Here is a 54621-nt window from a genome sequence, read left to right on the forward strand (position 1 = left end):
AAAAGTGCAGGTGGCCTATGTCGACCAGGGCTACACGGGCGAAAACGCCGCGTATGCTGCCGCCGTGCACGATATTGACTTACAGGTTATTGCCAAGCCCGAAGGCCAAACCGGCTTTGTGCTGCTGCCCCGCCGCTGGGTCGTCGAACGCAGCTTCGGCTGGGCCGCCCGCTTCCGACGCTTGGCTCGTGACTACGAACGCCTGGCCCTGACCATGCAGCAATTTCACTTCCTGGCCTTTGTCACGCTCCTGCTGGCAAAAGGCGTTTTCCGGGCCACCAGTCCATAACAGGCTCTACGGTGCCGGGTTCAAGCACCATAGTGCGGGCCGGTAGCGTTTCGGGCCGCGCCAGCCGCTTAAGTTCGGCTTCCAGGCCCGGCGAAAGCGGATGAATGGCGCGGCAGACGGTCAGAAATGCTTCCATGTGAGCCAAGTTAAACCACAAAAAAACGGCCGCTGCCACCAGCAACGACCGTTTTCAGTCCAAAAAACATCCACACTAATCCAATCCCGTACTCTACTAATCACTAATCACTAATCACTAATCACTAATACGCCCGGGCCTGCCACTCGGTGAGGGAAAGGCGCATATTGGGCAGGCGCGATTTAAAGGCATCATCGTCTTTATCGCCGAGCTTGATGGCTTTGCGGGCATACACAATGGCCGTGCCGTAATCCTGCTGCTGGGCCAGCAGCCGGGCTTTTATCCAGTTGTTGCTTACTTCGCTCTGCAGCCGGATAGACTCGTTTATCCAGGCTAAGGCGCGCTCGGGCTGCAGGTTGTTCTGCACGAGGTAGTCGGCGGCCTGGGCCAGCAGTTGCCAGTCGTTGGGCTGCTGGCTCAGGGCCCGCTCGACGCCAGCCAGCACCTGCTTGTGCACTTCCACCTCAAACAACAGCACCACGGTGCGCTTCTCCCACGTCAGGTTGAGGTGGGCGCCGTTGGGCCGCACGTTGGAAAACCAATAGAGCAGGCTTTCCTGAAACTGGGCCGGCTCGGTCTGGACCGGCACCCGGATGATGTCCTGCTGCGGGTCGTAGCCGTCGGTGCCCCAGTGGGTGGTTACGCGGTTGAAGGCCACTTCCCACTCGCGGTCCTGGTGCGGAATGACGTAGTAAGAATACTGGCCGGCGGGCACGCTCTGCCCGTTTAGCAGCACCGGCGTCGAGAAGCGGATGAGCGTGTTTTCGTTGGCCCCGGCGCGCCACACCTGCTCGTAGGGCACCAGCCCGCCCCACACGGTGCGGCTGCGCACCGAAGGCGAATGGTACTCCACCGTCACGTCGGTGAGGCCCACAGCCTGGGCCACCAGGGCGCGGGGGCTGGCCTGGGGTAGCAGCAACTCAATGCCCGTTGGTACGCCCGTAGTAGGCGGGGGCAGCGGGGCCGGGGCTGCCTCGCCGGCCAGGGGCGGGGGAATAGCGGCTGGCGTCTGCTGGGCGCGGGCCCCGAGTGAGCCACCGGTAGTCAGGGCAAACAGAAGGGCACAACGAAGGGCAAGGAAGCGGGCAGTCAGCATAAAATCGAAAAACAAAGCAAGTCAGGAAACTGTAACATAGCCGGCACGGCAACCGCACCACCAGCCAAACAGTAACAATGGTGCCAAAACTAGGTTGACCTGTTACGGGAAACGTGAAGTTCTCGGTTTTTTGATAATTTTTTCGGGGAAAAGTTTTCATCCTGTTGTACTGCTCGTACATTTGCCCCGCTACTTAGCCCCTTATGATTTTCTCCGCGCCTCGTTTTACTGCCCTTAGCCACCCGGCCGCCCCCGTAGCGGGCCGCCCGGCCGGGGCCGGCGCGTCTGAGTCTGCCGCTTGGCATCATCACGGGTACCATTCCTCTTTCTAGAGGAATAAACGCATCATATTGACCCGTTGGGCGAGCCGCATCAGGCTCCCCGGCCCCCGGAAAAAAGGGGGCCGGCCGGCTTCTGGCCTCTGCCCAGCCTTCGCGGTCTGCCAGCAAATCCTTTCCTTAAGTCGGTTCTGTAGTCTCCCCTCAGTCGGCTCTCAAACCTTTCCGAATTACCAGTTAAGAATTCCGAAAAACGGCCAATTCTTGATTTCTAATTTCTAATTCTTAATTAAAAATACATGCTCCGTCTGGCAATCCAGAAATCCGGCCGCTTAAGCGAAGACTCCCTGAACCTGATCCGCGAATGCGGCATCAGCTTCCTCGCCGCTTCCAACAAGCTCAAAACCGAAGCCACCAACTTCCCGCTCGAAATCCTGTATCTGCGCGACGACGACATTCCTGGCTACGTGCAGGATGGCGTGGCCGACCTGGGCATTGTGGGCCAGAATGTGCTGGTGGAAGCCGGTTTCCCGGCGCTGGAAGTGGAAGGCCTCGGCTTTAGCAAGTGCCGCCTGAGCTTGGCCGTGCCCCGCGCCGCTGCCTACGATTCCATCCAGGATTTGCAGGGTGTGAGCATCGCTACTTCGTACCCCCAGATTCTGGGCGACTACCTGCGCGAGAAGGGCGTGCAGGCCCACCTGCACACCATCAGCGGGTCGGTGGAAATTGCCCCCAGCATCGGGCTGGCCGAGGCCATCTGCGACATCGTGAGCAGCGGCTCGACGCTGCTGGGCAACGGTCTGCGCGAGGTGGAAACTGTGTTTCGTTCCGAAGCCGTGCTCATTGCCAACCAGAACCTGAACGCTGAGAAAAAGGAGTTGCTGGAGCAGTTGCAGTTCCGGATGCAGGCCGTGCGCCGCGCCCGCCGCAACAAGTACATCCTGCTCAATGCCCCCGCCGCCGCCCTCGACCAGGTGAAAGCCCTGCTGCCCGGCATCAAGTCGCCCACCGTAACGCCCCTGGCCGAAGAAGGCTGGGTTTCGGTGCAGTCGGTGGTAAACGAGGACGACTTCTGGCACATCACCAGCCAGCTCAAAGCCGTCGGTGCCGAAGGCATCCTGGTCCTCCCGATTGAGAAAATGATCAGCTAACTCAGCTGTTAGCTAGTAGCTGAGAGCTGTTAGCTTCCAATCGGAGGCTCGCAGCACGAAAGCTAGCAGCTAACGGCTATCAGCTAACAGCTATGATGATAGTTCAATATCCTTCCCGGCCCGAGTGGGCGGCGCTGCAACAGCGGGCGGCCCAGCAGCAGGCCCAGGACGTAGAGCAGCGGGTGCAGCAGATTTTCGAGGACGTGCGCCAGCGTGGCGACGCGGCCCTGCTTGATTATGCCCAGCAATTCGACCGCGCCGACCTCTCGGCCGCCGGCGGTTTGCGCGTGGGGCCCGAGGAGCTGGCGGCCGCTGCGGCTCAGGTTCCTTCGGAGCTGCAAACGGCTATCCGGCAGGCCCACGCCAATATTCTCCGCTTTCACCAGGCCCAGGTGCCGGCCGAAGAGCGGGTGGAAACGATGCCCGGCGTGAGCTGCTGGCGGCGGGCGGTGCCCGTGCAGCGGGTGGGCCTTTATATTCCCGGCGGCACCGCGCCGTTGTTCAGCACCCTGCTTATGCTGGGCGTGCCGGCCAAGCTGGCTGGCTGCCCCCAAATCGTGCTCTGCACCCCACCCCAGCAGAATGGCTCGGTGAACCCGGTTATCCTGTTCACCGCCCAACTGCTCGGCATCACGACCATCGTGAAAGCCGGCGGGGCCCAGGCCGTGGCCGCCCTGAGCGGCGGCACGGCTTCGGTGCCGGCCGTGGACAAGATTTTCGGTCCTGGCAACCGCTACGTGACGGCCGCCAAACAGCTGGCCACCCGCTACGGCGTGGCCATCGATATGCCGGCCGGCCCGTCGGAGGTACTGGTTATAGCCGATGAATCGGCCAAACCGGCCTTCGTGGCCGCCGACCTGCTCAGCCAGGCCGAACACGGCCCCGATTCCCAGGTGATCCTGCTCTCCGACTCCTTGTCTATGTTGGAGCAGACCAAGGCTGAAGTCGAACGTCAGCTGCGGGACCTGCCCCGGGCCGAAGTGGCCGCCCAGGCCCTCACCGAAAGCCGCGCCATTCTGCTGGAAACCCCGCAGGAGATGCTCGACTTCTCGAATGAGTACGCCCCCGAGCACCTGATTCTGGCCGTGCGCAACCCCGAGAAGCTGGCCGAGGACGTTACCAATGCCGGCTCCGTATTCCTGGGCCATCTGACCCCGGAAGCCGTGGGCGACTACGCCTCGGGCACCAACCACACGCTGCCCACCAACGGCTATGCCCGCAACTACAGCGGCGTGTCGCTGGATTCGTTCCTGAAGAAAATTACCTTCCAGCGCCTGACTGCTGAAGGTTTGCTCAACGTGGGTCCGGTAGTCGAAACCATGGCCGAAGCCGAAGGCCTCCGCGCCCACGCCCGCGCCGTCACGCTCCGCCTGGAGTCGTTGGCTGGCGGGACCCAGGAATAACTACAGAACGTCATGCTGAGCGCAGCGGAGTCGAAGCATCTCTACCGCTTCGCTGTGTTGCCAAATCAGCCGACAGGATTAGCATTGCGGCAGAGATGCTTCGACTCCGCTGCGCTCAGCATGACAGTTCTTGTACCCTGTCAGAAAAAAATCAGCGTCATCATCCCAATTAGCGCAAATCAGCGATTCATGTTCAACTTAGATAGCCTCGTGCGGCCCAACATCCGGGGCATGAAGCCCTACTCGTCGGCCCGCGACGAATTTCAGGGCGAGGCCCAGGTCATGCTCGATGCCAACGAGAACAGCCTCGGCAGCGCCGGCCCCGAGCGGTTCAACCGCTACCCCGACCCCCAGCAGCGGGCCGTGAAGGCCGAGCTGGCCCAGCTAAAAGGCGTGGCCGCTAAGCAGATTTTCCTCGGCAACGGTTCCGATGAAGCCATCGACCTGCTCGTGCGCCTGACCTGCGTGCCCGGCCAGGACAGCCTGCTCATCCTGCCGCCAACTTATGGCATGTACGAGGTAGCCGCCAACCTCAATGATGTGCGCGTGGAGCGCCTCCAGTTAACACCCGACTTCCAGCTCTCGCCCGAAATCGTGGCCGGGGTGTTGGCTTCGGAGGCGAAGCTGGTGTGGCTCTGCTCGCCCAACAACCCCAGCGGCAACCTGCTGCACGCGGAAGCCATTGAGGAAATTCTGCGCGGTTTCCGCGGCTTGGTGGTGGTGGATGAGGCCTACGCCGACTTTGCGCCGGCCGCCAGCTGGACCACCCGCCTCGCCGAATTCCCGAATCTGGTGGTGCTGCAAACCTTCTCCAAAGCCTGGGGCCTGGCCGGCCTACGTTTGGGCATGGCCTTCGCCTCGCCGGAAGTCATCGGCTACCTCAATAAAATCAAGCCGCCCTACAACATCTCGGAAGCCACCCAGCAGCACGCCCTGGCCGCCCTCCACGACGCGCCCCGCTTCGAGGAGCTGCGTCGGCAGCTGCTGACCGGCCGCGACTGGCTAGCCGAGCGTCTGCCCGCGCTGCCCATCGTGGCGGAAGTATTTCCCTCGGATGCCAACTTTTTGCTGGTCCGCTTCAAGCCCGACGCCACGGCCCTCTACGATTTCCTGGTGGGCCGCGGCATCATCGTGCGCAACCGTACCACCCAGCCCGGCTGCGCCGGCACGCTTCGCCTCACCGTGGGCACGCCCCAGGAAAACGAGCTGCTGCTTGAGGCCCTGCGGGAGTTTGCGGGGTAGTATATAGTAAGGAGTAAAGGAACGTCATGCTGAGCGAAGGCGCAGCCGCAGTCGAAGCATCTCTACCGCTTCGTTGTAATAAGTAATTAGCATTGCAGTAGAGATGCTTAGACTGCGGCTGCGCCTTCGCTCAGCATGACAATGGCTTTTAAAACCAACTCATGAAAAAAGTACTCTTCATTGACCGCGACGGGACCATCCTCATCGAGCCGCCGACGGATTTTCAGGTGGACGCGCTGACGCGGGAAAAATTTCAGTTCGTGCCCGGCGCCATCACCGGCCTGGCGCGCATTGCCCGCGAGCTGGATTACGAGCTGGTGTTGGTGAGCAACCAGGACGGCCTCGGAACTGCGAGCTACCCGGAGGATACCTTCTGGCCGGCTCACAACATGATGCTCGACGTGCTGCGCTCGGAAGGCGTGGAGTTCGCGCGGGAGCATATCGACCGGAGCTTCCCCCACGAGAACCTGCCCACCCGCAAGCCCGGTACCGGCATGCTCACGCAGTACCTGGGCGAAGGCGCGTACGACCTCAAAAATTCCTTCGTCCTCGGCGACCGGCTGACCGACGTGGAGCTGGCCCAGAACCTGGGGTGCCAGTCCATCCTGCTGAAGCCGGAAGGGGAGGAGGACGAGCGCGCTGCCCTCACGACTATGAGCTGGGAAAAAATATACCAGTTCCTGCGCCTGCCCGCCCGCACCGCCGTGGTCCAGCGCGACACGAACGAAACCAAAATCAGCATCGAACTCAACCTCGACGGCAACGGCCGCCCCGAGATGCACACCGGCCTGGGCTTCTTTGACCACATGCTCGACCAGCTCAGCAAGCACTCGGGCGTGGATATGAAAATCAATGTGCAGGGCGACCTGCACATCGACGAGCATCACACCATCGAGGACACGGCCATTGCCTTGGGCGAAGCCTTCACCCAGGCCCTCGGCGACAAGCGCGGCCTGGCTCGCTACGGCTTCCTGCTGCCCATGGACGACGTGCTGGCCCAGGCCGCCATCGACTTCTCAGGCCGACCCTGGATTGTGTGGGACGCCGAGTTCAAGCGCGAAAGAGTAGGGGATATGCCCTGCGAGATGTTTTACCATTTCTTCAAAAGCTTCTCCGACGCCGCCCGCTGCAACCTCAACATTAAAGCCGAGGGCCAGAACGAGCACCATAAGATTGAAGCCATCTTCAAAGCGGTAGCCAAGTCCATCAAGATGGCCCTGGTGCGCGACGCCGGCCGCATGGAAATCCCCAGCACGAAAGGCATTTTATAGTTTATCCATTTGTATAAACAAATGGATAAAATACTGAGCTGAAACACGTTGCTTGTAAGGTTGTCATCCTGAGCAGAGCGAAGGACCTTATCACGTCCACACGTTTTGCCCACTCATGATAAGGTTCTGCGCTCTGCTCAGAAAGACTGATTTAGAAGCACGGCTAGGCTGGAATGTCTTTACATATTTGTTTAAACAAAAGAATAAGCAGCCTTTTTTCTAGATATGTTCAAATGAAAATAGCCATAGTTGATTACAAAGGCGGCAACGTGCAGTCAGTGCTATTTGCGCTGGAACGGCTGGGCGTGCAGGCCACGCTCACAGCCGACCATGACGTGCTGCGCCGGGCCGATAAGGTGCTGTTCCCGGGCGAGGGTGAAGCAGCTTCTGCCATGAAGGAGCTGCGGGCCCAGGGCCTGGACGAGCTACTGCCGACGCTCACGCAACCCTTCCTTGGCATCTGCCTCGGGATGCAGCTGCTGGGCCGCCACACCCAGGAAGGCGGCGGTACCGACATGCTCGGGATTCTGCCCTTCGACGTGGTACGCTTTCAGTCTGCCGCGCCGGAGCACAAGGTGCCGCACATGGGCTGGAACAACCTGCAGACCCTGCGCAGTCCGCTGTTCGAGGGCCTCAGCGCCGAGGACTACGTGTACTTTGTGCACAGCTACTACGCCCCGGTAGGCGACTACACCATTGCCGAGGCCGCGTACCCCGCGCCCTTTAGCGCCGCCGTCCAGCACGAGAACTTCTACGCCGTGCAGTTCCACACCGAAAAGAGCGGCCCCGTCGGCACCCGCATTCTGGAAAATTTTCTCAAGCTGTAATCTCTCCCTGTCATCCTGAGCGGAGCGAAGGACCTTATCACGTCGGAACAAGTCACTACTACGAGTGTCGTTCTGTTTTAATAAGGTCCTTCGCTCCGCTCAGGATGACAGATGATCTGTTCTACATCACTTCATGAACATCATTCCCGCCATCGACCTCATTAACGGCCAGTGCGTGCGCCTGACGGAGGGCGACTTTGCCCAGCAGACCACCTACGATTCCGACCCGCTGGCCGTGGCCCAACGCTTCGAAGCCGCCGGCGTGAAGCGCCTGCACCTCGTGGACCTCGACGGGGCCCGGGCCAAGCAGCCCGTGAACCTGCCGGTGCTCGAACGCATTGCCCGCTACACCAACCTGCACATCGACTTCGGGGGCGGGCTGCAGAGTGAGGCGGCCGTGCGCCAGGCCTTCGACGCTGGGGCCCGGCAGATTACGGCCGGCAGCATTGCCGTCCGCGAGCCCGAAACCGTGACCGGCTGGCTCCGCACCTTCGGGGCCGAGCGCATCATCATCGGGGCCGATTACCGCGACAACCACATTTCCATCAACGCCTGGGCCGAGCAGAGCGAGCGGACCCTGCGCGAGTTCGTGGAGAACTACCTCGCCACCGGGGCCACCACCTTTATCTGCACCGACGTGAGCAAGGACGGCAAGCTCCAAGGCCCGTCGCTGGCTACCTACACCGAGCTGCGGGAGCAGCTGCCCGCCGCCGAGCTCATTGCCAGCGGCGGCGTGACCACCATTGCCGACGTGGAAGCGCTGGCGGCCGTGGGCATGCACGGGGCCATCATTGGCAAGGCCATCTACGAAGGCACGATTACGCTGGAGCAGCTGCAGCCCTGGCTGTAGGCGTTGTGTTTAACTGTTGGTTCTTCTGTCATCCTGAGCGGAGCGAAGGACCTTATTACGTTTGAGGAATACCTATCAACGGAGTCGTGTCTACGTGATAAGGTCCTTCGCTCTGCTCAGGATGACAGTTTACTCTGACCACTCATATGCTAACCAAACGAATCATTCCCTGCCTCGATGTGAAGGACGGGCGCACCGTGAAGGGCGTCCGCTTTGAGGGGCTGCGCGACGCCGGCGACCCGGTGGCGCTGGCCTCGCGCTACGCCCGCGAGGGAGCCGACGAGCTGGTGTTCCTCGACATCACGGCCACCAACCAGAAGCGGGCGACGCTCGTGGCCCTGGTGCGCGACGTGGCCCGGGAGCTGGACATACCCTTCACCGTGGGCGGGGGCATCGGCACTATTTCCGATGTGGAGGCGCTGCTGATGAACGGGGCCGACAAGGTGAGCATTAATTCGGCCGCCCTGGCCCGGCCCGAGCTGATTGACGAGCTGGCCGCCCGCTTCGGTTCCCAGTGCATCGTGGTGGCCGCCGACGCCCGCTTCAACGACGCCGACGGCTGGCAGGTGTACACCCGGGCCGGCACCAACAACACCGGCCGCGACGCCGTGCAGTGGTGCCGCGAGGCCGCCGACCGGGGCGCGGGCGAAATCCTGCTCACCTCCATGAGCAACGACGGCACCAAGGACGGCTTCGCCCTCGACATTACCGGGGCCGTGAGCCGGGCCGTGACCATCCCGGTCATTGCCTCGGGCGGGGCCGGCTCCAAGCAGGACTTCACCAACGTTTTCCAACAAGCCCAGGCCGACGCCGGCCTCGCCGCCAGCATCTTCCACTTCGGCGAAATCGGCATCCGCGAGCTGAAAGAACACCTGCGCCGCGACGGTATCCCGATGCGGCTGTAGCGGTTGGTTTTTGGTGGGTGGTTTTTGGTTTTTGGCTCGGGGATGAGAAATCATTCCAGCAGCCAGAAGTTGAAAAAGAACATCAACCAAAAACCAAAAACCACCCACCAAAAACTAACACCAAATGGATTTTGCCAAAATGCCCGATGGGCTGATTCCCGTGATTGTGCAGGACGCCGCCACGGGCCAGGTGCTCATGCTGGGCTACCAGAACGAGGAGGCCCAGCGCGTGACCCGCGAAACGGGCCGCGTGACGTTCTTTTCCCGCTCCAAGCAGCGCCTCTGGACCAAGGGCGAAACGTCGGGCAACTACCTGACCGTGGTGAGCGAGCACGAGGACTGCGACCAGGACGCGCTGCTGATCCGCGCCATTCCCGACGGCCCGACCTGCCACCGGGGTACCACCAGCTGCTTCGAGCAGCCCGCCCAGACGGCTTACCCGGCCCCGGCCGTGAGCTTCATTGCGGAGCTGGAGCGCCTGGTGCAACGCCGCCATCAGTTTCCCGACGAGGACCCCAAGTCGTATACCGCCTCGCTCTTCCGCAAGGGCATGCCCAAAATTGCCCAGAAAGTAGGGGAGGAGGCCGTGGAAACCGTTATCGACGCCGTAGGCGGCAACGTGGAGGGCCTCAAGGGCGAAGCCGCCGACCTGTTATACCATTTGTTGGTCCTGCTGACGGCCTCGGGGTTGTCGTTGGAAGACGTGGTGGAGGTGCTGCGGGCCCGGCACAGCACCATTTCGGGGGGCGTGCGCCGGCCGGAGTAAGTACGGGCTTTGTCCTGTCAAAACGCTGCTCGTGCGCTTTAACAGCATCCGGGCAGCGTTTTTCTGTTTCTATTCCTTTATTCTGATATTCTGATAGTTTCTCATGCCGGTTCCCTCTATCCACTTAGCCCCGCTCCACGCCGACCAGGCCGCGGTTTTCCACCGCTGGATCAGCGACCCGGTGGCGGTCAGGTATTCGCTCACGGCTTTTCAACGCCCGCATACGCTTCCGCAGGTGGAGCAGTGGCTGGCGGCCACGTTGCAGGATACCAACAGTCATTCCCTGGGCATCTACCTGACCGGCACTGACGAGTTAATCGGCTACGCCGGCATTTCCGGGATTTCCCGCCACAACTGCTCCGGCGAGTACTTTATCCTGCTGGGCGAAAAACGATATTGGGGGCAGGGAATCGGGACGGAGGTAACCCGGCGGGTGGTTGCGCTGGGCTTCGAACAGCTGCAGCTGCACCGCATTATGCTCACGGTTTCTGAGCCCAACCAGGGTGGCGTAACGGCCTACCTGCGGGCCGGTTTCCAGCTGGAAGGTCGCCTGCGCCAGGCCTGTTACCGGGATGGCGCGTTTCACGACAAACTCCTGATGTCGGTTCTGCGGGCGGAATGGCACGCCTGATGATCTGCCTGCACAGTCTGTTATATGTTTTATATGTTGGAGAAATTATCTACTAAGTCTGACGATGCGACAAAATAAGTTGCCCGTAATTGTTCTGATGGCGGGGCTTTTCCTGACCCAATGCACGAGTAGCCGCCGAACTGCCGAAGTAGCCGCAGTAGACCTGATAAGCACTGACATCGACCTTTTCTGGGTGGCTTATCCGGCGGCGATGCGCGACACGGCGCAGGCCGGCCGGGTCTTCGCGGAGCAGTATTTCGCCAAGGGTTCGCCAGGGCTGCGCGATTATTTCGCCCGCAAATACCAGGGCGACGCCCGGCGATTTGCCCGCAGCATTAGTCAGCGTCCCCGCTTCTACGCTTCCATCCGGCCCGCTACCTTGGCCGTTGCCTCGCAGAAACCACAGATTCTGGCGGCTTTCCGGCGGCTCCAGCAGCTGTATCCGCCGGTCCGGTTCAACGATGCCTACTTTCTGATGGGCGGTTTTGCCGGCAGCACCGCCCAGCCGGTCGGCCTGCTGATGGAGGCTGAGCAAACGAGCTGCGGGCCGGGGGTGGATACGGCGGAACTGACGCTGGTGCAGCGCAACCGGTGCGGGGCGGTGGCCGATTTGCCGGCCGTAATCACCCACGAGATGGTGCATAACGTGCAGCAGCCCCACGATGGAACGCTGCTCGGGGGCGTTATTCGGGAGGGAATGGCCGACTTCGTGGCCGAGCTGGTAACGGGCCAGCCCGGCGGTAATGCCCGCCTGCACCTGTACGGCAATGCCCACGAGCAGCAACTCTGGCGCGAGTTTGTGCCCGAAATGAATGGGCGCGACCCGCGCAACTGGCTGGCCAACTCGAAGCAGGAGACGGCCGAGCGACCCTGCGACCTGGGCTACTACGTGGGTTACCGCATCTGCCAGGCCTACTACGAGCAGGTTCCCGACAAGCGGCGGGCCCTGGCCGAATTGCTTGAAACCAAGGATTTCAACGACTTGCTGGCCCGCAGTAGCTATGCCGCGAAAATGAGTTCCCGGTAGCCGTTGTACCTTGCCGGCCCATTTCCTTACCGCCCAGTATGTCCGCTGCCAACCCTGCCTACCTGTCCCAGCAAAGCCTAACGGTGCTCGTGCCCGTATACAACGAAGAAGAAAGCCTGGGGCAGTTTGTGGTGGAAATGGACAAGTTTCTGGCCCAGACGCCGGTTGCCACTACCGTGCTGTTCGTCAACGACGGCTCTACCGACGGTTCGCTGGCCATTCTGCGGGACGTGTGCGGCCGTAAGCCGGGCTACGAGTTCATCAGCCTGAGCCAGAACCGGGGCCTGAGCACGGCCATCAAAGCCGGTATCGACCATGTGCGCACCACGCTCATTGGCTATATCGATTCCGACATCCAGACCACCCCGCTCGATTTTCTGGGCTTTTTTGAGTTCTTTCCCGCGTTCGATATGGTCAACGGTATCCGGGCCAAGCGGCAGGATACGCTCGTGAAAAAACTCTCCTCGAAAGTGGCCAACGGCGTGCGTCGTACGCTCATCAACGACGGGATTCAGGATACGGGCTGCCCGTTGAAAATCATTAAAACCGACTATGCCCGCCGGCTGCCGCTGTTTCACGGCATGCACCGCTTTTTGGGCGCGCTCGTGCAGCTGCAGGGCGGCAAAGTCAAGCAGCTGCCGGTGCGCCACTTCCCGCGCTTTGCCGGCACGGCCAAGTACAACCTCTGGAACCGGGCCTGGAAGCCGCTGGTCGACACGTTCGGTTTCCGCTGGATCCGCAGCCGCTGGAAGAACTACGAAATCGGGGAGCAGCAGCGCCAGCCCGAGTGCCAGCCCGAGGTCCTCAAACCGGTAACCGACCAGTAAGCGGGCCGCTATGAAGTCGCTCCTGACAACGGCCAACGTGGCCCTGGTAATTGGGCTGGTGTCGCAGCTGCTGTTTTCGAGCCGCATCGTGCTGCAGTGGATTCAGAGCGAGCGGGCCAAGCGGGTGCTGGTGCCCACGCTGTTCTGGCAAATCAGCCTGGTTTCGTCGCTGCTGATGATTGTTTACGGCCTGCTGCGCCACGACCCGGTTATTCTGGGGGCCCAGCTCATCAGCTACGCCATCTACGTGCGCAACCTGCAGCTGCTGGGCGAGTGGGGCAAGCTTAGCGCCGGGTTCCGGGCCGCGGCTTACGTGCTGCCGGTGGCGCTGCTGAGCTGGTTTGTGGCCGGCAACCGTCATTTCAGCCTGCGGGCCATGCTGGGGACCGAAATTCCGGGCGGGCTGCTGCTGCTAGGCACCGTGGGGCAGGCCATCTTCCTGCTGCGCTTCGTGTATCAGTGGATTTATTCCGAGCGCCGGGGCGAGTCGAGCCTGCCGCTGAGCTTCTGGGTAATCAGCCTGGTCGGTTCGTTGCTGATTCTGGCCTACGCCGTTCTGCGCCGCGATGTGGTGCTCATTATCGGCAACGTATTCGGGACGGTCGTTTACGCCCGCAACATGGTGCTGCTGCGGCGGGAGCTACGCGGGGTGTCGCCCGTGGTCCTGCCCCACGTCAACAGCAAGTCGAACATCCGCTCCTGACACTTTTCCGAACCCGAAGCGTAACTAACCAGAAAGAGCATGGTCCCCGACTCAGAGAGTCGGGGACCATGCTCTTTCTGGTGCAGCAGACCGGCCCGCAGCCAGCGGCGGGAAGTCGGCTACTGGGGGGCGGCCAGCCAATCCACGAAAGTCCGCAGGCCGTCTTCCAAATTTGTCTGTGGCGCGTAGCCGAGCAGCTGCCGGGCCTTGCTGATGTCGGCGTAGGTTACGTCTACGTCGCCGGGCTGCATGGGCTGCAGCTCCAGCCGAGGCTCCACCCCTACGGCCCGGCCTACGGCGGCAATCAGGTCCAGCAGGGGCACAGGGCAGTTGTTGCCCAGGTTCAGGGTTTCATACACGCCCTGGTGTGCCAGCAGGTAGTCCACGCCCCGGCTGATACCGTCCACCGTATCGAGTACGAAGGTATAGTCGCGGGCCGTGCTGCCGTCGCCGAACACCGGAATGGCCTGGCCGGCCCGCAGCAGGCGCACAAACTTATGGATGGCCAGGTCGGGGCGCTGGCGGGGGCCATACACGGTAAAGAACCGGGCGTTGAGTACGTCGAGCCCGTAGAGGTGGTGGTAGGTAGCCGTGAGCTGCTCGCCGCTGAGTTTGGAGGCTGCGTAGGGCGAAATGCAGCTGGCCAGCAGGGGCATGTCCTCGCGAAAGGGCTGCTCGCGGGTGTTGCCGTACACCGAGGAGGAGGAGGCAAAAAACAGCTTCTCGATGTCGCGCTGGCGCATCCATTCCAGCAGGTGGGCCGTGCCGAGCACGTTGTTTTCGAGGTAGGCGGCGGGTTCCCGTACCGAAGGCCCGACGCCGGCTTTGGCCGCCAGATGCACTACTACGTCCACCGGATCGGCGGGCAGCGCGTCGACCAGCGCGTCGGGTCCGCGGCGCAGGTCGGTTTCGTGGAAGCTGAAGCGCGGGTGGGCCCGGCAGGCGGCCAGGTTGCGCTCCTTGCTGGCGCGGTCGTAGAAAGGATCGAAGTTGTCGAGGCCGATGACGCGGTGGCCGTCGTGGAGCAGGCGCTCCGCCAGGTGCGAGCCAATAAAGCCCGCGCAACCTGTTAGCAGAATGGAAGCCATGAAAAGAGGCAGGGAAGAGGTCAATTGGGCCCAATGGGCCAGTCAGGCAAATGTAATCCGATTTCGGTGGCCGGCCTTACGGTTCAGCTGGCCAGTGCCGGCGCTGCCAGCTGAGCCGTAAGGCCGGAATGCTTTCTGTTTTGTTTATAAGCCGCACTACCTATAACGGAGTCCGGCTTTCGCCGTACCCTAGTAGCTGCGAGTCCGTGTGGCAGCCGCTTTTTCTGCGCTATGCTTTTTTGTTTTTGTGTGTGGCGGCGACTGGCCATGTGGGCTGCCGGCCCGATTTCGCTGTTGGTCATGGTTACGGTTATGGTCATGACCCCTGCTTGTGGTGCCAGGGCCCAGACGCCGGCCGGCTGGCAGGCCCCTGAGCCGCCGGTTTCCGGCCCGCTGGTCATTGGCCACGCCGGCTCGGGCTTTCTTACGTTGCTGCGGCCTTTCAACCCGCTGCCGCCCAGCAGTCGGCGCAGCATCCGGCAGGCCCTGGCCCGCGGGGCCGATGGGGTAGAGGTGGACGTGCGGCTAAGCCAGGACAGTGTGGCCGTCCTCTACCACGACCCCCGACTCGAATCGATGACGACCGGTGCGGGTTGCGTGAGCCAGACCCCGGTACAGGCCCTGACCCGGCTCGACTACCGGGTGCGCTGGCCCTACCGCTGGTTTCAGCCGCACGAGCAGGTACGCCGGCTCGATAGTCTGCTGGCGTATCTGCAGCAGCGGCCCCGCTATCCTTATCTGCACCTGGACCTGCACGAAGACGACCCTTGCGCCACCAGCGACCCGGCCCGCGACAGGGCCCTGGCCCGGCAGCTGCAGCTGCTGTTGCGTTCTTATAGGGTACCGGCCGGCCGGGTTACCATTATCAGTAGCCGGCCGGCCATGCTTCGCTATCTGGGCCAGTTGCTACCGGCCGTAGGCCTGGGCCTCGAGGTAGAAGAAGCGAACTACGCCGCCGCCACTGCCGGGCTCGATAGTCTGCAGGGGGTGGGGGCCGTGGTACTGCACAAAAATGCCTTTACGCCCGAGCGGCTTGCGCAACTGCACGCGTTGGGGCGGCAGGTGGTGGTGTTCGGGGGGCGCTCGGCCCGGGCCGTGGGCCGGGTGGTGGCTACCGAACCCGATGCCTACGAAGTTGACAACCTGCGGCAGCTGCAGCGCACCCTGCGCCGTCGGACTTCAATAGGTGAGGAATAAACGCCTGCGTAGCCGCTGGCCGCTCCCCGGTAGCACTCTGCGTCCGCGTGGGTACGGGCACATCTTTTAATTCTTTTGATCTGGTTTTATGTCTTATCAAGCCGCTCCCCGTCGGGATAATTCCACGCTTATGGCCCGTTTATTTACTTCCCGCTGGGGGCGGGTACTGCTGCTGGGGCTGATCTGCGGGGTGAGTTTTTTCCTGCATAATGGAGCTTCCGAAGTCAGCCTGATGGAGAGCCGCAATTTTGTGGCGGCCCGCGAAATGGTTGCCGGGGGGTCGTGGCTGATTCCGACGATGAACCACGAACTGCGGCTGGCTAAGCCGCCGCTGCCCACCTGGGCCGTAGCGGGCCTGCAGCGCCTGATTGGCCCTACCCAAAACCTGGCGTTGCTGCGGGTACCGGCGGGTCTGGCTGCTACGTTGCTTGTATTCTTTTTCTGGGGGCTGGCCCGCGCCCTCACCCGTGGCCAACCCGCCGAGGCTACTGCGCCGGGCCGTACGGCCTGGCTGGCCGCGCTGGTGCTGGCCACGAGCCTGCTTGTCGTTACCACGGGCCGGGAGGGGCAGTGGGATATATTTGCCACCAGCCTGGCTATAGGCGGGCTGTGGTTGCTGGTTGAGGGCTGGCAGCGGCCGGTAAGGCAGGCTTATCTGTGGCTGGCAGGGGCGGGGGTACTGCTGGGAATGGCCATGCTGAGCAAGGGCCCGGTGCCCATCTACGCGCTGGTGCTCCCGTTTTTGTTGGCTTATTTTATTGGTCGGCCCACGCATCGGCAGGCCCTGCGGGCGCGCACGGCAGGCACAGTGCTGGCGGCCGGGCTGGCCGTTGTAATCGGGGGTAGCTGGCCGCTGTATATCTGGCTGAAAGTGGCCCCGGCCGCCCGGGCTGTGGCCCGGGTCGAAATAGCGTCCTGGGGCGAGCGGCACGTGCAGCCGGTATGGTATTACTGGCCTTTCTTCGCTTTCACGGGTTTGTGGGCCCTGGTTGCCTTAGCCGCGCTCGTGTGGCCTTATGCCCGTCCGCGGCTGCGGGGCTACCTCCCGTATGGGGTAGCGTTGGGTTGGCTGCTGGCGGGCCTGTTGCTACTGAGCATCGTGCCCGAAAAGAAGGAACGCTATATGTTGCCGCTGATGCCCCCGTTGGCATTACTGGTGGCGGGTCTGCTGCGCTATTGGCAAAGCCAGGAGTTGGGGGGCGGGCTACCGGCGCGTACAGGCTGGCTGCCCGACTCCTGGCTTCCCCGGACTTGGGGCGCGCTGTTGGTATTGCTGCTGCTGGCCCTGCCTGTCGCGATGGTGCTTACTGGTTTTACCGGCTTCGGATTAGGTTCGGTTCGATTTGGACTAGTGGTTGCATTGGTTGTTGCGCTGGGAGTGGGGTTGGTCCGGCAGGGGATTCTGCGGCGGCAAGTGAACTTCCTTATTGGTAGCACGCTGGTCGTGGTGGTGAGCATTATCGCGCTAGTAATGCCGGCCTATCCGCGTTGGGAGGGCCGCCGCGACGTACCCGGGCAACGGCAGCTCCGCCAACTGCCGGGCTTGCGTGGAGTGGGGGAGTGGTACAGCCTCGACACCCTGCATGTAAAGCAGGTATGGGCTGCCGGGCAGGCTGTTCCCATCTGGCATCCTACTGTAGACCAATTGGCCGGGTTGGCTCATCCGGTAGTTACTGTCTCGGGGCAGCCAGCTGAGGAAAGCCTACCAGCAGGCTGGGCAGATGTAGTGCGTATCACCCGGCAGGACTCATTCTATTTAGATCGGGGTCGTAATTCGGCAGTATGGTTTGTATCTCGGTTAGAGCCAATTATTCAGATCAAGAAATGATTTATAAAGTTTTGACAGCAAGCATTCTAACCAATTAATTTACTTAACATAATCAATAAACAGAAATATCATTTAAGGCTGTAGGAGTGAGGGGTATTCTTATCTGACAAAATCCACCCACATAGACCAACCGGTTCGGGTGGCTGATAATACCTCATTGTATTATCAGCCACCCGAACCGGTTGGTCTATGTGATGTCGTTCGATTAGTCGTTCAGCTGACGCTTTATCTTGTTTAGTAAGGCTTGCACCAGGTCCAGGTCGTCAACGTGCTCAATGGTAAGATGGGTATTCAGGCCAGGTCCATGAATATGGATCGCAAAGGTCTCTGTATGCACGGGCCCCTCCTGGACCGCAGCCTCTGGAGCTATTACACGACTTGATGCTACTGTAACGGCAGGCAGCGGGTGTTCCTGAGCGTCTGTTGGTACAAAGGCTGCCGGTAGAGGGCGCACAAAGCCTGTGAGCTCAGCGGTACCGCCAGACGCTATTGCTTCTGACTGTATCTCTATATCATCTGTGTCGAGTCCAAAGAGACTGGATACGGCATCGGATAGGCGCTGTGGTACAAAGGGTGGTTCCGGGGATGTACTGGTGGTGGTAGCGCTGACTGGGGGACTGCTACGTTGAGTGATGGTCGCCGATTCGCGCTGGCCGTTCTCAGTAGTAGCTACCGGAGTACTAGCCACTGGAGCCTGAAAGCGACTCAGCGGAAGTTCGGTACTGGCTAATTCTCGCCGCGGCTGCTGCTGAGCTGCTAATTGATCGATATCGGCAATGATGTTCTGCTCATTGAGGATTCCGGCCATACGTGCACCATCTATGAAAGCCTTTGTTACGGCTTGCGCATTGATTTCCTCCACTCCGAATTCACGTACTAGCATCACATCAAACATGTGTACTGGTAGTTCTCGATTCCGGAACTTACGGCATATCTGTGTGAACAGGGGGGGATGCAGGAATGCTTCACGTTCATAAATACGTTCTTCCTGCTTATCGTAAGCATTCTTAATACGGCGAAACAGGTTGGTTGTAGTCAGTAATTCCCGCTTACTGGTAAGTAGGCCAAACTTAACGGCTGACCCTATAATAGCTTTGAAAGAGCCACTTACTTTTCGGTTAAGCTTTCGTGCGGCAGTCTCGATAGCACACTTGCCACCAGTGTCGTCAACAACTTCGGCAACTTCCCAAGCACTCTGGTAGGAAGTACGGGGATAGTCAATAGTCTTCGGCATATAAGTGCGTCTGTTTAGGTGATAAGACAAACATAAGAGTAATAAGCAAACAAATAAGCAGCATAAAGTAATAATAAGTAGTATATAGTATATAAAAGTAATGATTTCTAATACTTTTTGTACTTTTTTTTACTATATCTATAGTATATCTTATTAAAGTCACTTAACAACTCTATCTAGCTCTATAAAATACAATATTATTATACCTTCTTACCATGCGGCCGTCGGGGCCGGGGAGGGCAATAAATTAGTCTGTTGATGCCTGATAGCTTGCCTGTACCAGCCTATCGAAACGGAAATGATACCTGACAGCACCTATCATTGCCGTTTAACAGAGACTCAGCAGAAGGCCTGAAACAGCCGACACTTCAGTTACGTCAGCAATCTTTCGTCATTTACAGCAGGAGCGAGGCTTGGCGGTTGTTTTCTCTTTTGACTCTTTTATCCGGCTCCGCTAAGGCGTGTTCTCAGTTGATCTGTTTTTTAGGAATAGGAACTTGGCGCTTGAATCACATTCAACGACACGCTATAACTCTTAAGTAGGAACGCGCATCGTATCAGCCGTGCAGTCCGTGGACTCAGTGTTCTGACAACTCCAGAAGTCTCCGTTTCTTAAAGCGGATACTATTCTTTGAACTTGTTCCATAAACCCAAGCACTGACCACTGCCAGCCACTGGCCAACAACTAAAAGAGAGTCACTCATAACGGCGGGGTGGCATTGTACGGCCTAATCAACTGGGGTGGTAGCTCAACAATTAGTACCGCGGCTTTCGGATTCCTGCCTACTTACTGCTGTGGTTACGACGTAGAACATCTTCTTACTATTTGGTTCATGGTGGCTGGTAAGACTCGTTGTACAAACCTGGTTGGCAGCTATTTATCAGGAACTATTATTGTCTTATAATTTATATTATGTTAAGTAGTAATTAGCAAAACAAGACTGGCTATTAACCAGTCTTGTTTTTAGGTCCTTCCCCACTCTAATGTAAAACGAGGAAAAGCCCTACTTGGGTTGGCCTATTTGCTGCCATCAAGTTTACTCATCATCCGCTGAGAATCCGCCTTGCGGTCTAGTCGCAAGTACACCTTCTGCAACGCGCTCATTGTGGCGCGGTCATCAGGCTGCGCCTCCAGTGCCTTCTCGAAATATGGCAGTGAGTCTTGAAAGTACTTTTTGCCATCTGTTTCCAGCTTCTTACCACCCGACTTCTGGTACTCGGCCAAACTCATTTTACTAGCCCGGGTATAATAATCGGCCGCTTTGTTGTAGTTGTAAATTCCGATGTTAAAGTTGGCATCGAAATTCTTCGGGTCAACCTCTACAGCCTTACGGTACGCGGCCAGCGCCTCCACCGGCTTCTTGTCCGCATCAAGCAGCGAGCCTTTTACAGCATATAGATTCGAGTTGGTCGGATCGGCGGCAATAGCACGGTCAATTTTTTCGAGGGCCTGCTTGCCCCGACCCGCGCTTAAGTCCATATTCAGTTCCTCCAGCATGAAGCCCTTATTACTCGGATACGCTTTCAACGCGTCCTGCACTACTTTCAAAGCTGCGGCATCATCTTTCTGCTGTTTGGCGATCTGCAGCATCCGGCCGTACATCTGAGGCGACTGGTATCCGATACCCTGCAGTTTACCGTACATTTCCTTCGCTCCGGCAAAGTTATCGTTGGCTTCCGCTGCATAGGCAGCGTACAAATAAGCCGTCGTATCCTGGGGCTTGATCTGCTGGGCCATCCGGTAAGAATCCAGCGCCTTGGCGTAGTCCTTGCTGTTGTAATTCTCTACACCAGCATTCAGCGCCATACCGTAAAGGCCGTCGAGCTTGGCCGTGGCCTGCTTGCCGTATTCGCCGTCTTTACCGTCGAGGCTCAGGGCTTTGTTATACGACTCAAAGGCAATTTTACCACCGTCTTCGGTTCCGAGGATTTTCTTATAAATCGGGCTGTTAACCATGCCCTCGTAAATTTCACCCCGGGTAAACCAGGTTTTAGCCTTATCCGACGTTTTTTCGTTGGTAACGGCCTTGTCGATTTCGGTCTTAGCTTTATCGAGCGTACCCTGACGCTGATAGAGAATGGCGTTGGTAACGGCCGAGTTTTGAGCGGAAGCCGTATGCAGGGCCGCGGCGGCTACGAGGGTTAAAAGAACTTTCTTCATGGGAGTTGGGTGAAGAATCTGCGGTTTGGGGAAAGGAATATGAGCGCAAACGGCAGAACTTCCGGGGAAGTTCTGCCGTCGCAAGTTAACAAGTGCTTAATTGGCACTAAGCAAATCCGGGTCGGTTAGTCCGGTAAGGTCCGCATCCGGTGCGGCCTCTGCAGCTTCCCCGACAGGAAGGCCGGTGGGCTCCGCTCCTTCCAACAGCTCGGCTTCCGGGTCTTCCACCTTCTCCTCGGCCGCCACTTTGGCCACCGACGAAATTTCGTCGCCGCCGCTGATTTTCAGCAACCGTACACCCTGCGTAGCGCGGCCGATGCTGCGCAGCTCGCTCATCCGCAGGCGGATGGTGATGCCCGACTTGTTGATAATCATCAAATCATCCGTGTCGTCAACGGCCTTGATGGACACGAGCAAGCCGGTTTTGTCGGTCAGCTTCATGGCCCGCACGCCCTTGCCGCCGCGGTTGGTAATGCGGTACTCGTCGAGCGGGCTGCGCTTACCGTAGCCGTTCTCCGATACAACCAGCAATTCCTGTTCGCTTTCCCTGTTGAGGCAGACCATGCCCACCACCCGGTCGCCGCCGGGCAAATCGTCGGCCAGCGTGATGCCGCGCACGCCGGCGGCGGTACGGCCCATCGAGCGGACTTTAGGCTCGGGGAAACGAACTGTCCGGCCCGAGCGCAAGGCCAATACTACCTCATCGTTGCCATTGAGCAGCTGCACGTCGAGCAACCGGTCGCCCTCGTTGATGCTAATGGCATTGATGCCAGCGGTACGAGGACGCGAGTAGGCTTCGAGCGGCGTTTTCTTCACCGTGCCCTGCTCGGTGCAGAACATGAGGAAGGTGTTGTCGAGGTAGTCGGGGTCGCGCAGGCCGCGCACGTTGAGCACCGAGCGGATGTTGTCTTCGCGCGGAATCTCAATCAGGTTCTGAATCGGACGGCCCTTGGTGTTCTTCCCTCCTTCCGGTACCTCGTACACCTTCAGCCAGAATACCCGGCCAGCTTCGGTAAAGAAGAGCAGATACTCGTGGGTGGTGGCTACGAACAGGTGTTCGGTGAAGTCGTCCTGCTTGGACGCGGCGCCGCGGGCTCCTACCCCACCGCGGCCCTGGCTGCGGTACTCATCGAGGGCGGTCCGCTTGATGTAGCCTTCGCGCGAGATGGTAATCACCATGGCCTCATCGGCAATCATGTCCTCCATCGAGAAATCGCCGCCGGCGTACTCAATCATCGTGCGGCGGGCGTCGCCGTAGCGCTCCTTGATTTCGGCCAGCTCGGTGCGGATGATGTCGCGCTGCATGTCCTCCGAGGCCAGTACAGCCTTCAGGTGGTCAACCAGGGCCATCAGCTCGTTGTACTCGGCCACGATTTTGTCGCGCTCCAGACCCGTGAGGCGCTGCAGACGCAGATCCAGAATAGCACGGGCCTGAATTTCGCTCAGCGAAAAACGCTCGATGAGCTGCAGGCGGGCCACTTCGCCGTCGCGCGAGCCGCGGATGATGGCAATGACTTCATCCAAATGGTCAAGCGCAATCAGCAGACCTTCCAGAATGTGGGCCCGCTTCTGGGCCTCGGCCAGTTCGTAGCGGGTGCGGCGAACTACCACATCGGCCCGGTGCTCGACGAAGTAGTGAATCAGCTCTTTGAGATTGAGCGTCATCGGGCGGCCCTTTACCAGGCACACGTTGTTGACGCCGAACGAGCTTTGCAGCTGGGTGTACTTATAAAGGTTGTTGAGCACCACGGTGGGCATGGCGTCGCGCTTGAGGTCATACACGATACGCATACCATCGCGGTCCGACTCGTCGCGCAGGTCGGAGATGCCCTCAATCTTTTTGTCGTTGATGAGCGCGGCCGTCTTCTCAATCATCGAGGCCTTGTTCACCATGTATGGAATTTCGGTGATGACGACCTGCTCCTTGCCGGTGCTGGTGGTTTCGAAGTGGGCCTTGGCCCGCATCACCACCCGGCCGCGGCCAGTTTCGAAGGCCTGCTTCACCCCTTCGTACCCATAAATGGTACCGCCGGTGGGGAAGTCGGGCGCCGTCACGTGCTCCATGAGCTCGGCAATGGTGATATCGGGGTTGGCCAGGTAGGCCACGATGCCGTCCACCACTTCGGTCAGGTTGTGGGGGGCCATGTTGGTGGCCATGCCCACAGCAATACCGGTAGTGCCGTTGACGAGCAGGTTGGGGAACTTGGCCGGCAGCACCGAGGGCTCCTCCAGGGAGTCGTCGAAGTTGGGCTGGAAGTCCACCGTATCCTTGTCGAGGTCACCGAGCAGCTCATCGGCGAGGCGCTTGAGGCGGGCTTCGGTGTAACGCATAGCGGCCGGCGAGTCGCCGTCGATGGAACCGAAGTTACCTTGGCCATCGACGAGCGGGTAGCGCAGGCTCCACTCCTGGGCCATGCGCACCATGGTGTCGTACACCGAGGAGTCGCCGTGCGGGTGGTACTTACCCAGTACCTCACCCACAATACGGGCGCTTTTCTTGTGCGCTTTATTGTACGAAACGCCCAAATCGGACATGCCGTAGAGCACGCGGCGGTGCACGGGCTTGAGGCCGTCGCGCACATCGGGCAGCGCCCGGGAGATGATAACCGACATCGAGTAATCGATGTAGGCCCCGCGCATCTCATCTTCGATATTAATCGGAATGATTTTTTCGCCTTCCGCCATAGGGAGCTTATAGTCGGCCGGTAAATCTCCAGGGTACTAGAGGAGCTTACAGGCCCGTGAAAATGAACTTCGTTGAAGCCTGCAAGATACGCAAAAAAGCCCGCTTTAGCTAGCCAGAACCGCGCTTTGCCACCCCCAGGGGAGGGACTAACGGGGCCGGAGCCAAGCCGGCCTAAGCCCTTCATTTAAGCTCCTGAACGCAACCGGCCGCGGCCGTTAGTTTGCGCGGTCGTTGATGGTGCGGCGGCGGTCGTTGTTACGCTTCACATCATCGGGCTTATACACCTTGATTTTCTCGCCAATGGCCGGGTTCTGCTTTTTCCAGAGCGGCTGCCCGCGGAACTTGGTGCCGTTGTGCATATGCACCTTACGGGTGTGGCAGGACTGCATGGGGCAGGTGCGGCAGGACGAAACGGCCAGCAGGGCCCCTACCAGCAGGGCCGGCAGACGGAGGCGGGAGAGCAGCAAACGAGAAGTAGTCATTGAGGTAAAGGTACCAAATATGATGAGGCCGAAAAGCCGCCCTGCAGGCTTTCAGTACCGGCCGGCCGCCGTCAGCACCTCAACCACCGACTCCAGCGGTTCGAGGCTGCCCAGCTCGGCCACTGCCGGCAGCAGTGCCGCAACCCCGGTGCGGTTCAGCCACACCGGCCGGATGCCCACGGCCTGCGCCCCCACTACATCGGCCACCCAGTTATCACCGACCATCACGGTTTCGGCCGGCCGGGCCCGCAGGTGCGCCAGGGCCACCTGGTAGATGGCGGGGTCGGGCTTGAGCACGCCGACGGCCTCGGAGGTAATGAGCGCATCGACCAGCCCACTCATGCCCAGGAAATCAAGCTTCTCTTCCTGCTCGGTGGTGCGGTTGTTGGTGACCACCCCAATCCGGTAATCGGGTTTCAGCCGCTGTAGCAGCGCCAGCGCCCCGGCCACCGGCTGCCGAAACTGCCGGTAATGGCCGTAGTGCTCCTCGGCCAGCTGGGCCAGCGCGGCGGCCGTTAGGGCCGCCGCCTCGTAGGGCGCCAGCAGCTGCCGGAACCGCAGCTCGCGCGCCGTCAGGTAGTCCAGCTCGCCGCGCATCACCCGCGGGTGCATCTCTTCCAGCAGGTCGCTATAGCGTTGGTAGAGCGCCTCGGCCGGCACCCCGCGCAGACTGGCCCGGCCGGCCGCCGTGGCCGCCAGCGCCGCCCGGGCCGTGGCCGTGTGGTCGTAAAGCGTATCGTCGAGGTCGAAGAGGATGGTAGTAATGGCGGGCATAGACCGGCTAAGCGGAAAGGAAGGCAAACTTATCGGATGGTTTGGATAACCGGGAGCGTCAGGGCTGCTTCATTTTCTGTACCTCTTCCAGCGTATAAACGCGGTACGGAATACCCAGCCGTAGCGCATTATCCTCCACCGTTTGCTCGAAGCCCGCTTGCTGCCGCCGCTCGTTCACAGTGGCCGCGTCTTTAATCGGCCAGATGAGCTGTTGGTAGCTTTTCTGGCCCGTAGCCGGGTTGGTTAGCTCGAAGCCGGCGCCCTGGGTGCCGTACATCTGCTCCCTGTTCTCATTCATCAGCTGGCGGTCCAGCATCATAGCATATTGCGAGAAAGCCAGTTCCCCTTTTTCAGCAACCTCCCTAATCAAGGGCAGGTAGCGGCCGATACGGTTGGAGTGCTGAATCACGTAAAAGGCCGCCTCATTCGTCGGCTCGCCCACCAGCGACTTACCCGGATAGCCATACTGCGCAATAAGCTGGCTCACGCGCTGGATATTGGAAGAGTCCGTTTCCAACATCCGGCCCGACAAGTAAGCCCCAACCTGCTCCACCGGCTGCTGTAATTCCGTGGCTACGGCCCGCTTTCCTTCACGTGTACCCGCACGCATCATCAGTTCCCGGTAATATTGGTCCGCAACCAGCAGGCTATCCAGCTCGTGTTTCAGGCTTATATTTAGCTGGGCCTGAGGTTGAGGGCGGGACGGGCGCTCCTGACTCGTACAGCTGCCCAACGCCCACAGGGCCAGGAATCCAATCAGATTGTGAGGCTTGGTCATTTTTGGGGCAGCATAGATAAAGCAAGAAGGTCCATGCTCCGCTATTCACTTATGTCCTCCCCTTCCCATTCGCGTAGAAACTGCTGCAGGAACTGCTCCATATATGCGTGGCGCTGTTCGGCTACCCGGCGGGCGGCGGGCGTGTTCATCCGCTCGCGCAGGTGCAGCAGCTTCTCGTAGAAGTGGTTGACGGTGGGCGCCGTATTCTGCTTGTAGCTCTCGAACGAATCGTGGCTCACGGGCGGTACGGCGGGGTCGTGCAGGGGGCGGTTTTTATGGCCGCCGTAGGCAAAGGCCCGCGCCACGCCAATGGCCCCGATGGCATCGAGCCGGTCGGCATCCTGCACCAGTTCGCCCTCCACGCTACTCATGGGCGTGGGCACCCCAAGGCCTTTAAAGCTGATTTCGCGGATGATGGCCTCTACGCTATCTATTACGGCTGGGTCGGCCTGCTGACTCATCAGCCAGGCGCGGGCGGCGCGCGGGCCCGCTTCCTCGTCGCCGTCGTGGAATTTCCAGTCGGCCACATCATGCAGCAAGGCGCCCAGCTCGGTTACCAGTGGGTCGGCCTCGGGCGTGTCGGCGGCTAGGCGGCGGGCCACCTGCCACACCCGGCGGATGTGCCCCCAGTCGTGGCCCGAACCTTCGTGCAGGAATTTTTCGCGAATGAAGTCGGCCGTACTACTAATGAGGAGCGAATCGGCGGAAGCAAGAGCAAGTGACATAGTTAGGCGGTAAAGCAGATTACCGGCAAAAGTAGGCCGAACCAATCGACCGGGCCGAACTGAGTTCCGGAATTATTAGCCGGCTCGCAAGGTTTCACGTATATTGCCTTCAAATGACGATTCAATATAGCGCATATGACGATGGTTCGTAATACCTCCATCACCGAAATGGTGGCCCTGATGGGCGGCCCGGCCGTTATTCCGCAGCTCGTACGCAACGAGATGGATCTGCTGGGCGTGGCCATCAAGGGCCTGTCGGTGCAGGCCGTGCGGGCGTTGCAACGCCACCTGGGCTTCTCCAACAAGGAGATGAGCGCGGTGCTGGGCGTATCGGAAAGTACCCTGACGCGGCGCGAGCAGAACCACAAGCCCCTCACGCTCGACGAAAGCGAGAAGGCCATTCAGCTCTCGGCCGTGCTGGCCAAGGGCATGGAGGTGTTCGAGGAGGAAGCCGACCTGCATTTCTGGCTCAACTCCCCTATTCCGGCCCTCGGCGGCCAGAAGCCCAAAGATCTGCTCTACTCCGTCATCGGCCGCGGCCAGGTGCACGACATCCTGGGCCGCATCGAACACGGACATTTCTCTTGATTTTTGAGCTGCTAGCTGAGAGCTATTAGCTGTCAGCTTCCGTTCATACGCTCGAAAAGACGTCGAATAAAAAAGCTAACAGCTAATAGCTTTCAGCTAACAGCTCAAAGGAATGAAGCTTTACCGCTTGGGCAAGGCCCCTTACATATCGGACACGTCGGGTAAGGGCGGGCTCTATTATGGGGGGCGCTGGCACCCGGTGGGGCGGCAGATTCTGTACACCGCCGAGCATTTGTCGCTGGCCAAGCTGGAGGTGTTGGCCAACTCGCCGGTGCTGCCGCGCCACTACTTCGCCCTGACACTGGAAATACCCGACGATACGCCGCTGCTGGAGTACGCCCCGGCCGACTTGCCCGCCAACTGGCAGCAGGTGCCCTACCCCGCCGAGCTGGCCGAACTGGGCCGAGCCTGGCTGGAGGCGGGCAGCCACTGGGTGTTGCGCGTGCCCTCGGCCCACGCTCCGGCCGAATGGAACTACCTGCTCAACCCGCTACACCCCGACCACAGCCGGCACCTGCGCGTGCTGAGCGTGGAGCCCCACCCCTTCGATGCGCGACTGAAGTAAGCGGTATCCTTACTTTTTTTACGGCAAAAAAGACCGGCGGGTGGCGAATCCGGAAGACGCTTTTTATTTTTTATCAAGGATTTTTCATTATCAGGCATAGCATTGAATAACCGCTCAATAGTCTTTTACAAATTAGCTCATTTGTTCTTGACTATTATTTTTAGCTGCAGTAAATCCGGAGCGCGGTGGAAGGGCGTAAGTGGGGGCAGATTGTTTAACTGACTCTTCCACATCCCCTCTTTGTTTCCGATGAAAAAGCAACTGCTTTCCCTCGCTTTCGTGGCCCTCCTGGGCGGCGCTTCCGCTACCACTGCATCAGCCCAGGCCAAGATGACGCCCAACACCGTAATGGTAGGAGGCATGGCGATGTACCCCAACAAGAACATCGTTGAAAACGCCGTAAACTCCAAAGATCATACTACGCTGGTAGCGGCCGTAAAGGCCGCCGGCTTAGTAGAAACCCTGCAAAGCAAGGGTCCATTCACGGTTTTCGCGCCTACCAACGCGGCGTTCAACGCCCTGCCCGCCGGTACCGTTGAGAACCTGGTAAAGCCCGAGAACAAGGCCACGCTCACCAAAATCCTGACCTACCACGTGGTAGCCGGCAACATGACAGCCGAAAAAATCATGGCTGCTATCAAGGCCGGCAAAGGTACGGCTACGCTCAAAACTGTTAGCGGCGGCACGCTCACGGCCATGATGAACGGCCCCAAGAACATTGTGCTGAAAGATGAGAAAGGCAACGTGTCCAGCATCTCGACCTACGATGTAATGCAGAGCAACGGTGTAATTCACGTAATCGATAAAGTGCTGATGCCCTAACCAGCATCATCCGTATTATTTTAGTAAGTCCGCTCCGATATATTTTTATCGGGGCGGACTTATTTATTTCAGCTAAATAAGATGGTATAACATATAATCAATTGATAAAAGAGAATCCTGAAATCCCAGTTGGCCGGTGACTTTTGGGAGCCACTGCGGTTACCCTCACTCCTACCGTTTACCATCTTCTCCTCGCCCCATGCGCCACTTCACAGCCGCCGACCTCGGCCAGCTCGAAAAGGTTTACCGCCTCAACCTCATCAACGCCATCACTGGCTTCAAGCCGGCCAACCTGCTGGGCACGGCCGATGCTGCCGGGCGCACCAACCTGGCCATTATCAGCTCGGTGGTACACCTGGGTTCCAACCCGGCCCTACTGGGCCTGATCATGCGCCCGCCCTCAGTGGAGCGCCACTCCTACGACAACCTGCGGGCAACGGGCTGCTACACGCTCAACCACGTGCACGAGGGCATAATTAAGGCGGCGCACTACACCTCAGCCAACTTCCCGCGGGAGGTTTCGGAGTTTGATGCCTGTGGCTTCACGCCCGCGTATCACGACGATTTCTCAGCACCCTACGTGCAGGAAAGCCGGCTGCAAATCGGGCTGGAGCTACTGCAGGAACTGCCCATTGAGGCCAATGGCACGGTCATGGTCATCGGCCGGGTGCAGCACCTGTACTTGCCCGAAACGCCCGGCGTGCTCCGCTCCGACGGCTCGCTCGACCTGGCCGCCGCCGGCACCGTGGCCCTCAGCGGCCTCGACACGTACTACGAAGCCCGCCCCGTGGCCCGCTACGGCTACGCCCGGCCCAACCAGGAGTTGGAAGAACTGGATATGTAGGTCAGGGCAAACCCGTCTGCCATGCGAAGCATGTTGTGCTCCGGATGATAGACGGGTTCACGTCGCTCGTTTTAAACCACCCCGAAGCCCGCCAACTCCTCCCAGACGCGATGCACGGGCAGGCCCATGACGTTGAAGTAGGAGCCTTCGAGACGGGTGATGGCCACCATGCCGATCCAGTCCTGGGCCCCGTAGGAGCCAGCCTTGTCGAAGGGCTGGTAGTGGCGGACGTAGTGCTCGATTTCGGCGGTGGTAAGCGGGCGAAAATGCACCCGGGTTTCGTCGGCGAAAACCACTTGGCGGCCGTCGGCGGCCAGCAGGCAGACGCCGGTGTACACCTCGTGGGCGCGGCCCTGCAGGCGCTGGAGCATGGCGACGGCTTCGGCTGCGTCGGCGGGCTTGTTGAGCACGTCGTCGTCGAGGCAGACGATGGTGTCGGCCGTGAGCACTACTTCGCCGGGAGCCAGGTCGGGGGCGTAGGCGGCGGCTTTGTGGGCGGCCAGGTACTCGGCAATTTCGGCCCGGCGCAGGTGGTCAGGGAAGCTTTCGTCCACGTCCCGCAGCCTGATTTCGTAGTCCAGCCCCAAATCGGAGAGCAACTGGCGGCGGCGCGGCGAGCCGGAAGCCAGCACCAGCCGTGGCCGGGCTGCCGGGTCAGTATGCAGCACAGAATCAGACACGGAAAACATCGGTAAACGGGGCGCTGGTTTCGCGCTCGGCAATACTGCTGAACAGGAAACCGCCAATGGTTTTAGGGAAGAAGAACGTGGATTTGGCCGGCATAACGGCCCCCGAATGGCAGACGCGCTCCACTTCGGCCATGCTCACCTCGTTGGTGATGAAGGCGGCCCGGGCCTCGCCCTTGTTTACGCGGGTGAGGCACTCGGGGAAGTTGCGCACGTAGGCCACGCCGGGCCACTGCCGCTGCGCCTCCGAGCCCACAATACCCAGCACTTTTTCGAGTACGAAGTAGTGCAGCACCGTCAGGTCGAGGTTTTTGACTTCCGTGGTCGTGGGCCAGTCGAGCTGGGCATGCACCTCGGGGCGCAGGCGAATTTTGTACACCTCGCCTTCGCCCAGATACAGCCCGAACGCCCACTGCTTACCAGCAATGCGCTCGGGCAAATCGTAGGGGTCGTCGAGGGTGAGAATGGTGAAGTACGGCTCCAGGCGGGCCAGCAGGTCGGGCACATCGGCAATGCCGGGCAGGTCCAGCAGTAGCCGGTGCGTGGGCAGAATCCGCAGGTCGTCGGCCGCCGCGTTGGTGAGGTACATAAGGTGGAAATTCCAGGCCTCGTGCCCCGTATAAGCCTCGCCGGCCGCTGCCTGCCGGGCTTGGCGGTAAGCCAGCGAACCTTCGTAGCGGTGGTGGCCATCGGCCAGGATTACCTCGCGGGCCGCCAGCACGCGCTGGAAATGGCGGATTACATCGGCATCCTGAATAACGGCCAGCACGTCGCGGGCGCCCTGGTAGTCCTCCTCGGTTTCGTAGAGCGGGCTGCGCATGGCCTCGTCCAGGTAGGGCTCCAGGTCGAAGTCCTCGTCGCGGTAGAGGCCGTGGGTGGCGCTGGACTGAAACTCGGTGCGAGCCAGCAGCTCGGCGCGGTCGTTCACGGCGGCGGGCAGCGTGCTTTCGTGGCGCAGCACCACATTCTCGGCCCAGTCGGTGGCCTTAATGTGGCACATAAAGCCCTTGCGGCAGTACTCGCGGGGGCTGCCCGGCAGCCGAAAATACTGATAGTACACGTAGATGCCCGGCAACTCATCCTGCTGCAGCACGCCGGCCAGCTCCCACTCACGCAGCCGCGCCAGGGCCTGGCCGGCGGGGTCATCGCCGCGGGGCACCGAGAGGTGGATGCTGTTGAGCGGGTTCTGGTAAAGTGCCTCCCGCTGCCGGGGCGACACCACATCAAAGAGCGGCGAGACGAGCCGGTCAATCTGGGAACTTAGTCCGGGCCCGTAGCGCCAGCCCCGGATGGGTTGAATTTCAGCCAAACCTGTTGGGTAATGAGGTATAAGGAGATGAGGTAAAATGGTGTGTCATGCTGAGCGGAGTTGAAGCATCTCTACTGCAATGGTAATCCTGATACCAGAATTCAGCACTGCGGTGGAGATGCTTCGACTGCGCTCAGCATGACACCGGTCCTTTCCGCTTTAAGGGGCCAGGCGGTTCAGGTGCCACTGGCCGGCGGCCGTGCGCTCGTACACGATACGGTCGTGCAGGCGCGAGGGGCGGCCCTGCCAGAACTCGACGCGGTGGGGCCGCAGCAGGTAGCCGCCCCAGTGCGCGGGGCGCGGCAGCGGCTGCTGGCCGGCGAACCGGGCTTCCACGTCGTGCTCGCGCTGCTCCAGGGCCTCGCGGCTGGCAATGGGCTGGCTCTGGGGCGAGGCCCAGGCCCCAATCTGGCTACTGCGCGGGCGGCTCTGGAAGTAGTCGGTCGAGTCGGCGTCAGCGGCCTTTTCTACCCGGCCTTCTACGCGAACCTGCCGCTCCAGGCCCGGCCAGAAGAAGGTCAGCGCGGCCAGCGGGCTGCCGGCCAGCTCCCGGCCCTTGCGCGAGTCGTAGTTGGTGAAAAACAGGAAGCCTTCGTCGGCGGGCAGCCCCTTCAGCAGCACGATACGGGCGGCGGGCTGGCCGGCAGCGTCCACGGTGGCCAGGTTCATGGCCGTAGGCTCGTCGAGGCGGGCGGCCAGGGCCTCATCGAGCCAGGTCCGGAACTGGGCCACCGGCTCGGGCAGCACCTCGGCCTCGGTGAGGGTGCGCTGGGAATAGGTCTGGCGCAAATCGGCCAGCTGCTGGTCAGTCATGTAGGTTGAGCTAGTAGCTGAAAGCCAGTAGCTGTTAGCTCTTGTTCTGAAAGCCTTCTGACGGAAGCTAACAGCGAATAGCTTTCAGCTAACAGCTAGAGAGAAACAAAGGTACTACAATGAGCCGGGGCCGGAACCTTGCGCCCCCCGCCGGCCGTAAGAACAATTCTGACGCTCCTTGTTCCTTCATATTCCCAGATAAGCTAACAGCTAGCAGCTGTCGGCCAATAGCTCAACATAATGTCTCGTCTTCGTCCTGGCAGCCTGCTTATCTCCCAGCCCTTTCTGGGCGACCCCAACTTCGAGCGTAGCGTGGTGCTGCTGTGCGCGCACTCCGAAACCGAAGGCTCGTTCGGGCTGGTGCTCAACCGCCCGGCCAACGCGCAGCTCTCCGACGTGCTGACGCTGCCCGGCGGGCAGACCCTGCCCGCGGCGGCCACGCCCCTGGGGGTGGGCGGCCCCGTCGAGCCCGACACGCTGCACTTCGTGCACCAGCGGCCCGACCTGCCCGATGCCGTGGCGCTGGGCGGGGGCGTATATTGGGGCGGCGACTTCGCCCGGCTACTCAAACTGCTTATTGAAGGCGAGCTGACGCCCGCCGACGTGCGGCTGTTTATCGGCTATTCGGGCTGGACCAACGGGCAGCTGACCGGCGAGGTGCGCGAGAAAGTATGGATTGTGGAGCCCGATGCTGCCGCGAAAGTGTTTACTTTGACTACGAATGCCTTTTGGCAGGCCATTTTGCGCGAGAAGGGCGGCCGCTACCGGATGTTGTCCAACTACCCCAGCGACCCAAGTTTAAACTAAGCGGTTGGCTGGCCGCCACTAGCTGCTAGTTTTTTTGTTTCATAACCGCCGATAAGCGCCCGTTCAGACCCAGATTCCTGTAAATCCAGCCATAGAGAGCCCCTCATAACAAGCGCTAACCGCTGCCAGCTACTGGCCAACAGCTACATTCACCCACTGTGCCCCGCCCGCTGCGGGGAGTTTTCGCCGACCCTTATGCATCCCGACCAACCGACCCCCAACGGCGCTTCCGGCTCCGACGCCAACGCCGAATCGCCCCAGCAGATTCTAGCCCGCCGCCTGGCCGAACTCGCTGCCGACAAGCCCGCCGCAACTGGCACGGCTCCAGAAGACATTACCGAGCAGCCCGCCCAGGGAACCACGCCGCTACCCGCCAACCAGCCCGCTGGTGCCGGTACGGCCGAGCCCTCGGCCGCCGCCACAGAAACGGCGGAAGCTACGCACGCCGCCGCCGACCAGCCCAACACGCCCCCCGCTACGGATACCCAGTTGCCTACCAGCGTGCCGGCGCCCCCCGCTCCTACTGCCACCGAGCCCCCGGCCGAAATGCCCGAGCCCAACAACGCGCCCGCCCAGGCGGACGGAGCCACCAGCGCCGAAGCGCCGCACGTTACCCCCGTGGTAGACGTACCGGCCGATGAAACCATGGCCGAAGCGTTGGAAGCCACGCCCGGCGTCGGCTCGCTGCCCACCTCGTCCGACTCCCCGGCCAGCCCCGGCACCACCACCACGGCCCACCAGCCCGCCGCGCCGGCGCTGCCCGAAACGGCCGCCACCCCGGCCGTCGATTTCGATACGCTCGACCTGGCCGGCCAGATGGCCCACCTACGCGGGCTGCTTAGCCAATCCAACGCCGGCAAGAAGCGCCAGACCATCACCGACCTCTACCGCCGCTACGAAACCGGCTTCAAGGCCGACCGTGCCGACCAGCGGCGGCTGTTTGTGGAGGCTGGTGGAACGGCCGAGGACTTCACCTCTACCGATCCGGTGGGCCATCAGGAGTTGCAGCAAGCCTACCAGGAATTTCGCGCCAGCAAAGTGCGCGACGCCAAAGCCGAGGATGAGCAGCGCGGCAAGAATATGGCCCGTAAGCAGGAGCTGCTCGCCCAGTTGCGCCAGTTGGTCGAGTCGGCTGAAACCGAGGACAGCTCGGCCCGCATCAAGAGCCTGCAAAGCGACTGGAAGAACACCGGTCCGGTGCCCCAGACCGACTCGCAGGAGCTTTGGAACAGCTATCACGCCCTGCTCGACATCTACTACAACAATAGGGGCCTGTTCTTCGAGATGAAGGAACTGGACCGCCGCCGCAACCAAGAAGCCAAAGAGGTACTGATCGGCCGGGCCGAGGCGCTGGCCAATCAGTCCAACATCAACAAAGCCACGCAGGAACTGCGCCAGTTGCACGAAGAGTGGAAGCATATTGGGCCGGTGCCCAATGAGCAGCGCGAACCGCTGTGGCAGCGCTTTTTGCAGGCTTCCGAACTGGTACACGGCCGCCGGCAGGAAGCCTCAACGGCTCGCAACGCCGAAGAAACTGCCAACCTGGAGCGCAAAACTGCCCTGCTGGAACAGATTGCGCCCTTCGGCGAGTTTGCAACGGAGCGCGTGAACGAATGGCGCGGCAAAACCGACGAGTTGCAGCAGCTTAAGCAGCAATGGGATGCCGCCGGCCTGGTGCCGCGCAAGCAGGCAGAACAGGTAAACAAGCTCTTCTGGAGCGCCTACAAAGGATTTTTCCAAAAGAAAAACCAGTTTTTCAAATCCCTCGACGAGGAGAAGAACACCAACCTGAAGCGCAAGCTTGAACTCTGCGAGCAGGCCGAGGCCGCCCAGCAGAATCCGGACTGGGAAGCCACCCGCCAGACGGTAATTCAGCTGCAGAAAGAGTGGAAGCTGGTAGGTCGGGTGCCCGAGAAGCAGTCGGACAAAATCTGGAAACGATTTCGCACTGCCTGCGACGCATTCTTTGACCGCAAGAAAGAAGAAGGCCGTCAGCGTGAGCAGCAAGTGCAGCAGCTCAGCGAAGACCAGACCAACCACTTGGCCACCGTCGCCGAAACCATTGCCGGCCTCTCGGCCGAGCAGCCTGGCACGCTCGAGGCTTTCCGCGAGCAGGTAGCCGGCTGGCGTGCCTTCGACGGCGCTACCCGGCCCCAAGCCGAGGAGCGGTTCCAGAAACTGATGGCCCAGTACCTAACCCAAGTACCCGACCTGGCCTATCAGGACCGCACCGACCTGCTCTTCAGCCTGCAGGTAGAGCGCCTCAAGGCTTCGCCTGATTCTCAGCAGCTACTTTACAAGAAAGAGCAGGCCCTGCGCCGGGAAATCAGCGAGCTGGAAAACGATATCTCGACCCTGCAGACCAACCTGGAGTTCTTCGCCCGCTCGAAAAACGCCGCCCAGCTCCGCCAGGAGTACCAGGGGCGCGTAGATGAGGCCCAGACCCGCATCGAAAACCTGAAGCGGCAGCTAAAAGCCGTGCGCAGCTAAGACATAGCAGCATTGAATTCAGTTGAAACACCCCGCTGCTCAGGCAGCGGGGTGTTTTTATTTTTCGGGCAGTTAGACAGTTAGTGCGACAGAGGAGGAAAATTTAACTAATTGCTTGGCCGCTTCCTGTCCAAGACCTACTTTTGTGCCACTTCCCCGCCTCCTTAGCTCAGCTGGTAGAGCAACTGACTTGTAATCAGTAGGTCGTTGGTTCGATCCCGACAGGAGGCTCTAGATTACCCACCCAAAGCACCCGAAAAACCGCTTCTCCCATCGGGAAAGCCGTTTTTCGGGTTTTTTGCGTCTGGGGGAATCGGTACTCCCCGACGTTAAATCCAGGGTTTCCTACGCGAAGGACGCCCCCTTTAACGCCCCCCTTTTTATGGTAACCCAGTTTGTCCTCCGCAGCGACAAAAAAGACCGCGCCGGCCGCTGCCCGGTGCATCTGGTGGTGTATTTCGAAGGCGTCCGCCTCAAGTGCGCCACGGGTGAAAAGTGCAGGTTAGCCGACTGGAATGCTGACAAACAGCACTTCCGCCGCTCCTACCCGCTGGCCGAGGAAGCCAACGACCTGCTGCGGCTCATGAGCGACAACGTGCTCAAGTGGTGGCGCACGTTGCGGGCCACCGGTCAGGCCCCTACCCTGGCCGGCCTGCGGGCGGCCCTGCGCCCCGCTCCGGAGCCGGAGCCGACCACCGTCCGGCCGGTGGCCGTGGCCTACGAGCAGTACCGACAGGCCATGCGGGCGCGGGGCTACTCGCGCGAAACGCTGCGCCAGCACGTGGTGGCCCGCAACTGGTTTACAGGCTTTGAGCAGTGGAGCGGCCAGCCGCTGGACCCCGGCACCTACGATCTGGCCCGCCATGATGCGCTGCTTGGCTACCTGCGGGAAGTGCGCGGGCTGGCCCCGAACTCGCTCTACACGGCCGTGAAGGATTTGAAGTCGTTTCTGCGGTTTCTGCGCGATGAGCGGGCCGTCTGCGTACCCATTGAGTTGCGCCGGCTGGTGGCCAAGCCGGCCGACTCGCCCAAGCTGTATCTGTCGGCCGCTGACCTGCAGGCTCTGGCCTCGGCCATGCTGCCGGCTAACCTGGTGGCCACCCGGGACGTGTTTCTGTTCTGCTGCTACACCGGCCTGCGCTACTCCGACGTTTCGGCCCTGCACGCGGGCAACCTGCAGGAGTGGAACGGGGGCCGGCTGCTGCGGCTGGTGCAGAGCAAGACCCGCGCCGGGGTTAGCATCTACCTGACGGCGGCGGCCTCGGCCATTTTAGACAAATACGCCGACGCTGAGCGACTGCGGCTGCTGCCCGTGCATCCCAACCAGGTGATGAACCGCTACCTCAAGCGGGTGGCCCGGCTGGCAGGCCTGACGGGCTCGGCCGACCTGGTAAGCACGGGCGACGGGGGCATTATCCGGGCGGCGGTGCCGACCTGTGAGCTGGTGACGATGCACACGGCCCGCCACACCTTCGCCACCCAAAGCCTGCTGCGGGGTATGCCGGTGGAGGTGCTGCAGAAAGTACTAGGCCACAAGAAAATCCAGACCACGCTGATTTACGCCAAAATCGTGGAGGACTTTCAGCACCACACCATGCGGCGGATCTGGGAAGGCAGCCCGCCGCAGGAAGACGAGCTGGTGGGCGCAGTATGCGCGGTGGAGCCGGCGGCTTAGCAGTCCGGCGGGCCCCGCGCATACCTAAGCCATACTTAAGCCATGCTTAAGAGGCGGGCGAGCCATGGCCGGGGCTAGCGCCGGGGAAGGACTGGCACGCCGTTGATGGCAGCGGTGACTTCGGGCTCGGGCAGGCGGGTGTAGGCGCAGAACTCGCCCACCGACACGTAGGAGCCGGCCGGCTTGCCGAGCGCGGCGCGAATGCGCTGCAGCAAACGCTTACCGGCCGTGTACTGGGTGCCAGTCAGCCGGGCTGCGTCTTTGGGGTAAATGCATACCTGGGTCATGTGGGGTATTGTGGGGGCGGTTGGGACAAGTGAAGATACAACGCGCCGGGCAACTGAGTAGGTTCGGGAATGAAACGGAATCGAACTTCCCTCCGCCCCCCTGCTTCGCTGCTGCTTAGGCGGTTGGCTGCGCTGCTGCTGACGGTGGCGGTAGTCGGCACACCGGCACGGGCCCAGGAGCTGGTACGGGTGAGCCGGGTGGTGGATGCTGACACCTACGAGGTGCTCAGCCAGAGCCGGCGCGAGCGGGTGCGACTACTGGGCGTGGATGCGCCCGAGCGCAGCCAGCCGTTCGGGCCGGCGGCCACCGACTCGGTGCGGGTGCTGCTGAGCGCGGCCGGCGGACTGGTAGAGCTGACGCGCGTCGGCACCGACCGCTACGGGCGGCGGACGCTGGGCGCGGTGCGCGTGCGCCTCGCTCCTACTCAGCAGCTCGGGACCCTGGATTCGGTGCTGGTAGCACGGGGCTGGGCCTGGGCCTATGCGCCGGGCCGGCAGCGGGTACGCTGGGTACAGGAACAGCAGCGGGCCCAGGCCGGCGGCCTCGGGCTGTGGCGCTGCGGCGTGGGCGCGGCCGTGCCACCCTGGCTGTGGCGGGAGTTCAAACAGGAAATAAAGCGGCGCTACCGGGTTGACTGCCCCCGGTAGGGCAAAGACGCAGCGAAGGCAGTCAATTTCTTCTCACCCTTTTTCCCTACCACTATGGCACGTCAGACCGGCGTAATTCAAATCAGTGGCACCGTGGGCGGCGTAGTTTTCGCCAAAGACGGCACGGTGCGCCAAAAGCAGGGCTCCAACAAGAGCCAGTTCAATTCGTCCGCCTCCATGCAGCGGGTGCGCGAGAATGCCAGCGAGTTTGCCACGGCGGCCTCCTCGGGTAAGCTCGTGCGCGACGCGCTGCGTCGGGTGGTGGCCCTGGCCTCCGACCGGCTCATGGTTTCGCGCCTGGCCCAGAAGATGAAGCAGATTCTGAATCTGGACGAGGACTCCGACCGCGGCGGCCGGCAGGTGCTGCCCGAGAACCTGCCCACGCTGGTGGGCTTCGACTTCAATGCCGGCTCGGCCTTGTCGAGCACCTACTTTGGCCGGGTGGAGCCCACGCTGGACCGGGCCACCGGCACCCACGCGGTGAACTTGGGCGAGCTGAACCCCTCGCGCGACGTAGCCGCTCCGCAGGGCGCCACCCACTACCGCATCAATGCGGCCGTGGCCAGCGTCAACTTTGAGACGGGCACTTACAACAGTGTCGAGGTGAGCACAGCGGAACTGCCGCTGGACAACGCCGTGCGACCCGCTGAAAGCCTGAGCCTGCCGCTGGTGGCCCCGGCCGACGAGTCGCTGGTGGTGGCCGTGGGCGTGGACTTCTTCCAGCAAATGAACGGCAAGTTCTACCCGCTCAACTCCAACGCCTACAACGCCCTAAGCGTGGTGGCCGTGGGGTAAAGTAGTAGTGAGTAGGGGGTATTGAGTAGTGAGTGTCGTTCAACGGTACCGCGAAAAGCCCGCTACTCACTTCTTTTTGCCGCTACCTACTAGTCGGGTACCTACTAGTCGGGTACTCAGTACCCAATACTTACTACTAAATACTAAACACATGGCTACCACCCCTTACCAGCGCCAGTTTCGTACCCGCATGAAGCGGGCACTGCGCCTGCGGGCTTCGTCTGATTCGAAGACTCGGCGTTATGCCCAGAAGCTGGCCGACGCGCTGCGCCTCAGCCAGGATGCGGCCGCGCAACTCAATGCGCTCAACCAACTCTACAACGTGGACGTGAGCACCCAAACCATCCTCATCCACGACCTGCTTGATGCAGTGCAACCCGACCAACTCGGCACGGTGCTCGGGCAGAGCACGCCGGGCGAGGAGCTGCAAATCTTCAACCCCATTCCCGATGGCAATGGCGGGCAGCCGCTGCCGCTCGATGCGCTGTTTGGCGAGGCCGTGACCGGGCCGCCAGTGGTCATCATCACTCCTCCGGAATCGTCCAGACCCGGGGGCGCAGAAGAGGCCATCGCCATCAGTCAGTTGCGGTCCCAGGACGTGGGTAACGGCAACTTCAATATCGTGGTGCAGGCCAGTGCGCCCTCGGGCGGCTACCACCTGGTCAACGACTTCGCGCCCTACGCCTACGATTTCCGGAACGGGGATGAGATGTCGTTCACCTTCGACAACGCCACGGCCGGGCAGCGGGTGCAGTTCGTTTTCACCGACGCGGCCAACCCACAGTTGCGCGAGGAGCGGACGTTGACGCTGGCGTAAGCTGCGACCGGCCTTGCAGCCTGCAGCTAAATACAGAACGCCCCGGCCAGTTGGTCGGGGCGTTTTTGGTTTAATGCGGTTGCAAGCATTCAGACGACAAGATACGAATAGGCATTTTATCTACATCAATTGCAAAATTGATGCAGTCAAATCTGATCATGATACCTGATCTTTAACAGAAGATTTTATTTCAATAGTTATTATTTTGAATAGTATATACAAGCAGCGAAACATAGACATGAATATTTCTATAAAGCAAATAATAGAAATCAAAATAATATGTCTATACGTAATGGTGCCACTGAATATTAATGCTAGGTATAATAATAATGCGCTTAGAATTAGTCCAATAATTGCGCCTTTAAAAATTTTAACTATCGATCCATAAGCCCAGCTATTAAACAATAATTCAATCCCTGAATTTGATTCATTAATGCCCTTATAAGATAAATTAGCTCTAATAGAGACTATGATAGTCAAACCAGTCAAGATGAACCCCGCTAATGAAATAGCCGTGCTTGCCAAACTGTCTAATACAGTAGGCAGGTCTAAAGTGATAAGAGGTAAATATTTCGCAAAAAAGTGCAGAATTAAGACAATGAGTCCAATTAAGAGCGCATCCCATAGTAACGGCGCAATGAAATATACATTGAGGGCTTTTGTTTTCATATCAACTTCAATCTACTCATCTCAGCTAGAGTTTTCTCGTAAAAATCCGCTGTAACAAGTGTGTTTGATTTTGGCTTTCGCTCAAATCTTAAGCGGCTGCTTTCTTTGCTTTCTAATAAGTCAAACAAATGAAGCAAGTTATTGTGTTCAGTATCTTCACCTCTAACTTGAAGTTTTTTGAATAAATTTATTTTTGTTGGATCCTTGCCGAGTGCTATGGCCAAATCATTTACAAAGTTAGTCACAGCACCAGTTGATTCCTTTTTCTTATAATCGAAGCCAAAGTGAATTCCAACTTTGTCCGAATCTAGAAACTTCTCTGTTACTTCCAATGCCGTGCCTAATTGTTTATTTGTTTTTTTAATAGCCTCTATATCATCTCGATATGCTTCTACTATGACTTCAGATGCACGACCAATGCGACGCTGCAGTTCCTTTAAGACATTGTCACTAATCAGACGACGCATCGAAATTGCCTGAAGCTTTACTTTCTCTCCTACTGAGCGCCAGTACTTTTCAATTTCATGAGATTTGGCGCCTGCTTCGTTGTACTCTATAGCTAATCTTTTTACCCGTTTTTTATAAGAAAGTACAAAGTGGGTTGTCTCTACAAAACCTTGATGTTCCTTTAGCTCGACTTCTGAAGCAATGTCTTCATTCATATCTAACAACTCAGGCGCTAGGTCTCTAACTAATCGAACTTTGCCCTTAACAAGTTTGAGAACTCCGTCATCGATGAACTCAACATCCTGTACAAATAAGATACGCCCGCCAATTTCTTTATATCTGTCCGATGCTTTATCCCTAGACATTTGTACAATCATGCGGAAGAGTTCTAGGAAATGGTCTTCCTTCTTTAAGTCATCATTGAAACTGAAATCAATGCTGAAATAATGTACCGTCCGAGGAACGCGAACTATAGTATCGCTCATGTTGAAGTAGATTAAAATGAAGGGGGCAATTAGTGGCTGACTTACTAATAGTCAGCTAAACAAGAAAAAGAACGAAGGCGTACCCAACCTTCCAGCCAATTTATTCTAGCATTCCTGGAATTAGCTACCGCCGGCTGCTCAGGTACGCCCGGGCCACGTAGCCCTCCTGGTCGCCTAACTCGGCACTCTCGGCTGATACCCGAGCCCACTTGCTGTCCACCAACTCCAGGATGGTCACGCTGTCGCCGGCATCCAAGATCCGCAGTACATCGGCTTCGGCGCTGGGCTCAGACCGCAGGTTGAGCGTGGAGGCGGCTACCACGTAGCGCATGTTCTTGACTAGTACTGTTCTGGGCCGGGTAGTGGTGGCGGAGCTACCATAGCTGCTGCGCGTGCTGGTGGAGCGGGTGCGGGCCGGGGCCCGATACGTGTGCACGGGCGCCGAGTAGCTGGCGCACACTCCGCATGTGCCGCCCCCACCGGCGCAGTGGCCGCAGGCGCTGCAGTTGCGGCACGAGCGGCAGTACGCATTGCCGGAGCAGCGGCCCAGGGCAGCGGCTAAGGTCTTGGCAGAACGGGCAACAGGTTTGCGGGTGGTGGGGCCATCTTTGGGCCCGGTATTGAACAAACCTGCCCCCAGGGCCAGCAGTAGCAATGATTTCATCGGAGATAGAGGGAAAGTAGCAGCCGGCAACTTATACCGGATAATGCGTAAATCTGCTGATTTTACTGCTTCTGTCCTATCCGTACACGGATGTTATTTCTACCGCCACACTAAAGCTAGCAACTAAGGTCAGAAAGGTGCCCATATATTAGCCGCTATGAAAGAAGGGCAACGCCTCTGGACCCGGGATGAACTGTTGGTGGCCATCAACCTGTACTGCAAGCTTCCGTTCGGTCAGCTGCACAAGGGCAACCCGGAAATCATCCGGCTGGCGGCCTTGCTGGGGCGTACGCCCAGCTCCATTGCCCTGAAGCTGGTGAATTTCGCCAGTCTGGACCCGAGCCTGGACCGGGTGGGTATGAGCAATGCAAGCAAGCTGGACCGGCAAGTGTGGGCAGAGTTCTATGCCGACTGGGCCGGGCGGGTGCTAGAAAGTGAGCAGCGGCTGGCCGAAGCCCAGCACCTGACGCTGGAGGAGGTAGCTGAGCAGTATGAGCCGCTGCCGCCGCAACCGGTGGGCCGTATGAAAGAGCAACTGGTGAAAGTGCGGGTGAACCAGCAATTTTTCCGACGCACGGTCCTGGCCGCCTACGACAATACGTGCTGCGTGACGGGGCTGCGGCAGCCGGCGCTGCTGGTGGCAGGGCATATCCGGCCCTGGGCCGTAGACGAGGCCAACCGGCTGAACCCGCGCAACGGGCTGGCGCTAAATGCGCTGCACGACCGGGCGTTTGAGTTGGGTCTTTTCACCATCCGGCCCGACGATTACGTGATTGAGGTGGCACCGTCCGTGCGGCTGAGCAGCCGGCCCGATGCGCAGTCGGCCGGGGCGTTGCTGGGCCAGTACCATGGGCAGGCGCTGCGGCTGCCGGCGCGGCGGCGGTTTCTGCCGGACCCAGAGTTTCTGGACTGGCACCGGACCAAGTGGAAAAGCACACACGTGTAGCTATTTACCCCGCCCGTCGCGGCAATGTGCTCAATACTTTCAGAGCCTTGTGGAAGCTTGCTGAGCTGGTAGTCTTACCTTTCAGGGCCTACGGAGGGCGTTATTCAGTTCCGCTGCTTATGAGCTTGCCAATTATAGATTCGCTGGGATTTCAGGCGGAAGCTGGGCACGATGTTACAGGCCGGGTTTCCATTGCCGACCGGTTCCCTGCCTCGAAGAGTCGTTGCGGAATTTACCTGCTGCAGTTCAGTGACGGCACCTTCTATATTGGTCAGGCGGTAGATGCTGTCCGCCGGTTTGCTCAGCACCGCAAGAACTACGATACAATCGTTCGCCACTGGTTTCAATCTGTTGCCAAAGGGCAGCTGGACCAGGTGGAGCAGCGGCTGATTCGGCAGGCGGAGGCAGCGGGCCTGCTGCTGACCAACAAGACCTTCGTGACCAACGTGGTGGGCGACACTGACCTGGATTTGCTCGTGTCGCCGGCCGAGCAGGCGGTCTGGCTGGCGGACGGACACCCGCTGGACAACGAGGGAGTGGATTTGAGCCAGTCGGTTGAGGAGAAGTTCAAGGTGAAGTACCGGCAGAACTTCCGGCAGCTGCAGCGGCTGCCAGCCTATACCCGCGTGCAGGTTTTGCTGCGCGCTTACATCACGCTGGGCATTCCGGCTTACAAGAAAACCGAGCAGGCCTTCTGGGCGCTGAGCTGCCTACCCTCCACCAGTGGAGGCAGCCGCTACTTTACGCTGAACATGAATGGCATGGAAGTGCTGGCAGCGGGCAGCGAGAAGGCCACCAACCAGGGCTTTGTTTTTGCCATCGTCACAGGCAGCTTCTACTCAACTCCGGCAGAGAAGGCCCGCTTTCTGCGCGCTTACGCCTACAATATTGAGTCCACGACTTATCAGGCGGCCGGCACCGACCAATACCGGATTAATTTCAAGGGCATGAGCTTTCTGCTGACGGCACTGCAACAGGAGCCAGCCTTCCGACTGAGCGTGCGGGAAATGAGTCTGCGCCTGATGCGCAGAGGCGGGACCATCTATTCGCCCTATCACTGCTTTGATTTAGCCGAAGATGTACTGCGCGGCTAATCAGAAACCAAGGTTAGCACGAGTACCTATACACTTCAGGTCAGGTCCTGCACCGGGGCATCGGGGGCCTCGCGCAGCACGACCTGGATGCCGTGGTCGCGGGACTGGGCGGTGGTGTACTTCTCGCTGCGGCCGATAATTTCGCCGTTGGCCGCCACGTGGTTGAAGCCGTATTGGCCGCTGGCGAAATAAGACTCGAAGCGGTGGGGCTGGCAGTTGGTCTGCACCGAGCGGATGCCGTTCTGGCAACTGGCCTTGGTGGTATAGCCCTCGCCCGACTGGACGATTTCGCCGTTGCCGGCGCGCAGGTGATACCAGTACTGATTACTGCTGTAGAAAATCTGGAAAGCGGCCATAGCGTGAGGGTTGAGTGGTGAAATGATGCAGGGAAGTTAAGCCGCCAGCGGTAAAGCGGCGGTTGGCGAGCAAGGCTGCTGGGCATAGGCCCGCAGCAGGCGCTGGTACTTCTTGCGGCCCTGGGCCATGGTGTCGGCGTCGGCGGAGAGTTCAACCAGCCAGATTTCGTTGGGGGCCTTCTTCTGGACGCCGATGATGAGGAAGCGCTCGGCCTGCAGCACGTCGGCGTAGAAGGCGGCCTGGCGGTCGTAGTCGTACTGCTCGACGGTGGCCAGGAAGTGGGTGTAGTCGGGGCAGCTGGTGGTTTTAAAGTCGACCAGCACCCGGCGGCCGAGGCGCGGGGTGGTGAGCAGCAGGTCGGGGCGGATTTTGACGGTGAGGCCGGTGGCCTCGTGGGTGGCGGTGTGGGTGAGCTCGGGCGTGCCGCGGTAGAGCAGGTCGCGGCAGTAGCGGTGGCGGCGCACGGCGGCGGCCAGTGTGTCGAGCAGCCGGCGCTGGGCCGGGGCCAACGTGGGCGGCGGCGAGTAGCGGGCCGGTTCCAGTACGGCCTCGTGGAAGGCCGTGCCGAATACGAAGGCCTGGGGGTTGGCGCGCCGGGGCTGGCCGAGCAGTTCGGCCTTGAGGGTGGACAAGTCGGTGTTGCTGACGTGGGGCAAAGCACGGTGCTGGGCCTGGGTCAGTTGGGGGTGCGTGGTGAGGTTGGTGAACATAGCGGTGTTTTTTGGAGCTTTTAGCTGAGAGCTATTAGCTGTTAGCTTCCGGTTGGTGGGCCGTTTTGCTAACAGCTAGAAGCTCTCCGCTAACAGCTTATTTGAATTAGGAAATGACGGCCAGCTGGGGGTTCTCGCCGGCGCGGTGCAGCCAGATGTGGGCGCCACCGCAGCCGACTTCGTAGGCCGGCGACGGGAACAGCGCGCGCACGGCCGGGGCCAGGTCGCGCACGTCGGACAGCGGTGGGCTGGTGGCCACGAGCTGGGCCAGCTGGGTGAGGCGGGCGGCCTCGGCCTCGTCGGCGGCCGGTTGCCGGTAAACCAGCTCGGGCAGCTGGGGCGGATATAAGTCGGGGTCGGGCGTACGGGAAGCGAAGGACATAGCGTTAGGTTTAGGTGATGCAGTGGGGCTGGTGGCGGCCAAGCCGGGGTGGCCCTCTCCCCTACCGGCGGGCGGTGGGAAGAGGGCCGGGCGGCACTCACGCGGCGGGTTCGGCCAGGGCGGCGGTGAGGGCCTCTTCGAGCCGGGCTGGCGTGGTGGCCGGCGGCGGGCTGTAGGCGTGGCTGGTGCGCAGCTCGGCCGTGCCGGTGTGGGTTTCCTCGCGCCAGATGGGGAAGTCCTGGGCGAAGTCGCGGCGGGCCACTATCTCGGCCAGCGCGGCGGGCTCGTAGCTAAACTCGGCGATATAGTAGGTGGCTTTCTTGCCCTCCTTGGTCGTCTCCTTCTTCACGGCGCGCACCGTTACCACTACATCGGCCAGAGTGAGCTCGTCGTAGAACAGCGGCTCAATGAGGCGGTAGAGGTTTTCGACGCTGTAGCCGTGGAAGAGCACGGCGCAAATGGCGCCTTTGTCGTCGGCGTAGAATAGCTCGGCCCAGAGCTTGCGGCCCATGTTGAGAATGTCGTCGGAGAAGATGCGCCAGGCCAGCGGGATGAAGCTGAGCGAGCTGCCCAACTGGGCCATGCCGTTGATGTTGAACTGGCCGGCCTTGGCATCGAAGCGAATCTGGCGCGGGTGGCCGGGCAGGTAGCGGAAGCGGCTGGTTTCGATTACTTCGCCGCTGGCCTCGTCCAGGGTGGCCGTGAGGTAGGCGCGGCTCGGGGTCGGCACGGTGGTGGTGAGGGTGGCTACGGCGTTGGGCGTAGCGGCGGGGGCTTTGGGGGTCTTGGTGGCAGTAGCCATAACGAAAAGGGTAAGAGGGTGAAAAAAGTGGGGCCCGTTGGCGGCCGGCCCCGTCGCCGGTGTGGGGGTTATTTGAATTGCTTGTCGTGGCAAAGCAGGGCGCGGCCGACGATGGAATCCACACCGCGGGCCTGGGGCTGGTGCTGGTACCAGAGGTAGGTGGCCAGCAGGTTCAGGTAGGCGGGCTGGCGGAACTTGCCCTCCTCGTCGATGATGAGGATGAGTTCGTCGGAGAGCCGCACCACTTCGACGGTCTGGCAGTCGAGCAGCTGGTAGAGCTCAGCTAGGCGGAAGTTGCGGCCGTTGGCGGGGCTGACAGTGCGGGGCTCGGCGCTATGGGGGTCGAGCAGTTGGGGCTGGTAGGTAGTAGCGGTGGCGGGCATGAGGCAAGGGCTTTATTTGACGATGTAGGCGGTGAACCTGTCGTTTATAGCATCGGGGCACTGCTTCAAATACTCCTCCTTGGCCGCCTTTTTATCGGTGGCGTAGACCAGGGCGTCGGCGCCTACGGAGTGGTTTTCAACCAGGAAGGCGCGTACTGCTGGCTGGGGCTTATTCTTGGGCATGGTGGTAGGGAATGCGGGGCCGGCGACGGTTGCCGGCCCCTGGTGGATTAGTGGACTGGAAGGGCGGGCGTGATGATGAGGCGGCCGGCCTGCACCTCGACCTGGGCCACGGCGCCGGGAGCGAAGCCGGCGGCCTGCAGCCAGTGGCCCGAAAGCAGCAGCTTGGCCGTGGCGGCGTAGCCGAATGCGCGGCGGCGGTGGCGCACCTCTATTTTTAGCTTGCGTTGCATGGCGGAGACTTTAGCGGGCGGAGGATGCGGCGGCGCGGTCGAGGGCGGCGCGGGGGCTGGCGTGATACACGCGGGCGGCAGTGGAAAGCAGGGCGCGGGCCGCCTGGCGCAGGAGCTTGGCGCAGTGCTTATGGCCGGTGCATTGCTGACGGTGGTGCAGGTGTTTGTCGCGGGCGTCGGCGTGAGCAGCCTGGGCGCGGGCCAGCAGCCAGAGGGCCGGCAGCGCAGCCGCCCAGCTGGGGGCGGCTGCTACGGTGGCGGGGGCGCTACGCATGGAGGCGGTGGGCTACCCGGCGGGCACGGGCACGGCAGGCGAAACCGGGGCGGACCAGGGCGCGCACCCCGCACAAAGCAGCGGCGGCGCGGGCAAGGGCGGCCCGGGCGTGGCGGCGGCAGACCGGAACGCCGGCGGCGGCGGCTTGGGCTACGGCGGCGGCAATGGCGGCGAACGGGCAAGGGCTGAGCTGCAGGTAGCAGACCCCACCGAGGTGATAGGAGATGCTAAACCGGGCAACCGCGTGGCCGCACGGCGTGACATTGTAGCTGATGGCGGCGACATGGCCGGCAACGGGGCCGGACCAGGCGGCGGCGGCGAGCTGCGAGAATTGCAAGGCAGTGAACATGGCTGTAGAGGTTAGCCGTGGGGTGCGCGGCCGGGGGCCCGCCGGGGTGCGCGTGGCGTCCGGGCCTTTCCCGAACTACTACCTAAATATATATAAAAGCACACATAATACATAACTTATTACAAGTTATTTTTGTATGTTTTTACTTATTTTAGTTGTATATTGATGTATAATAAATATGCAATTATGAAACACAAGACGACAACTGTGGCAGTAGTGGGCAGCCGGAGCCTGGCGACCTGCCAGGCCCTGCTGGCCCGCCTGCAGGAGCTGCGGGCGACTGGCCGGCTGAGCCGGGTGGTGAGTGGCGGCGCGGCTGGAGTGGACCAGCTGGCGGCCGGCTGGTGCCGGGCCCACGGGGTGCCGCTGCTGGAACTGCGCCCCGACTACGCCACCTACGGCCCGGCCGCGCCCCACGTGCGCAATGCCGCCATAGTGCGCGGGGCTGACTTGGTGCTGGTGTGCTGGGACGGGCAGAGCCGGGGCACGCTGGGCGCGGCCCGCGCCGCCGCCCGCCTGGGCCGCCGCTGCGAGTGGCTGGCCCACCCCACCCCCGGCGCGCTGCCGGTAGCCGGCGGCCTGGGCCTGTAGCCCACCGGGGCTGCCGGGCCGGCCAATGCCACCCGGCCGCGAACAAACACTTGAATGCCCTTGGCCAGGGGGTATGGGGGCCGGCCTTGAGGCCCCCGATAATACACGCCCGAAGGGCACCTTATGAGGCGCAGCCGAGGTGATGCAGCGCGAAGCAGAGCATACTGCGGGGGGTGTGGGGGGACTCCCCCACTTAAACACGCGCCGCAGGCACCCATTCGGTGCGGGGGCTAGGCGGGCCGACCAGCGGGAGGGCGGCCGGGGCGGTGGGCAGACGGTAGCGGAGGCTGGCCGCCCGGAGCGGAGCAGAGGGCGGTGGGCCGGAGCGGGGCACGAGCGGTGAGCGCGGCCGGCTGACTCGCGGGGAACTGGTAGCCGACTGCTGGGGCCCGTTTTTCAGGCCCTGGGCGGGCGGCGTGGCACGGTAGGCAACAGTAGTCACAACATCGTGGCGGGAGCATGCGCAAAGGATAGGAAGGGGCGCGACGCAGGAGCCCGTGCGCAGCACCGCAGCGCAGCGGAGCCCTGGATAGCCTGACCCGCAGGGGTGCGCCTTAATAATACAATTTACACCCTGCCGTCTCGAGATTAATCAGTGTGTGCTTCGATCCAATAATTTGTATATTTTTACATAAAAGAAAATATCTACGCTAATGGCAACACGTGACAGGGAAATTCGGAGGAGTCAGGTGATAGAACTGGCACCAGCGCAGAAGCGGCGGCAGGCAGAAAGGCTGACTGAGGCGGCGCCGGTGCTGGCGGCGGCGTACGGGCAGGCGCTGGGCCGCTGGCTGGGCGACCCGGTGTTGCGGCTGGTGGGGCGACCCATCATTACCGAGTGCTACCGCAGCGCGGAGCGGCAGAACGAGCTTTACCGGCAAGGGCGGAGCATGCCGGGGCCTATCGTGACCTACAAGCGCGGTGGGGAGTCGAACCACAACCTGGGCCCTCCTACCCCGGCGCTGGACGTGGCGTTTCAGCTGGCGGATGGGTCGGTGTCGTGGTCGGCACTGCTGCTGAGCAAGTTTGCCCGGCTGATGAAGTACGCCGATGCGCGGGTGGTGTGGGGGGGCGACTGGCCCTCGTTCAGGGACCGGCCGCACTTTGAGCTGCTGAGCGCGCAGAAAGGAGGGCCGGGCCGTGAATAGCGTGTTTGAGCACTGGGGCGTGGTGACGTCGGTGGTGGCCGGGGCGGTGGCCGTGCTGCTCTACTTCGTGAAGAACTGGCGGGCGGTGGAGGAGCTGAAGGCGACCTGCGTGGCCAATCAGCAGAAGGCCGAGGCGTTGTCGGTGCGGGTGGATGAGTTCCACGTTTCGGCGGTGGCCCGCGAGGAGAAGCTGCGGCTGGAAATGGGCAAGCAGGCCGAGGCTATTCGGACCGAGGCCCTGCAGCAGCGCACCGAGCTACGCCGGGAGATGGTGGAGCTGGTAATGAAGCTGGGCGAGAAGCTGGCCCACATCGACAAGACCATGGCCTTGGTGGAGGAGCGCACGAAGCTGCTCACCGACTTCACCAAAGACCAGCAGAAGCGCAATGAGTGGGCCGACCGGATTCTGGCCCGGCTGGATAAAGAGTAAGCTGACAGCTTTTAGCTGCTAGCTACTGGTAGACAAGGACCCAACTATTTCCTAACAACTAACATTACCTACCATGTCGAACAAACTCAGTATCACGGACCGGCTGACGTTGCCTACGCCCCGGTTCTTTCGCAAGGTGCGGTCTATTTCGGTGGCCGTGGGGGCGGTGGGGGCTATTCTGGTGGCCTCCCCTGCCCTGCTGCCGGCGGCGCTGGTTACGCTCGGGGGTTATCTGGTGCTGGCGGGCTCTATCGGGGCGGCCGTGTCGAGTACGGCGGTGAAGCCGGGGGAGCAGCTGGACGAGGCTCAGAGTCGTAAGGAGCGGATGGGCGGGTCGTCGGCCGAGACGTTGTAGGGCGCTGCAGCCCGTGTAAAAGAACAGCCCTGGCCAGTGAGGTCGGGGCTGTTTTTATGCTGTGGGTTCTGAGGTTGCTTCGCAATAAGAACAATGAGGTAGGGCCAGGCGCTGATTGCCCTTGGGCAGCTTTAGCCGTTGGGTTGTTGCAGGAATACGGTCTTTCGCATCACCCAGCTGTAGGCCAATGATACGGCACAATTTCCGACAGGTATACTGACTGCCAAGCCGTTTTTATTCAATTGCTTAGGCGGACAATTTACAGGCCGTCTCCGACAGGCATTCCGAGGGCCGAGCAAACGGTTTCTTTAGCCTCCTGGCGTTGTTGGTCGGCTCGTTGGTGGCCATAAGCCTGGACGAGACCTTGCAGTGGGTGGCCGATGAGCAAGCGGTGGTGGCCATTGGTCAGTCGCGGGCAGTGAAGCACGGGGATGCGAGAACTAGTCGTTTTATGAATGGCAAGTAAGCAGGTAAGCCTCTCGATGGAAAGACAGCCAGCAGCGCCTACCGCTAACTTAATTTTAGCTCGTTTATCATCAACTGGAGACGTTTATCTCTTTGGTCTTCGGGTAGCGAGTCGTACACTCTTTGTGCCTCTATGGCTGCCTTCCGCTTCCCGGCTTCTCTTTTTTGTAAGTCAACCAAGTGAAGGTGATGGAAGAATATATCGATACCGTCCTGCTGAGGGTGAGGGCTTTCTAACCCCTCGGCGATAACGCGTAAAAGCTCTAAATGGCAAGCATCCCTTTCTTTAGTGCGGCGCTCATATTTCAATATTTCCCATTTATTGAATAATGCTATTGAACTCCAGGGCCGCAGTTTTACACTTTTATTAAAGCTCTCAATAGCCCGCGTGTATTCGTGCTTTGCATTGTAAGCTTGCCCGAGCGTATCATAGATGCTCGAATCCGCAACGCTAGCCCTTTCTGCTCGCAGGCAGACAGTAATTACATCGGAGAATTTCTTGAGATACAAGAAGCAGATAGCAAGATGGTCCAGTGCCTGCGCATCAGCAGGATCAGTTGCTAGGATACGCTCAAGCAGAACTACCGCTTCAGTGTAGCGCATATCCAGCATAGCTTGATATGCTTGATGGTGCAGCTCAGAATCATCAGGCCACAACGATTTACGCAGGCTAGGCATAGGCTGCTGGACTTCCTGCAGCGCTTGGTCGGTGGTAGCATAAGCCGTCAGGTAGGCAGTCTCAGGCTTTTGAGAGACGGCAATGCGGGCAGGTTGGGTTTCGGCCGCAAGCCCCTTCGTGAGGCGCTGGTACTCCTGCTGGAACTGCTTGAGCAGATTCGGATCGGTGGAGAATACGCAGTTTTCCTGGTTGCGCTGCTCGGCCATATAGGTCCAGTTGTAGGAGCCCGACATGAGCAGACGGTTGTCAATCAAGCAGAATTTGTGGTGCAGTGCGTCGGCATCGGGACTGAAGTACAGACGGCCGCCAGCATCTATAAATTGCTGCCAGGGCAGGCTCTCGTCGCGGTTGTTGACGTAGTCGTTGCGAATCAGGAGGCTGACTTCCACCTGCCGCTGCAACAGCGTTACGAGGGCAGCAAACAGTTCACGGTCGGTGAACCAGGCCACTGCCACCTGGACTTTGGCTTTGGCCTGCTTGAGCTCAGCCAGTATTGCGGGCTTTATAGCTTGAAAATAGGCAATGGAACTCATAGGTGGGGAGCTGATAAAAATGAATGTTTGGCTAGCTGTCGAGTAGAACCTGTAGTCTGCGGGTGAGCGACTGCTCAAGCTCCGTGAAGCATGCCGCCGCGTTAGCCATCGATTGGAATGCCAGGGGTGCTACCACCGGAAGGCGAAGGGCAGTAATACCAATGGCAGATTGTGCTAGGCTGTCAGCTACCTGGAACTTTAGCTGGTTGGCATTCGGGTCAGTGGCCGGTTCAGACAGGGAGTCAGGGTAGAAAAGGTAGTTCTGCACGCTGCCCCGCCGGATGGCGTAGGAAACCAGCTGGTACATATCGGCCTGAGCAATGCCTGCGGGGTCGAGTGCACCGGCAACCAGTTTCCAGGTTTTGTATTTACAGTCAATCACTATTGGCGGGCTGGGAGGAAAATCAGCCACTTGCCAGGGGCGCAGCAGTATGTCATGCTGCAGATTGAAGCGGAGCTGGGGCTTGCTACTGGTGGCCGGCAGCATTTGAGCCAGGTACAGGTCGCTGGCCTGCGCAGTGACCTGGAAACCGGATTGGAAGTGCCGCTGTAAATAGCCCTGCACAAACTCTTCGAAGACCTTCTCGGTGGGCAGTAGAATTGCGAAGGCCTGTTGGGTGGGGTCGGTGCTGGCCAGAGGGCTGTGGTTGGCCAGAAACAGACGGCAGTAATCCAGAACTACGCTGAACTCGGCAAACAAAGGGGTCAACTGCACCTGGTCGCAGTCAGCCAGACAAGCCGGCTGATCCGTTACATCGGCTAACTGAATACCGATTTCCTGGAGCAGCTTCTTACTGAGCTCGTGACGGGTAAAATGCCGGAGCCGGTTGACTACATCTTTAAGAATGCGGTTGAAGCGGTTGTCGGGCTGGAAAGAATCGAACGTGCAGGGCAGCACCTGCTGACGACCCACCGCACGGTTACGCACGTAGTCGGGAAAATTAAGCCGGCCCCGTAGCGTGTTGAGCTCTTCTTCTACTTCCTGATAATACTGGTACTGGCTCCGGCTTAGCAGCTCCTGCGTGAACTGCGCAAAGAGCAGAATGAGCAGCTCCAGCCAGTTGGAGGGGGCTTGGGAAAAGCTGGCCAAAGAGCGGGGAAACTGTAGGCGCTCGGAGTAGCTCAGCCACCAATACAGGTGCGCGTGGATTGCCTCCATACTGCCCGATGGAGGCTGACTGACAACCTGATAAAACACTTTGGGCAGCAGGTGAATACAATGCCCCTGAAACTGGATCAGGCCTACATAGTTTCGGGCCCTGACCGTCCGGTGACCGTAGGCGTCGACGGCGAATTCCAGGTAGCGCTGCCGGGTGTTTTTCCTGACCTTCCCTCCCAGCCCTGTAGGGTTGCCGGGGCGTTGCTCCCAGATGCGCTGAACATAGGCTTCCAGTCCGTCGGGCAGGCTGGTAAGCGGTAGCTGGTTGCGGTATTCGTAGAGATAATGATTCATGGGCTGGCTAGCGGTGGCCGGCTAATCAGCTGACTGAGGCGCCCGTTCCGTAGCGCAGGCCGACATTGGCGTCGAGGTAAACGCTTACGCCAGCCGTTTGGAGCAGTGACTGCAGTTTGGCTTCGTCGTTAAGGAAGTACTCGTAAAGCAGGGGAATTACTTTGCCATCGAAGATGGATTGCAGCGTCTCCTTGGCATCGAGAAAGTAGGCGTGGCCGATTTGAAAATCGCGGGACTTCTGGCGGGTTATTTCGGCATTGAGCTTCTGCAGCACGGTACCCCGGTTGTCGGCCATGCCAGCAAACAGATTATAGCGCGGGTACAGGGGCCGAAACTCGAAGCGCCGGCGCAACGCAATGTCGAGCAGCGCCAGACTACGGTCGGCCGTGTTCATGGTGCCGATCAGGTAAAGGTTTGCGGGTACGGTAAAGCCCTCCTCCCCCGATGGCAGCGTTACGGGTAGTGGGTTGGCCCCGCCGAGGCGCTTGTCTTTTTCAAGCAGGGTAATCAGCTCGCCGAAAACCCGGGCAATATTAGCCCGGTTGATTTCGTCGATGATGAGCACGTAGTTGAGCGGAGTGCCAGAGGCAGAGGTGTTATCGTCGGGGGCGGGTGCAGGTGCAACCACCGCATCAGGCGCGTCAGCTGCGGCAGCAATAGTAGCTGAGGTACTGAACTCCTTATGCGCCTGAGCTAATTCGAGAAGCCTTTCCACGATATACACGTGGTATATCTGCGGACCACTAGGAATGATTTTTCGGGTTCCTTCATACAGCGCTCTTAGAACGGCAATCTGGACTTTGTTTTCGTGGCCTTCCATGCCGCGGCGGAAGGTGAGGTATTTGGAGTCGATACCTAAAATCGGGAAACCATAGCCCTTGGTTTTCATGGGCAGAATGACCGTCCCGCCGGCGGAGGCCAAAGGCGCTATTAATTCCTGAAACACCACTTCGAATGGAACAAGGGAAGACTGGGAATCAGGTTGCAAAAATGGCAGCGTGTTGATGAACTCAGCATCGGCTTGAGGGAATTCTTCCGCATCCAGTCCCTGACAAGCCTCCCATTCCTGCCGGGCGCGCTCAGCAATCCGGTAGAAAACCCCTTCCGACTTTTCGAACACCATTTGGCCATTGATGACGGTGGGCCGGAATCCCTGCACAAAGTCTTCGTAAGTAAAGCTCTGATGGAAAGCAACGAAGTCCAGCCGACGACCCAGCTCCTGCTGAAACAGCTGTTGGGCAGCCTCATAGCTGGGCGCCTCCTGGCCGGTGAGGATGGCATACGCCAACTCCAGCGTATGCCGGGTTTTGCCGGTGCCGGGGGGGCCGTAGAGGATGATGTTGGGATTGGGGAATACGGGAGGATTGAGCACGGCTTTCAACACTAAGCGACGATTAAAATAGGGTCCAAACAACTGCTGATTGGCTTTAGCAAGGTCAGTAATGGGGGCTACCGTTCGGTAGCCGCTGGGCGCCCACCAGGCCGTGAGGA

59 protein-coding genes and 1 tRNA gene are annotated in these 54621 nt (G+C 60.3%); 32 read left to right on the plus strand and 28 right to left on the minus strand.

Annotation, left to right across the window (positions count from 1 at the left end; genetic code table 11):
• On the plus strand, positions 1–289 hold a 289-nt coding region (locus BLW21_RS18610; protein WP_217633892.1), incomplete at its 5' end, for a transposase.
• A 260-nt stretch (positions 290–549) separates the two neighbouring features.
• Here BLW21_RS18610 and BLW21_RS18620 read toward each other — a convergent pair.
• Positions 550–1521, minus strand: a complete 972-nt coding sequence (locus tag BLW21_RS18620) for a DUF2911 domain-containing protein (protein ID WP_139255314.1) — start codon at positions 1519–1521, stop codon at positions 550–552.
• Positions 1522–2098: 577 nt separating this feature from the next.
• On the opposite strand from BLW21_RS18620, the gene hisG reads away from it, so the two are divergent.
• The 12 genes from hisG to BLW21_RS18680 all read left to right on the plus strand — a co-directional run bounded on the left by hisG (position 2099) and on the right by BLW21_RS18680 (position 13402).
• Positions 2099–2950 (plus strand): ATP phosphoribosyltransferase, encoded by an 852-nt coding sequence (gene hisG, locus BLW21_RS18625; RefSeq protein ID WP_092743234.1) that lies wholly within the window; start codon positions 2099–2101, stop codon positions 2948–2950.
• Between the two features lie 92 nt (positions 2951–3042).
• A complete protein-coding gene (gene hisD, locus BLW21_RS18630; protein ID WP_092743236.1) occupies positions 3043–4353 on the plus strand; it encodes a histidinol dehydrogenase in 1311 nt (436 codons plus the stop codon).
• 189 nt (positions 4354–4542) lie between these two features.
• Positions 4543–5595 carry a histidinol-phosphate transaminase gene (gene hisC, locus BLW21_RS18635; protein ID WP_092743238.1) on the plus strand — a complete coding sequence of 351 codons (1053 nt, stop codon included), beginning with the start codon at positions 4543–4545 and terminating at the stop codon, positions 5593–5595.
• A gap of 161 nt (positions 5596–5756) precedes the next feature.
• Positions 5757–6866 (plus strand): bifunctional histidinol-phosphatase/imidazoleglycerol-phosphate dehydratase HisB, encoded by a 1110-nt coding sequence (gene hisB, locus BLW21_RS18640; RefSeq protein ID WP_092743240.1) that lies wholly within the window; start codon positions 5757–5759, stop codon positions 6864–6866.
• 233 nt (positions 6867–7099) lie between these two features.
• Positions 7100–7693, plus strand: coding sequence for an imidazole glycerol phosphate synthase subunit HisH (hisH, locus tag BLW21_RS18645; RefSeq protein WP_092743242.1), 594 nt, complete (start codon positions 7100–7102; stop codon positions 7691–7693).
• A 133-nt stretch (positions 7694–7826) separates the two neighbouring features.
• On the plus strand, positions 7827–8543 hold the full coding sequence (gene hisA, locus BLW21_RS18650; RefSeq protein WP_092743244.1) for a 1-(5-phosphoribosyl)-5-[(5-phosphoribosylamino)methylideneamino]imidazole-4-carboxamide isomerase: 717 nt from the start codon (positions 7827–7829) through the stop codon (positions 8541–8543).
• A 146-nt stretch (positions 8544–8689) separates the two neighbouring features.
• Entirely contained in the window at positions 8690–9448 is a 759-nt protein-coding gene (hisF, locus tag BLW21_RS18655) for an imidazole glycerol phosphate synthase subunit HisF (RefSeq protein WP_092743246.1), read from the plus strand.
• 124 nt (positions 9449–9572) lie between these two features.
• A complete protein-coding gene (gene hisIE, locus BLW21_RS18660) occupies positions 9573–10214 on the plus strand; it encodes a bifunctional phosphoribosyl-AMP cyclohydrolase/phosphoribosyl-ATP diphosphatase HisIE (RefSeq protein ID WP_092743248.1) in 642 nt (213 codons plus the stop codon).
• Between the two features lie 103 nt (positions 10215–10317).
• Complete coding sequence (locus BLW21_RS18665) at positions 10318–10845, plus strand: GNAT family N-acetyltransferase (RefSeq protein WP_092743250.1); 528 nt, start codon at positions 10318–10320, stop codon at positions 10843–10845.
• 64 nt (positions 10846–10909) lie between these two features.
• The gene (locus tag BLW21_RS18670) at positions 10910–11872 is read left to right on the plus strand and encodes a gliding motility protein GldB-related protein (protein ID WP_092743252.1); all 963 of its coding nucleotides are present in this window, start codon (positions 10910–10912) and stop codon (positions 11870–11872) included.
• 38 nt (positions 11873–11910) lie between these two features.
• Entirely contained in the window at positions 11911–12699 is a 789-nt protein-coding gene (locus BLW21_RS18675) for a glycosyltransferase (RefSeq protein WP_092743254.1), read from the plus strand.
• 10 nt (positions 12700–12709) lie between these two features.
• Positions 12710–13402 (plus strand): lipid-A-disaccharide synthase N-terminal domain-containing protein, encoded by a 693-nt coding sequence (locus BLW21_RS18680; RefSeq protein WP_092743256.1) that lies wholly within the window; start codon positions 12710–12712, stop codon positions 13400–13402.
• Positions 13403–13521: 119 nt separating this feature from the next.
• Here BLW21_RS18680 and BLW21_RS18685 read toward each other — a convergent pair whose 3' ends face one another.
• A complete protein-coding gene (locus BLW21_RS18685; RefSeq protein WP_092743258.1) occupies positions 13522–14490 on the minus strand; it encodes a GDP-mannose 4,6-dehydratase in 969 nt (322 codons plus the stop codon).
• A 318-nt stretch (positions 14491–14808) separates the two neighbouring features.
• On the opposite strand from BLW21_RS18685, the gene BLW21_RS18690 reads away from it, so the two are divergent.
• The gene (locus tag BLW21_RS18690; RefSeq protein WP_175471045.1) at positions 14809–15687 is read left to right on the plus strand and encodes a glycerophosphodiester phosphodiesterase; all 879 of its coding nucleotides are present in this window, start codon (positions 14809–14811) and stop codon (positions 15685–15687) included.
• Positions 15688–15817: 130 nt separating this feature from the next.
• Positions 15818–17515: an ArnT family glycosyltransferase gene (locus tag BLW21_RS18695; protein WP_175471046.1), complete on the plus strand. Its 1698-nt coding sequence runs from the start codon at positions 15818–15820 to the stop codon at positions 17513–17515.
• A gap of 205 nt (positions 17516–17720) precedes the next feature.
• Here the strand turns inward: BLW21_RS18695 and BLW21_RS18700 are convergent, their stop codons facing one another.
• The 7 genes from BLW21_RS18700 to BLW21_RS18730 all read right to left on the minus strand — a co-directional run bounded on the left by BLW21_RS18700 (position 17721) and on the right by BLW21_RS18730 (position 26355).
• The gene (locus BLW21_RS18700; RefSeq protein WP_092743264.1) at positions 17721–18749 is read right to left on the minus strand and encodes a hypothetical protein; all 1029 of its coding nucleotides are present in this window, start codon (positions 18747–18749) and stop codon (positions 17721–17723) included.
• A gap of 1018 nt (positions 18750–19767) precedes the next feature.
• A complete protein-coding gene (locus BLW21_RS18705) occupies positions 19768–20910 on the minus strand; it encodes a tetratricopeptide repeat protein (RefSeq protein ID WP_092743266.1) in 1143 nt (380 codons plus the stop codon).
• Positions 20911–21006: 96 nt separating this feature from the next.
• A complete protein-coding gene (gyrA, locus tag BLW21_RS18710) occupies positions 21007–23595 on the minus strand; it encodes a DNA gyrase subunit A (RefSeq protein ID WP_092743268.1) in 2589 nt (862 codons plus the stop codon).
• A gap of 216 nt (positions 23596–23811) precedes the next feature.
• A complete protein-coding gene (locus BLW21_RS18715) occupies positions 23812–24078 on the minus strand; it encodes a hypothetical protein (protein ID WP_139255315.1) in 267 nt (88 codons plus the stop codon).
• Positions 24079–24129: 51 nt separating this feature from the next.
• Complete coding sequence (locus tag BLW21_RS18720; protein WP_092743272.1) at positions 24130–24852, minus strand: HAD family hydrolase; 723 nt, start codon at positions 24850–24852, stop codon at positions 24130–24132.
• A 58-nt stretch (positions 24853–24910) separates the two neighbouring features.
• Complete coding sequence (locus BLW21_RS22100; protein ID WP_092743274.1) at positions 24911–25630, minus strand: DUF6624 domain-containing protein; 720 nt, start codon at positions 25628–25630, stop codon at positions 24911–24913.
• 41 nt (positions 25631–25671) lie between these two features.
• Entirely contained in the window at positions 25672–26355 is a 684-nt protein-coding gene (locus BLW21_RS18730) for an HD domain-containing protein (protein ID WP_092743276.1), read from the minus strand.
• Between the two features lie 135 nt (positions 26356–26490).
• Here BLW21_RS18730 and parS point away from each other — a divergent pair, with 135 nt between their 5' ends.
• The 4 genes from parS (at position 26491) to BLW21_RS18750 (ending at position 29174) form a co-directional block, all read left to right on the plus strand.
• On the plus strand, positions 26491–26943 hold the full coding sequence (gene parS / locus BLW21_RS18735; RefSeq protein WP_092743278.1) for a type II RES/Xre toxin-antitoxin system antitoxin: 453 nt from the start codon (positions 26491–26493) through the stop codon (positions 26941–26943).
• 112 nt (positions 26944–27055) lie between these two features.
• A complete protein-coding gene (locus BLW21_RS18740) occupies positions 27056–27508 on the plus strand; it encodes an RES family NAD+ phosphorylase (RefSeq protein WP_092743280.1) in 453 nt (150 codons plus the stop codon).
• Between the two features lie 249 nt (positions 27509–27757).
• The gene (locus BLW21_RS18745) at positions 27758–28330 is read left to right on the plus strand and encodes a fasciclin domain-containing protein (RefSeq protein WP_092743282.1); all 573 of its coding nucleotides are present in this window, start codon (positions 27758–27760) and stop codon (positions 28328–28330) included.
• 199 nt (positions 28331–28529) lie between these two features.
• The gene (locus tag BLW21_RS18750; RefSeq protein WP_092743284.1) at positions 28530–29174 is read left to right on the plus strand and encodes a flavin reductase family protein; all 645 of its coding nucleotides are present in this window, start codon (positions 28530–28532) and stop codon (positions 29172–29174) included.
• 71 nt (positions 29175–29245) lie between these two features.
• Here the strand turns inward: BLW21_RS18750 and BLW21_RS18755 are convergent, their stop codons facing one another.
• The 3 genes from BLW21_RS18755 to pdxH all read right to left on the minus strand — a co-directional run bounded on the left by BLW21_RS18755 (position 29246) and on the right by pdxH (position 31982).
• Complete coding sequence (locus BLW21_RS18755) at positions 29246–29854, minus strand: Maf family nucleotide pyrophosphatase (protein WP_245711964.1); 609 nt, start codon at positions 29852–29854, stop codon at positions 29246–29248.
• Entirely contained in the window at positions 29847–31169 is a 1323-nt protein-coding gene (locus BLW21_RS18760) for a DUF1015 domain-containing protein (RefSeq protein ID WP_092743288.1), read from the minus strand. Before BLW21_RS18760 ends, BLW21_RS18755 begins: the two co-directional genes overlap by 8 nt.
• A gap of 159 nt (positions 31170–31328) precedes the next feature.
• Entirely contained in the window at positions 31329–31982 is a 654-nt protein-coding gene (gene pdxH, locus BLW21_RS18765; protein WP_092743290.1) for a pyridoxamine 5'-phosphate oxidase, read from the minus strand.
• A 240-nt stretch (positions 31983–32222) separates the two neighbouring features.
• Here pdxH and BLW21_RS18770 point away from each other — a divergent pair, with 240 nt between their 5' ends.
• The 4 genes from BLW21_RS18770 to BLW21_RS18785 all read left to right on the plus strand — a co-directional run bounded on the left by BLW21_RS18770 (position 32223) and on the right by BLW21_RS18785 (position 36954).
• Entirely contained in the window at positions 32223–32789 is a 567-nt protein-coding gene (locus BLW21_RS18770; RefSeq protein WP_092743292.1) for a YqgE/AlgH family protein, read from the plus strand.
• A gap of 195 nt (positions 32790–32984) precedes the next feature.
• Complete coding sequence (locus BLW21_RS18775) at positions 32985–35279, plus strand: DUF349 domain-containing protein (RefSeq protein ID WP_092743294.1); 2295 nt, start codon at positions 32985–32987, stop codon at positions 35277–35279.
• A 158-nt stretch (positions 35280–35437) separates the two neighbouring features.
• Positions 35438–35510: transfer RNA gene (locus tag BLW21_RS18780), tRNA-Thr, on the plus strand.
• A 151-nt stretch (positions 35511–35661) separates the two neighbouring features.
• Positions 35662–36954, plus strand: coding sequence for a site-specific integrase (locus tag BLW21_RS18785; protein WP_092743296.1), 1293 nt, complete (start codon positions 35662–35664; stop codon positions 36952–36954).
• A gap of 74 nt (positions 36955–37028) precedes the next feature.
• Here the strand turns inward: BLW21_RS18785 and BLW21_RS18790 are convergent, their stop codons facing one another.
• Positions 37029–37241, minus strand: a complete 213-nt coding sequence (locus BLW21_RS18790) for a hypothetical protein (RefSeq protein WP_019949677.1) — start codon at positions 37239–37241, stop codon at positions 37029–37031.
• 123 nt (positions 37242–37364) lie between these two features.
• On the opposite strand from BLW21_RS18790, the gene BLW21_RS18795 reads away from it, so the two are divergent.
• From BLW21_RS18795 to BLW21_RS21910, 3 genes are all read left to right on the plus strand, one after another.
• Positions 37365–37889, plus strand: a complete 525-nt coding sequence (locus tag BLW21_RS18795; RefSeq protein ID WP_092743298.1) for a thermonuclease family protein — start codon at positions 37365–37367, stop codon at positions 37887–37889.
• 54 nt (positions 37890–37943) lie between these two features.
• On the plus strand, positions 37944–38684 hold the full coding sequence (locus tag BLW21_RS18800) for a hypothetical protein (RefSeq protein ID WP_092743300.1): 741 nt from the start codon (positions 37944–37946) through the stop codon (positions 38682–38684).
• A gap of 151 nt (positions 38685–38835) precedes the next feature.
• Positions 38836–39501: a hypothetical protein gene (locus tag BLW21_RS21910; RefSeq protein ID WP_245711965.1), complete on the plus strand. Its 666-nt coding sequence runs from the start codon at positions 38836–38838 to the stop codon at positions 39499–39501.
• 156 nt (positions 39502–39657) lie between these two features.
• Here BLW21_RS21910 and BLW21_RS21325 read toward each other — a convergent pair whose 3' ends face one another.
• The 3 genes from BLW21_RS21325 to BLW21_RS21640 form a co-directional block, all read right to left on the minus strand.
• Positions 39658–40170: a hypothetical protein gene (locus tag BLW21_RS21325; RefSeq protein ID WP_139255317.1), complete on the minus strand. Its 513-nt coding sequence runs from the start codon at positions 40168–40170 to the stop codon at positions 39658–39660.
• Entirely contained in the window at positions 40167–41102 is a 936-nt protein-coding gene (locus tag BLW21_RS18810; protein WP_092743302.1) for a hypothetical protein, read from the minus strand. The genes BLW21_RS21325 and BLW21_RS18810 overlap by 4 nt, the downstream gene beginning before the upstream one ends.
• A 124-nt stretch (positions 41103–41226) precedes the next feature.
• Positions 41227–41766: an SH3 domain-containing protein gene (locus tag BLW21_RS21640; RefSeq protein WP_092743304.1), complete on the minus strand. Its 540-nt coding sequence runs from the start codon at positions 41764–41766 to the stop codon at positions 41227–41229.
• Between the two features lie 157 nt (positions 41767–41923).
• On the opposite strand from BLW21_RS21640, the gene BLW21_RS18820 reads away from it, so the two are divergent.
• Together BLW21_RS18820 and BLW21_RS18825 are read left to right on the plus strand one after the other, a co-directional pair.
• Positions 41924–42712, plus strand: coding sequence for an HNH endonuclease (locus tag BLW21_RS18820; protein WP_092743306.1), 789 nt, complete (start codon positions 41924–41926; stop codon positions 42710–42712).
• Between the two features lie 119 nt (positions 42713–42831).
• On the plus strand, positions 42832–43806 hold the full coding sequence (locus BLW21_RS18825; RefSeq protein ID WP_092743308.1) for a GIY-YIG nuclease family protein: 975 nt from the start codon (positions 42832–42834) through the stop codon (positions 43804–43806).
• A 35-nt stretch (positions 43807–43841) separates the two neighbouring features.
• Here BLW21_RS18825 and BLW21_RS18830 read toward each other — a convergent pair whose 3' ends face one another.
• From BLW21_RS18830 to BLW21_RS18865, 9 genes are all read right to left on the minus strand, one after another.
• Positions 43842–44162, minus strand: coding sequence for a YegP family protein (locus tag BLW21_RS18830; RefSeq protein WP_092743310.1), 321 nt, complete (start codon positions 44160–44162; stop codon positions 43842–43844).
• Positions 44163–44198: 36 nt separating this feature from the next.
• Positions 44199–44873, minus strand: a complete 675-nt coding sequence (locus tag BLW21_RS18835) for a PD-(D/E)XK nuclease-like domain-containing protein (protein ID WP_092743312.1) — start codon at positions 44871–44873, stop codon at positions 44199–44201.
• A gap of 106 nt (positions 44874–44979) precedes the next feature.
• Entirely contained in the window at positions 44980–45255 is a 276-nt protein-coding gene (locus BLW21_RS18840; protein ID WP_245711966.1) for a hypothetical protein, read from the minus strand.
• A 97-nt stretch (positions 45256–45352) separates the two neighbouring features.
• Positions 45353–46057: a hypothetical protein gene (locus BLW21_RS18845; RefSeq protein ID WP_092743314.1), complete on the minus strand. Its 705-nt coding sequence runs from the start codon at positions 46055–46057 to the stop codon at positions 45353–45355.
• 68 nt (positions 46058–46125) lie between these two features.
• Positions 46126–46440 carry a DUF3846 domain-containing protein gene (locus BLW21_RS18850; RefSeq protein WP_092743316.1) on the minus strand — a complete coding sequence of 105 codons (315 nt, stop codon included), beginning with the start codon at positions 46438–46440 and terminating at the stop codon, positions 46126–46128.
• A gap of 12 nt (positions 46441–46452) precedes the next feature.
• Positions 46453–46623, minus strand: coding sequence for a hypothetical protein (locus BLW21_RS21645; protein WP_175471047.1), 171 nt, complete (start codon positions 46621–46623; stop codon positions 46453–46455).
• Positions 46624–46670: 47 nt separating this feature from the next.
• Positions 46671–46853, minus strand: a complete 183-nt coding sequence (locus tag BLW21_RS18855) for a SymE family type I addiction module toxin (protein WP_092743318.1) — start codon at positions 46851–46853, stop codon at positions 46671–46673.
• A gap of 10 nt (positions 46854–46863) precedes the next feature.
• Complete coding sequence (locus tag BLW21_RS18860; protein WP_092743320.1) at positions 46864–47127, minus strand: hypothetical protein; 264 nt, start codon at positions 47125–47127, stop codon at positions 46864–46866.
• Positions 47120–47476: a hypothetical protein gene (locus BLW21_RS18865; protein WP_092743322.1), complete on the minus strand. Its 357-nt coding sequence runs from the start codon at positions 47474–47476 to the stop codon at positions 47120–47122. The genes BLW21_RS18860 and BLW21_RS18865 overlap by 8 nt, the downstream gene beginning before the upstream one ends.
• Positions 47477–47662: 186 nt before the next feature.
• Between BLW21_RS18865 and BLW21_RS18870 the strand changes: the two genes are divergently transcribed.
• From BLW21_RS18870 to BLW21_RS18885, 4 genes are all read left to right on the plus strand, one after another.
• Entirely contained in the window at positions 47663–48067 is a 405-nt protein-coding gene (locus BLW21_RS18870; RefSeq protein WP_092743350.1) for an SLOG family protein, read from the plus strand.
• Between the two features lie 689 nt (positions 48068–48756).
• Complete coding sequence (locus BLW21_RS18875; RefSeq protein ID WP_245711967.1) at positions 48757–49215, plus strand: M15 family metallopeptidase; 459 nt, start codon at positions 48757–48759, stop codon at positions 49213–49215.
• Positions 49208–49645, plus strand: coding sequence for a hypothetical protein (locus BLW21_RS18880; RefSeq protein ID WP_092743326.1), 438 nt, complete (start codon positions 49208–49210; stop codon positions 49643–49645). The genes BLW21_RS18875 and BLW21_RS18880 overlap by 8 nt, the downstream gene beginning before the upstream one ends.
• A gap of 73 nt (positions 49646–49718) precedes the next feature.
• Entirely contained in the window at positions 49719–50000 is a 282-nt protein-coding gene (locus BLW21_RS18885) for a hypothetical protein (protein WP_092743328.1), read from the plus strand.
• 510 nt (positions 50001–50510) lie between these two features.
• On the opposite strand, the gene BLW21_RS18890 is transcribed toward BLW21_RS18885, so the two are convergent.
• Genes BLW21_RS18890 through BLW21_RS21340 form a run of 3 tightly spaced genes read right to left on the minus strand, consistent with a single transcriptional unit; the run spans position 50511 to position 54502 of the window.
• Positions 50511–51677 (minus strand): phospholipase D-like domain-containing protein, encoded by a 1167-nt coding sequence (locus BLW21_RS18890; RefSeq protein WP_092743330.1) that lies wholly within the window; start codon positions 51675–51677, stop codon positions 50511–50513.
• A gap of 31 nt (positions 51678–51708) precedes the next feature.
• Positions 51709–53130, minus strand: a complete 1422-nt coding sequence (locus tag BLW21_RS18895) for an McrC family protein (RefSeq protein ID WP_092743332.1) — start codon at positions 53128–53130, stop codon at positions 51709–51711.
• Between the two features lie 25 nt (positions 53131–53155).
• On the minus strand, positions 53156–54502 hold the full coding sequence (locus BLW21_RS21340; RefSeq protein ID WP_175471048.1) for an McrB family protein: 1347 nt from the start codon (positions 54500–54502) through the stop codon (positions 53156–53158).
• Positions 54503–54621: the final 119 nt, after the last annotated feature.

The sequence above is a fragment of the Hymenobacter psychrophilus genome (assembly GCF_900107135.1).
In the GTDB taxonomy this organism is placed as follows: Bacteria; Bacteroidota; Bacteroidia; order Cytophagales; family Hymenobacteraceae; genus Hymenobacter; species Hymenobacter psychrophilus.

What these genes read in the sequence shown, in the direction of transcription:
- BLW21_RS18825 (WP_092743308.1), top strand. Translation starts at nt 42,832, where the DNA reads ATGAGCTTGCCAATTATAGATTCGCTGGGATTTCAGGCGGAAGCTGGG.
- BLW21_RS18680 (WP_092743256.1), top strand. Translation starts at nt 12,710, where the DNA reads ATGAAGTCGCTCCTGACAACGGCCAACGTGGCCCTGGTAATTGGGCTG.
- BLW21_RS22100 (WP_092743274.1), bottom strand. Translation starts at nt 25,630, where the DNA reads ATGACCAAGCCTCACAATCTGATTGGATTCCTGGCCCTGTGGGCGTTG.
- BLW21_RS18830 (WP_092743310.1), bottom strand. Translation starts at nt 44,162, where the DNA reads ATGGCCGCTTTCCAGATTTTCTACAGCAGTAATCAGTACTGGTATCAC.
- BLW21_RS18745 (WP_092743282.1), top strand. Translation starts at nt 27,758, where the DNA reads ATGAAAAAGCAACTGCTTTCCCTCGCTTTCGTGGCCCTCCTGGGCGGC.
- hisD (WP_092743236.1), top strand. Translation starts at nt 3,043, where the DNA reads ATGATGATAGTTCAATATCCTTCCCGGCCCGAGTGGGCGGCGCTGCAA.
- BLW21_RS18695 (WP_175471046.1), top strand. Translation starts at nt 15,818, where the DNA reads ATGGCCCGTTTATTTACTTCCCGCTGGGGGCGGGTACTGCTGCTGGGG.
- BLW21_RS18820 (WP_092743306.1), top strand. Translation starts at nt 41,924, where the DNA reads ATGAAAGAAGGGCAACGCCTCTGGACCCGGGATGAACTGTTGGTGGCC.
- BLW21_RS18855 (WP_092743318.1), bottom strand. Translation starts at nt 46,853, where the DNA reads ATGCAACGCAAGCTAAAAATAGAGGTGCGCCACCGCCGCCGCGCATTC.
- hisH (WP_092743242.1), top strand. Translation starts at nt 7,100, where the DNA reads ATGAAAATAGCCATAGTTGATTACAAAGGCGGCAACGTGCAGTCAGTG.
- BLW21_RS21910 (WP_245711965.1), top strand. Translation starts at nt 38,836, where the DNA reads ATGGCTACCACCCCTTACCAGCGCCAGTTTCGTACCCGCATGAAGCGG.
- BLW21_RS18835 (WP_092743312.1), bottom strand. Translation starts at nt 44,873, where the DNA reads ATGTTCACCAACCTCACCACGCACCCCCAACTGACCCAGGCCCAGCAC.
- BLW21_RS18715 (WP_139255315.1), bottom strand. Translation starts at nt 24,078, where the DNA reads ATGACTACTTCTCGTTTGCTGCTCTCCCGCCTCCGTCTGCCGGCCCTG.
- BLW21_RS18700 (WP_092743264.1), bottom strand. Translation starts at nt 18,749, where the DNA reads ATGCCGAAGACTATTGACTATCCCCGTACTTCCTACCAGAGTGCTTGG.
- BLW21_RS18670 (WP_092743252.1), top strand. Translation starts at nt 10,910, where the DNA reads ATGCGACAAAATAAGTTGCCCGTAATTGTTCTGATGGCGGGGCTTTTC.
- BLW21_RS18845 (WP_092743314.1), bottom strand. Translation starts at nt 46,057, where the DNA reads ATGGCTACTGCCACCAAGACCCCCAAAGCCCCCGCCGCTACGCCCAAC.
- BLW21_RS18800 (WP_092743300.1), top strand. Translation starts at nt 37,944, where the DNA reads ATGGCACGTCAGACCGGCGTAATTCAAATCAGTGGCACCGTGGGCGGC.
- BLW21_RS21640 (WP_092743304.1), bottom strand. Translation starts at nt 41,766, where the DNA reads ATGAAATCATTGCTACTGCTGGCCCTGGGGGCAGGTTTGTTCAATACC.
- hisIE (WP_092743248.1), top strand. Translation starts at nt 9,573, where the DNA reads ATGGATTTTGCCAAAATGCCCGATGGGCTGATTCCCGTGATTGTGCAG.
- BLW21_RS18675 (WP_092743254.1), top strand. Translation starts at nt 11,911, where the DNA reads ATGTCCGCTGCCAACCCTGCCTACCTGTCCCAGCAAAGCCTAACGGTG.
- BLW21_RS18730 (WP_092743276.1), bottom strand. Translation starts at nt 26,355, where the DNA reads ATGTCACTTGCTCTTGCTTCCGCCGATTCGCTCCTCATTAGTAGTACG.
- BLW21_RS18890 (WP_092743330.1), bottom strand. Translation starts at nt 51,677, where the DNA reads ATGAGTTCCATTGCCTATTTTCAAGCTATAAAGCCCGCAATACTGGCT.
- BLW21_RS18785 (WP_092743296.1), top strand. Translation starts at nt 35,662, where the DNA reads ATGGTAACCCAGTTTGTCCTCCGCAGCGACAAAAAAGACCGCGCCGGC.
- BLW21_RS18705 (WP_092743266.1), bottom strand. Translation starts at nt 20,910, where the DNA reads ATGAAGAAAGTTCTTTTAACCCTCGTAGCCGCCGCGGCCCTGCATACG.
- BLW21_RS18685 (WP_092743258.1), bottom strand. Translation starts at nt 14,490, where the DNA reads ATGGCTTCCATTCTGCTAACAGGTTGCGCGGGCTTTATTGGCTCGCAC.
- hisA (WP_092743244.1), top strand. Translation starts at nt 7,827, where the DNA reads ATGAACATCATTCCCGCCATCGACCTCATTAACGGCCAGTGCGTGCGC.
- BLW21_RS21325 (WP_139255317.1), bottom strand. Translation starts at nt 40,170, where the DNA reads ATGAAAACAAAAGCCCTCAATGTATATTTCATTGCGCCGTTACTATGG.
- BLW21_RS18740 (WP_092743280.1), top strand. Translation starts at nt 27,056, where the DNA reads ATGAAGCTTTACCGCTTGGGCAAGGCCCCTTACATATCGGACACGTCG.
- parS (WP_092743278.1), top strand. Translation starts at nt 26,491, where the DNA reads ATGACGATGGTTCGTAATACCTCCATCACCGAAATGGTGGCCCTGATG.
- hisF (WP_092743246.1), top strand. Translation starts at nt 8,690, where the DNA reads ATGCTAACCAAACGAATCATTCCCTGCCTCGATGTGAAGGACGGGCGC.
- BLW21_RS18850 (WP_092743316.1), bottom strand. Translation starts at nt 46,440, where the DNA reads ATGCCCGCCACCGCTACTACCTACCAGCCCCAACTGCTCGACCCCCAT.
- BLW21_RS18775 (WP_092743294.1), top strand. Translation starts at nt 32,985, where the DNA reads ATGCATCCCGACCAACCGACCCCCAACGGCGCTTCCGGCTCCGACGCC.
- BLW21_RS18665 (WP_092743250.1), top strand. Translation starts at nt 10,318, where the DNA reads ATGCCGGTTCCCTCTATCCACTTAGCCCCGCTCCACGCCGACCAGGCC.
- BLW21_RS18885 (WP_092743328.1), top strand. Translation starts at nt 49,719, where the DNA reads ATGTCGAACAAACTCAGTATCACGGACCGGCTGACGTTGCCTACGCCC.
- BLW21_RS18720 (WP_092743272.1), bottom strand. Translation starts at nt 24,852, where the DNA reads ATGCCCGCCATTACTACCATCCTCTTCGACCTCGACGATACGCTTTAC.
- BLW21_RS18690 (WP_175471045.1), top strand. Translation starts at nt 14,809, where the DNA reads ATGACCCCTGCTTGTGGTGCCAGGGCCCAGACGCCGGCCGGCTGGCAG.
- hisC (WP_092743238.1), top strand. Translation starts at nt 4,543, where the DNA reads ATGTTCAACTTAGATAGCCTCGTGCGGCCCAACATCCGGGGCATGAAG.
- BLW21_RS18840 (WP_245711966.1), bottom strand. Translation starts at nt 45,255, where the DNA reads ATGTCCTTCGCTTCCCGTACGCCCGACCCCGACTTATATCCGCCCCAG.
- BLW21_RS18895 (WP_092743332.1), bottom strand. Translation starts at nt 53,130, where the DNA reads ATGAATCATTATCTCTACGAATACCGCAACCAGCTACCGCTTACCAGC.
- pdxH (WP_092743290.1), bottom strand. Translation starts at nt 31,982, where the DNA reads ATGACTGACCAGCAGCTGGCCGATTTGCGCCAGACCTATTCCCAGCGC.
- BLW21_RS18790 (WP_019949677.1), bottom strand. Translation starts at nt 37,241, where the DNA reads ATGACCCAGGTATGCATTTACCCCAAAGACGCAGCCCGGCTGACTGGC.
- hisB (WP_092743240.1), top strand. Translation starts at nt 5,757, where the DNA reads ATGAAAAAAGTACTCTTCATTGACCGCGACGGGACCATCCTCATCGAG.
- BLW21_RS21645 (WP_175471047.1), bottom strand. Translation starts at nt 46,623, where the DNA reads ATGCCCAAGAATAAGCCCCAGCCAGCAGTACGCGCCTTCCTGGTTGAA.
- BLW21_RS18865 (WP_092743322.1), bottom strand. Translation starts at nt 47,476, where the DNA reads ATGTTCACTGCCTTGCAATTCTCGCAGCTCGCCGCCGCCGCCTGGTCC.
- BLW21_RS18750 (WP_092743284.1), top strand. Translation starts at nt 28,530, where the DNA reads ATGCGCCACTTCACAGCCGCCGACCTCGGCCAGCTCGAAAAGGTTTAC.
- gyrA (WP_092743268.1), bottom strand. Translation starts at nt 23,595, where the DNA reads ATGGCGGAAGGCGAAAAAATCATTCCGATTAATATCGAAGATGAGATG.
- BLW21_RS18770 (WP_092743292.1), top strand. Translation starts at nt 32,223, where the DNA reads ATGTCTCGTCTTCGTCCTGGCAGCCTGCTTATCTCCCAGCCCTTTCTG.
- BLW21_RS18620 (WP_139255314.1), bottom strand. Translation starts at nt 1,521, where the DNA reads ATGCTGACTGCCCGCTTCCTTGCCCTTCGTTGTGCCCTTCTGTTTGCC.
- hisG (WP_092743234.1), top strand. Translation starts at nt 2,099, where the DNA reads ATGCTCCGTCTGGCAATCCAGAAATCCGGCCGCTTAAGCGAAGACTCC.
- BLW21_RS18810 (WP_092743302.1), bottom strand. Translation starts at nt 41,102, where the DNA reads ATGAGCGATACTATAGTTCGCGTTCCTCGGACGGTACATTATTTCAGC.
- BLW21_RS18870 (WP_092743350.1), top strand. Translation starts at nt 47,663, where the DNA reads ATGAAACACAAGACGACAACTGTGGCAGTAGTGGGCAGCCGGAGCCTG.
- BLW21_RS18860 (WP_092743320.1), bottom strand. Translation starts at nt 47,127, where the DNA reads ATGCGTAGCGCCCCCGCCACCGTAGCAGCCGCCCCCAGCTGGGCGGCT.